The organism is Arthrobacter sp. AK01 (assembly GCF_021109375.1).
Lineage (GTDB): Bacteria > Actinomycetota > Actinomycetes > Actinomycetales > Micrococcaceae > Arthrobacter.
The window spans coordinates 1-57671 of the sequence record NZ_JAJOHP010000031.1; the positions used below are offsets into that span (position 1 = coordinate 1).

General features: G+C 63.4%; 49 protein-coding genes and 1 tRNA gene (1 of these 50 running past the window's edge). 27 read left to right on the forward strand and 23 right to left on the reverse strand.

Annotation, left to right across the window (positions count from 1 at the left end; translation table 11 throughout):
- Positions 1 to 159: 159 nt before the first annotated feature.
- Positions 160 to 1536, forward strand: coding sequence for an MBL fold metallo-hydrolase (locus LN996_RS12440; RefSeq protein ID WP_231340694.1), 1377 nt, complete (start codon positions 160 to 162; stop codon positions 1534 to 1536).
- Here LN996_RS12440 and LN996_RS12445 read toward each other — a convergent pair whose 3' ends face one another.
- From LN996_RS12445 to LN996_RS12455, 3 genes are all read right to left on the reverse strand, one after another.
- The gene (locus LN996_RS12445; RefSeq protein ID WP_231340695.1) at positions 1537 to 2217 is read right to left on the reverse strand and encodes a FadR/GntR family transcriptional regulator; all 681 of its coding nucleotides are present in this window, start codon (positions 2215 to 2217) and stop codon (positions 1537 to 1539) included.
- Entirely contained in the window at positions 2214 to 3500 is a 1287-nt protein-coding gene (locus LN996_RS12450) for an MFS transporter (RefSeq protein ID WP_231340696.1), read from the reverse strand. Before LN996_RS12450 ends, LN996_RS12445 begins: the two co-directional genes overlap by 4 nt.
- A gap of 78 nt (positions 3501 to 3578) precedes the next feature.
- Complete coding sequence (locus tag LN996_RS12455) at positions 3579 to 5021, reverse strand: PucR family transcriptional regulator (protein ID WP_231340697.1); 1443 nt, start codon at positions 5019 to 5021, stop codon at positions 3579 to 3581.
- Between the two features lie 143 nt (positions 5022 to 5164).
- Between LN996_RS12455 and LN996_RS12460 the strand changes: the two genes are divergently transcribed.
- On the forward strand, positions 5165 to 6595 hold the full coding sequence (locus LN996_RS12460; protein WP_231340698.1) for a gamma-aminobutyraldehyde dehydrogenase: 1431 nt from the start codon (positions 5165 to 5167) through the stop codon (positions 6593 to 6595).
- Positions 6596 to 6640: 45 nt separating this feature from the next.
- Positions 6641 to 7996 (forward strand): 4-aminobutyrate--2-oxoglutarate transaminase, encoded by a 1356-nt coding sequence (gene gabT / locus LN996_RS12465; RefSeq protein ID WP_231340699.1) that lies wholly within the window; start codon positions 6641 to 6643, stop codon positions 7994 to 7996.
- A gap of 89 nt (positions 7997 to 8085) precedes the next feature.
- Here the strand turns inward: gabT and LN996_RS12470 are convergent, their stop codons facing one another.
- The 3 genes from LN996_RS12470 to LN996_RS23790 all read right to left on the reverse strand — a co-directional run bounded on the left by LN996_RS12470 (position 8086) and on the right by LN996_RS23790 (position 12752).
- Entirely contained in the window at positions 8086 to 10500 is a 2415-nt protein-coding gene (locus LN996_RS12470) for a polysaccharide lyase 8 family protein (RefSeq protein ID WP_231340700.1), read from the reverse strand.
- A 132-nt stretch (positions 10501 to 10632) separates the two neighbouring features.
- Complete coding sequence (locus LN996_RS12475) at positions 10633 to 11727, reverse strand: LacI family DNA-binding transcriptional regulator (protein ID WP_231340701.1); 1095 nt, start codon at positions 11725 to 11727, stop codon at positions 10633 to 10635.
- Positions 11727 to 12752 (reverse strand): hydroxyacid dehydrogenase, encoded by a 1026-nt coding sequence (locus LN996_RS23790; protein ID WP_231340702.1) that lies wholly within the window; start codon positions 12750 to 12752, stop codon positions 11727 to 11729. Before LN996_RS23790 ends, LN996_RS12475 begins: the two co-directional genes overlap by 1 nt.
- Before the next feature lie 255 nt (positions 12753 to 13007).
- Here LN996_RS23790 and LN996_RS12485 point away from each other — a divergent pair, with 255 nt between their 5' ends.
- The 5 genes from LN996_RS12485 to LN996_RS12505 are packed head-to-tail and all read left to right on the forward strand — an operon-like array spanning position 13008 to position 20006.
- Positions 13008 to 14051 (forward strand): sugar ABC transporter permease, encoded by a 1044-nt coding sequence (locus LN996_RS12485; protein WP_231340703.1) that lies wholly within the window; start codon positions 13008 to 13010, stop codon positions 14049 to 14051.
- Positions 14035 to 14979, forward strand: coding sequence for a carbohydrate ABC transporter permease (locus tag LN996_RS12490; RefSeq protein ID WP_231340704.1), 945 nt, complete (start codon positions 14035 to 14037; stop codon positions 14977 to 14979). Before LN996_RS12485 ends, LN996_RS12490 begins: the two co-directional genes overlap by 17 nt.
- 26 nt (positions 14980 to 15005) lie before the next feature.
- A complete protein-coding gene (locus LN996_RS12495; RefSeq protein ID WP_231340705.1) occupies positions 15006 to 16655 on the forward strand; it encodes an extracellular solute-binding protein in 1650 nt (549 codons plus the stop codon).
- A 46-nt stretch (positions 16656 to 16701) separates the two neighbouring features.
- Positions 16702 to 18648 carry a DUF2264 domain-containing protein gene (locus tag LN996_RS12500; protein WP_231340706.1) on the forward strand — a complete coding sequence of 649 codons (1947 nt, stop codon included), beginning with the start codon at positions 16702 to 16704 and terminating at the stop codon, positions 18646 to 18648.
- On the forward strand, positions 18648 to 20006 hold the full coding sequence (locus tag LN996_RS12505; protein WP_231340736.1) for an alpha-L-fucosidase: 1359 nt from the start codon (positions 18648 to 18650) through the stop codon (positions 20004 to 20006). Before LN996_RS12500 ends, LN996_RS12505 begins: the two co-directional genes overlap by 1 nt.
- A gap of 70 nt (positions 20007 to 20076) precedes the next feature.
- On the opposite strand, the gene rarD is transcribed toward LN996_RS12505, so the two are convergent.
- Positions 20077 to 21144, reverse strand: a complete 1068-nt coding sequence (rarD, locus tag LN996_RS12510; protein ID WP_231340707.1) for an EamA family transporter RarD — start codon at positions 21142 to 21144, stop codon at positions 20077 to 20079.
- Between the two features lie 117 nt (positions 21145 to 21261).
- Here rarD and LN996_RS12515 point away from each other — a divergent pair, with 117 nt between their 5' ends.
- The 6 genes from LN996_RS12515 to LN996_RS12540 all read left to right on the forward strand — a co-directional run bounded on the left by LN996_RS12515 (position 21262) and on the right by LN996_RS12540 (position 28995).
- A complete protein-coding gene (locus tag LN996_RS12515) occupies positions 21262 to 22701 on the forward strand; it encodes an FAD-dependent oxidoreductase (protein WP_231340708.1) in 1440 nt (479 codons plus the stop codon).
- 87 nt (positions 22702 to 22788) lie between these two features.
- Positions 22789 to 24132, forward strand: a complete 1344-nt coding sequence (locus LN996_RS12520; protein ID WP_231340709.1) for a GAF domain-containing protein — start codon at positions 22789 to 22791, stop codon at positions 24130 to 24132.
- A gap of 96 nt (positions 24133 to 24228) precedes the next feature.
- Positions 24229 to 25752, forward strand: coding sequence for an aldehyde dehydrogenase family protein (locus LN996_RS12525; RefSeq protein WP_231340710.1), 1524 nt, complete (start codon positions 24229 to 24231; stop codon positions 25750 to 25752).
- 104 nt (positions 25753 to 25856) lie between these two features.
- A complete protein-coding gene (adhP, locus tag LN996_RS12530) occupies positions 25857 to 26867 on the forward strand; it encodes an alcohol dehydrogenase AdhP (protein WP_231340737.1) in 1011 nt (336 codons plus the stop codon).
- Positions 26867 to 27283, forward strand: coding sequence for a DUF779 domain-containing protein (locus tag LN996_RS12535; protein ID WP_231340711.1), 417 nt, complete (start codon positions 26867 to 26869; stop codon positions 27281 to 27283). The genes adhP and LN996_RS12535 overlap by 1 nt, the downstream gene beginning before the upstream one ends.
- A gap of 164 nt (positions 27284 to 27447) precedes the next feature.
- On the forward strand, positions 27448 to 28995 hold the full coding sequence (locus LN996_RS12540) for an amino acid permease (protein ID WP_231340712.1): 1548 nt from the start codon (positions 27448 to 27450) through the stop codon (positions 28993 to 28995).
- An 83-nt stretch (positions 28996 to 29078) separates the two neighbouring features.
- On the opposite strand, the gene LN996_RS12545 is transcribed toward LN996_RS12540, so the two are convergent.
- The 4 genes from LN996_RS12545 to LN996_RS12560 form a co-directional block, all read right to left on the reverse strand.
- Positions 29079 to 29714 carry a DUF2461 domain-containing protein gene (locus LN996_RS12545; RefSeq protein WP_231340713.1) on the reverse strand — a complete coding sequence of 212 codons (636 nt, stop codon included), beginning with the start codon at positions 29712 to 29714 and terminating at the stop codon, positions 29079 to 29081.
- Between the two features lie 131 nt (positions 29715 to 29845).
- Positions 29846 to 31327 (reverse strand): catalase, encoded by a 1482-nt coding sequence (locus LN996_RS12550; RefSeq protein ID WP_231340714.1) that lies wholly within the window; start codon positions 31325 to 31327, stop codon positions 29846 to 29848.
- A 15-nt stretch (positions 31328 to 31342) separates the two neighbouring features.
- Positions 31343 to 31819: a Fur family transcriptional regulator gene (locus tag LN996_RS12555; RefSeq protein WP_231340715.1), complete on the reverse strand. Its 477-nt coding sequence runs from the start codon at positions 31817 to 31819 to the stop codon at positions 31343 to 31345.
- 30 nt (positions 31820 to 31849) lie between these two features.
- Positions 31850 to 32620 (reverse strand): hypothetical protein, encoded by a 771-nt coding sequence (locus tag LN996_RS12560; RefSeq protein ID WP_231340716.1) that lies wholly within the window; start codon positions 32618 to 32620, stop codon positions 31850 to 31852.
- A gap of 114 nt (positions 32621 to 32734) precedes the next feature.
- On the opposite strand from LN996_RS12560, the gene LN996_RS12565 reads away from it, so the two are divergent.
- Positions 32735 to 34006: an MFS transporter gene (locus LN996_RS12565; protein WP_231340717.1), complete on the forward strand. Its 1272-nt coding sequence runs from the start codon at positions 32735 to 32737 to the stop codon at positions 34004 to 34006.
- A 109-nt stretch (positions 34007 to 34115) separates the two neighbouring features.
- Positions 34116 to 34985, forward strand: coding sequence for a zinc metalloprotease HtpX (htpX, locus tag LN996_RS12570; RefSeq protein WP_090819055.1), 870 nt, complete (start codon positions 34116 to 34118; stop codon positions 34983 to 34985).
- Between the two features lie 18 nt (positions 34986 to 35003).
- Here htpX and efeB read toward each other — a convergent pair whose 3' ends face one another.
- The 4 genes from efeB to LN996_RS12590 all read right to left on the reverse strand — a co-directional run bounded on the left by efeB (position 35004) and on the right by LN996_RS12590 (position 39205).
- Positions 35004 to 36440, reverse strand: a complete 1437-nt coding sequence (gene efeB, locus LN996_RS12575) for an iron uptake transporter deferrochelatase/peroxidase subunit (protein WP_231340718.1) — start codon at positions 36438 to 36440, stop codon at positions 35004 to 35006.
- Positions 36437 to 37621, reverse strand: coding sequence for an iron uptake system protein EfeO (gene efeO / locus LN996_RS12580; protein WP_374110818.1), 1185 nt, complete (start codon positions 37619 to 37621; stop codon positions 36437 to 36439). The genes efeB and efeO overlap by 4 nt, the downstream gene beginning before the upstream one ends.
- 42 nt (positions 37622 to 37663) lie before the next feature.
- Complete coding sequence (efeU, locus tag LN996_RS12585; RefSeq protein ID WP_231340719.1) at positions 37664 to 38518, reverse strand: iron uptake transporter permease EfeU; 855 nt, start codon at positions 38516 to 38518, stop codon at positions 37664 to 37666.
- A gap of 195 nt (positions 38519 to 38713) precedes the next feature.
- Positions 38714 to 39205: a YajQ family cyclic di-GMP-binding protein gene (locus LN996_RS12590; RefSeq protein ID WP_017200185.1), complete on the reverse strand. Its 492-nt coding sequence runs from the start codon at positions 39203 to 39205 to the stop codon at positions 38714 to 38716.
- Positions 39206 to 39387: 182 nt separating this feature from the next.
- Here LN996_RS12590 and LN996_RS12595 point away from each other — a divergent pair, with 182 nt between their 5' ends.
- Together LN996_RS12595 and LN996_RS12600 are read left to right on the forward strand one after the other, a co-directional pair.
- Positions 39388 to 39654: a hypothetical protein gene (locus tag LN996_RS12595; RefSeq protein WP_211712039.1), complete on the forward strand. Its 267-nt coding sequence runs from the start codon at positions 39388 to 39390 to the stop codon at positions 39652 to 39654.
- Between the two features lie 128 nt (positions 39655 to 39782).
- A tRNA-Tyr gene (locus tag LN996_RS12600) sits at positions 39783 to 39864 on the forward strand.
- A gap of 260 nt (positions 39865 to 40124) precedes the next feature.
- On the opposite strand, the gene LN996_RS12605 is transcribed toward LN996_RS12600, so the two are convergent.
- A complete protein-coding gene (locus LN996_RS12605) occupies positions 40125 to 40916 on the reverse strand; it encodes a potassium channel family protein (protein WP_231340720.1) in 792 nt (263 codons plus the stop codon).
- A 47-nt stretch (positions 40917 to 40963) separates the two neighbouring features.
- Positions 40964 to 41185: a hypothetical protein gene (locus LN996_RS12610; RefSeq protein WP_231340721.1), complete on the reverse strand. Its 222-nt coding sequence runs from the start codon at positions 41183 to 41185 to the stop codon at positions 40964 to 40966.
- Between the two features lie 179 nt (positions 41186 to 41364).
- On the opposite strand from LN996_RS12610, the gene LN996_RS12615 reads away from it, so the two are divergent.
- On the forward strand, positions 41365 to 41910 hold the full coding sequence (locus LN996_RS12615) for a thioesterase family protein (protein WP_231340722.1): 546 nt from the start codon (positions 41365 to 41367) through the stop codon (positions 41908 to 41910).
- On the opposite strand, the gene LN996_RS12620 is transcribed toward LN996_RS12615, so the two are convergent.
- From LN996_RS12620 to LN996_RS12630, 3 genes are read right to left on the reverse strand one after another with little or no spacing between them, the layout of a single operon-like run.
- Positions 41907 to 42707 carry an ABC transporter permease subunit gene (locus LN996_RS12620; protein WP_231340723.1) on the reverse strand — a complete coding sequence of 267 codons (801 nt, stop codon included), beginning with the start codon at positions 42705 to 42707 and terminating at the stop codon, positions 41907 to 41909. The genes LN996_RS12615 and LN996_RS12620 overlap by 4 nt on opposite strands.
- The gene (locus tag LN996_RS12625; protein WP_231340724.1) at positions 42700 to 43692 is read right to left on the reverse strand and encodes an ABC transporter ATP-binding protein; all 993 of its coding nucleotides are present in this window, start codon (positions 43690 to 43692) and stop codon (positions 42700 to 42702) included. Before LN996_RS12625 ends, LN996_RS12620 begins: the two co-directional genes overlap by 8 nt.
- Positions 43689 to 44366: a TetR family transcriptional regulator gene (locus LN996_RS12630; RefSeq protein ID WP_231340725.1), complete on the reverse strand. Its 678-nt coding sequence runs from the start codon at positions 44364 to 44366 to the stop codon at positions 43689 to 43691. The genes LN996_RS12625 and LN996_RS12630 overlap by 4 nt, the downstream gene beginning before the upstream one ends.
- Positions 44367 to 44517: 151 nt before the next feature.
- On the opposite strand from LN996_RS12630, the gene LN996_RS12635 reads away from it, so the two are divergent.
- Together LN996_RS12635 and LN996_RS12640 are read left to right on the forward strand one after the other, a co-directional pair.
- Positions 44518 to 46380, forward strand: a complete 1863-nt coding sequence (locus tag LN996_RS12635) for a GDSL-type esterase/lipase family protein (protein WP_231340726.1) — start codon at positions 44518 to 44520, stop codon at positions 46378 to 46380.
- A gap of 81 nt (positions 46381 to 46461) precedes the next feature.
- Entirely contained in the window at positions 46462 to 46839 is a 378-nt protein-coding gene (locus LN996_RS12640) for a co-chaperone YbbN (RefSeq protein WP_011775683.1), read from the forward strand.
- 134 nt (positions 46840 to 46973) lie between these two features.
- Here LN996_RS12640 and LN996_RS12645 read toward each other — a convergent pair whose 3' ends face one another.
- On the reverse strand, positions 46974 to 47252 hold the full coding sequence (locus tag LN996_RS12645; RefSeq protein ID WP_231340727.1) for a putative quinol monooxygenase: 279 nt from the start codon (positions 47250 to 47252) through the stop codon (positions 46974 to 46976).
- Positions 47253 to 47335: 83 nt separating this feature from the next.
- Between LN996_RS12645 and LN996_RS12650 the strand changes: the two genes are divergently transcribed.
- Positions 47336 to 49012 (forward strand): AMP-binding protein, encoded by a 1677-nt coding sequence (locus LN996_RS12650; protein WP_231340728.1) that lies wholly within the window; start codon positions 47336 to 47338, stop codon positions 49010 to 49012.
- Between the two features lie 132 nt (positions 49013 to 49144).
- Positions 49145 to 50065 carry a hypothetical protein gene (locus tag LN996_RS12655; protein WP_231340729.1) on the forward strand — a complete coding sequence of 307 codons (921 nt, stop codon included), beginning with the start codon at positions 49145 to 49147 and terminating at the stop codon, positions 50063 to 50065.
- A 74-nt stretch (positions 50066 to 50139) separates the two neighbouring features.
- Here LN996_RS12655 and LN996_RS12660 read toward each other — a convergent pair whose 3' ends face one another.
- Positions 50140 to 51111 (reverse strand): DNA-3-methyladenine glycosylase, encoded by a 972-nt coding sequence (locus LN996_RS12660; protein ID WP_231340730.1) that lies wholly within the window; start codon positions 51109 to 51111, stop codon positions 50140 to 50142.
- Positions 51112 to 51241: 130 nt separating this feature from the next.
- Between LN996_RS12660 and LN996_RS12665 the strand changes: the two genes are divergently transcribed.
- From LN996_RS12665 to LN996_RS12680, 4 genes are all read left to right on the forward strand, one after another.
- The gene (locus LN996_RS12665) at positions 51242 to 51634 is read left to right on the forward strand and encodes a VOC family protein (protein ID WP_231340731.1); all 393 of its coding nucleotides are present in this window, start codon (positions 51242 to 51244) and stop codon (positions 51632 to 51634) included.
- 91 nt (positions 51635 to 51725) lie between these two features.
- A complete protein-coding gene (locus LN996_RS12670) occupies positions 51726 to 53111 on the forward strand; it encodes a cystathionine beta-synthase (RefSeq protein WP_231340732.1) in 1386 nt (461 codons plus the stop codon).
- 95 nt (positions 53112 to 53206) lie between these two features.
- Positions 53207 to 54376, forward strand: a complete 1170-nt coding sequence (locus tag LN996_RS12675) for a cystathionine gamma-synthase (protein ID WP_231340733.1) — start codon at positions 53207 to 53209, stop codon at positions 54374 to 54376.
- Between the two features lie 4 nt (positions 54377 to 54380).
- A complete protein-coding gene (locus LN996_RS12680; protein WP_231340734.1) occupies positions 54381 to 55634 on the forward strand; it encodes a glycosyltransferase 87 family protein in 1254 nt (417 codons plus the stop codon).
- Positions 55635 to 55733: 99 nt separating this feature from the next.
- On the opposite strand, the gene LN996_RS12685 is transcribed toward LN996_RS12680, so the two are convergent.
- Positions 55734 to 57671, reverse strand: partial view of a phosphocholine-specific phospholipase C gene (locus tag LN996_RS12685; protein ID WP_231340735.1) — the 3' portion only. Its footprint extends 180 nt past the window's final position; only the last 1938 of its 2118 coding nucleotides appear in the window; the start codon falls outside the window, past its right edge; the stop codon is at positions 55734 to 55736.

A 57671-nucleotide genomic window follows, 5' to 3' on the forward strand; every position in this document is an offset into this window, starting at 1 on the left:
CCCGCGCGACGCCCGCGTTCTAATCAAATATTTTTAAAAAACAGTTCCATACGGGGGGGGGCTCGACAATTTGCTTCTTTGGGTTTTTATTGGGGGCGCTATAAAAACACATAGTAAGCTCCTCTGCTTCCGTTCCGTGCACCCGCGGTACCCTGAACCATGGACGTAGTGGTCATCGAAACTCCCCAGCTGGGGGACCGGAGCTACTTGGTGCACGACGGCAGCGTTGCGCTGGTGATCGATCCCCAACGGGACATTGATCGCGTTGAAGCTGCCGCCCGCGAAGCCGGCGTCCGGATCACGCACGTGGCCGAAACCCACCTCCACAACGACTACGTCACCGGTGGCCTCATCCTGGCTGAACAGCACGGTGCCGACTATTTGGTGAACGGTGAGGATGAGGTGGCGTTCACCCGCGTCCCCGTCACCGATGGCCAGGTCCTGCGCGTCGGCAGGCTCTCGGTTTCGGTCGTTGCGACGCCGGGCCACACGCACACGCACCTCTCTTACGTGGTGAGGGATGACACCTACGACGGTGGGTTGGAGGCTGTGTTTTCCGGCGGCAGCTTGCTCTATGGTTCGGTAGGGCGGACGGACCTGGTATCGCCGCACGACACCGCAAAGCTGGCCCACGAACAGTACTCCTCGGTGCGGCGCCTGGTGGATGCTTCCCGTCCGGAGGCTGCGCTGTACCCGACCCATGGCTTCGGATCGTTCTGTTCGATCGGGCCCGCGAGCCGCCAGGAATCGTCCACAATTGCTGAGCAGGCAAAGTCCAACCACGCCCTGACGGATCCCCACGAGGACCACTTCGTTGCAGAGTTGCTGGAGAATATCTCCGCCTATCCTGCCTACTACGCCCACATGAGCCCACTGAATGCGGCCGGACCGGGTCGCCCGGACCTGACAGTTCCGGACTCCGTTGATCCCGTGGAGCTGAGCCGGCGGTTGAGGGCAGGGGAGTGGGTGGTGGATCTGCGCCACCGCGTGGCCTTCGCTGATACCCACCTTCAAGGCAGTGTGAGCTTCGAGTACGGTCGCGGGGACAACTTCACCAGCTACCTCGGTTGGGTGATCCCCTGGAACCAACCGCTCACGTTGCTGGGCCCACACGGCGAGGTGGAAAAGGCGATCCGCGACTTGGCGAGGATCGGCATCGACAACCCGGATGCCGCCGTCGGGCCTGACTCAACGGGTCTGGACATCGGAGCCCTGGCACCGCAATCTCCCCGGGCGAGCTATGAGCACGGAGATTGGAACCTCTTTGCAAGCGAGCGGAAGCCGGAGGACGTGGTGTTGGACGTCCGGCGTCCTGACGAGTTCAAGACTTCCCATATCAAGGGTGCGCTGAACGTGCCCGTCTACGAGCTCCTCGCAAGGATCAGTGAGCTGCCGGATGACAGAATTTGGGTGCACTGTGCCACGGGCTACAGGGCGAGTGTTGCCGCCAGCTTGCTGGACCGGGCCGGGCGGGATGTGGTGCTCATCAATGCCAGGTTCAAGGATGCCGCCGGGGCCGGCATCGAAACAACCTAGTTACCGCGGGCCCTGGTCCGAACAGTAGTCCAGGTTCCGGTACACGCTGCGCACGGCGGCGTCGGGATCCTGGGCCTCAATCGCGTCCACCAGTTCGTCGTGCCCTTCGCGGGGGATGCCGTTGAATCCGCCCTTGCGCTGCTGCCGGAGGAGGTCGTTGTGGAAGACGCCACCGAAGGAAACGTAGAGCTGGTGCAGCAGCGGATTGCCGGAGGCCAAGGCAACGCGCTCGTGGAATTCCCAGTCGGCGCTGGCCCACGTGGGGTAGTCCTCGGCCTGCCAAGCATCGTGGCGTAGCGCCAGGAGGCGTCTCATTTCTGCCAGATCCTCTGCGGTGGCGTGCTTGGTGGCGAGCCGGGCGGCCTGGGTATCCAAGCCAAGCCGGACCTCAACGATGTGTTCCTGCGTGTGCTCCAGGTACATGCGCTGGGCCGCGCCGGACATCTCACTGTTGGCCCGGACATAGGTGCCGTCGCCGCGTCGGACCTCCAGCATGCCGGAGTGGGCCAGCGCCTTGATGGCCTCCCGCAGGGTTCCCCGCGAAACACCCAAGGTGGACATCAGCTCGGGCTCCGCGGGGATCCGCTCCTGGAGTGGCCATTCGCCGGACTTGATCATGTCCCGCAGCTTGGAAGTAATCTCCTCGGCCAGAGCCGGGCGATGCGATGGAGTCAGGGTCATGCAGTCCTCGGTCCGGTCTTGGTGGCAGTGCGCTTGCTGGTGAGCAGGTGGCAGGTGACCATGAGCGCTACCGCCACGATGGACAGCAGGCTCAGGGGCAGTACCCAGCCTCCGGTGGCGCTGTGGAGGAGTCCCATGCCAAAGGGACCAATTGCCGCAATCAAGTATCCCAGCGATTGGGCGATGGTGGAGAGCGCGGTGGTTTCCGCCGTCGACCGTCCGCTGCGGCTGATGATCACCAAAACCAGCGGGAAGATGCCCAAGCCGAATCCGAACAGGACGGCCGGGACAACCGCCAGCGACGTCGGCAGCCAGACCATGGCGGCGATGGCCAGCAACGTGGAGCTGCTGGCGAGGTACAGGGCGGGGCGCAGCATGCCGGGCCGAGACCCGAAGGCCAGCAGGATCATGCCGGCGGCGACGGAGACCAGCTGCATGACGCCGAACTGAAGGCCGCTTTCGGAGGCGCTGAGGCCCTGGGAGGTCAGGATGTAGGCGAACCAGCTCATCACGGCGTAGGCAAGGAAGGCCTGGAACGTAAAGATCGCTGTAATCAGGATGCCCAGCCGGGTGCGGAGCAACGGCCACATGGACACGCGGGGCCGATCAGTCTTGGTGGCGCTCCGGTGCGTGTGCAGGACGATCGGCAGGAAGCCGAGGAGGGCTGCGACACCCAGCAGGCCCCAGGCGGCCAGGCCCATGGACGGTGAGCCGAGTTCCTGCGCCAACGGAACGCTGACGACTGCGGCGAAGGTGGCGCCGCCGGACATGGTGAAGGTGTAAAGGCCGGTCATCATGGAGGTGCGCTCGGAGTAGTGCTCGCGGATGAAGGACGGCATGGCCACATTGCACACCGCCAGTCCGGACATCGCCAGGACCGTACCGCCGAGGAGGGCGCCCGTCACTGGAACACCGCGTACCAACAATCCACCGGCCAGCAGTGCCAAGGCGATGGCGATGGCCTTCTCAACACCCACACGCCGGGTCAGCCAGGACGTTCCCATGCCGGCAACGGCGAAGCACAGCAGCGGGATGGACGGCAGGATGGACGCCACCAAAGCGCCGTAGCCCAGCACCTGCTGCAGTTCGTGGAACAGGGCAGCGGCGCTGGTGATGCCCGCCCGCAGGTTCAACCCGATGAGGACCACGGCAATAATGCCGACGACGGCGACGACGCGGGTCTTCGGGACGGCTGCGTTGACCGAAAGGGCAGGAGCAGCCTGGGCGGTGGGAATCGTAGGGATGTTTCCGGTGCTGGGGGTAAGGGGAGTCGTCGCGGCCATATCTAAAGGTTAGACGTTTGATGTCTAATGTGTAGAGTTATGTGGCGAACCTCTCCGGCTGTGCGCGGATGGGGATCCTTAGCGGGGGTTGCGTGAACCCAGTCGCTGTACCGCCAACGCCAGCCAGAGCTGCACCCGGTCCTGCGTCTGCGAAGGGTCGTAGCCCGTCAGTTCGGTGATCTGCGCCAGACGGTATCGCACGGTATTCCGGTGCAACGTCAGGGCTTCGGCGACGGCGGCAACAGACCCGTTGTGGTTCAAGTAGCTTTCCAGGGTGGCCACCAACTCGGCCCCATGAGCGGCGTCGAACTTCCGGAGAGGCGTCAGCGACTCGCTGGCCATATCGGCCAGGGGAACGTCCTCGCTGGCGAGGAGCAGGGACGTCAGGCTGAGGCGCTCCGGCTCGTTAACCGGCAAGCCGTGCGCCACGGCGTCGCGCGCTTCAAAGTAGCTCCAGCGCAGGCCGTTGGGCTTCGTGTAGGCGCCGCCTATTCCGATCACGGCGTGGATACCGGCCTCCTGCAGGTGGTCGCTGAGGCTCTTGGCCAAGGCGGTAGCGGAACTGCCGTCATCGCTGATGACGGTGACAAGGTCCTTCCCGACGACGGCGCTGACGCCGGCTTCCAGCGCCTGGGGCAGCGAAATGCTGACCAGTTGCTTGTGGTGTGCCGCGGATTCGGCAACGAGTACTACGTTCTTACGCGTGCTGTTGATGCCGACGCCGGCCAAGCGGCGGGCGGCCTCGATGGTTTCCAGGGTGCCGTGGATGACGTCGTCCAGCACTTGCCCGGCCATGGCACGCTGGGACTGGCGCTGCTTGACCATGTTGTTGAGTTCCACGCTGATGAGGTTCTGCGCGTAGCTGACGATTCCGGAGTCGACGAAAGGCTGCCGCAACCACAAGGTGCAGGCGTCCCTGCGGCCGGTGGGAATCGGATACGAAGCCCAGCCATCCGCCGTCGGCGCGGGCTTGCCGGCCACGCTGTTGTAGAGCTGAGCGCTGAACTGGGTGAGCACAACATCGGTGCGGAGCATGCTGCCCAACTGCTTGAGGAGTTCGTTGAGGCCACCGCCGGTGAGCAGGGAGCGGGCAAGGATCTGGTGCCCGGCCAGAAGCCGTTCCAGGTTGGAGTAGTGGTCCGCTGAGTGGGACTCGGCCACGAGCTTGCCGATGGCGATGAAGGGGATCTCGTAAGGGACCTCCACCAAGGGCAGGCCCCAGCGGTTGGCCTCAGCGACCAGGGCATCGGGAACCGACTCGTGGGTCAGGCCAATGCCGAAACCGATCCCCACGGCTCCCGCGCGCTGGGCTTGACGGACGAAGCGCCGCTGATCCGCCGCACTCTTGAGGCGCAGGCCCGTGGTGAGGACCAATTCGCCGCCGCTCAGGAAGCGTTGGGGGTCCTCCAGCTCCGTCACCGCGACCCAGCTGATGTCTTGGTTCAGCGTGGTTTCGGCAAGTCCTGCCTGGCGGAGTTTCAGGGAGGGGACAGCGACGAGTGAAGCGAGGGACATTGCCATGGTTAAAGCGTAACCCTGCACTGGTCAAGCGCACTAAGTGGGGGGTTGTTGTGTGTGCAGCTGGCTATTCCTTGGACCCCCTCCCTGGCATAGGCTCTGATCAGCTAAACCCATGCCCAGACTCCGAAAGAGGGTTGCACACCGTGGTTCAAACCTTGCAGAACTTCATCAACGGCGAATTCGTTACGCCGGTAGGTACGGGTCTCCTTGACATCGTGAACCCCACCAATGGGGAGATCGTTGCCAAGTCGCCGATTTCGGTGCAGGCCGACGTCGACGCCGCCATGACCGCTGCCAGCGACGCCTTCAAGACGTGGAAGCACGTCACGCCGGGCCAGCGCCAGCTCATGTTGCTCAAGCTTGCCGACGCCGTGGAGGCCAACAGCGACGAACTCGTTGACGCCCAGCACCGCAACACCGGCCAGGTACGCTCCCTGATCGCTTCCGAGGAAGTTGCCGCCGGCGCCGACCAGCTCCGCTTCTTCGCCGGTGCTGCACGCATCATGGAAGGCAAGTCTGCCGGTGAATACTTCGAGGGCCACACCTCCTACGTACGTCGCGAACCGATCGGCGTCGTAGCCCAGGTTGCGCCGTGGAACTACCCGTTCCTCATGGCCATCTGGAAGATCGGCCCCGCCCTGGCTGCCGGCAACACCGTTGTCCTCAAGCCGTCGGACACCACCCCGGAATCCACCCTGGTCCTGGCACGCCTCGCCGGCGAGATCTTCCCGGCCGGTGTCCTGAACGTTGTCCTCGGCACCGGTGAGACCGGCGCCATGATGGTTGACCACAAGGTCCCCGGGCTGGTCTCCATCACCGGTTCCGTCCGCGCGGGCATCGCAGTCGCCAGCGGCGCAGCCAAGGGCCTCAAGCGTGCACACCTGGAACTTGGCGGCAAGGCTCCGGCCATTGTCTTCAAGGACGCCGACATCAAGAAGAGCGCCGCGGCCATCGCCGAGTTCGCCTTCTTCAACGCCGGCCAGGACTGCACCGCCATCACCCGCGTGTTGGTGGAGGACTCCGTTCACGACGACGTCGTGGCAGCCATGGTGGAACACACCAAGACCCTGCACACCGGTTCGCAGAACGACGAAGACAACTACTTCGGCCCGCTCAACAACGTGAACCACTTCAACGCCGTCACCTCGGTAGTGGAGCACCTCCCGGCCAACTGCAAGATCGAAACCGGTGGCCACCGCGCAGGCGAGAAGGGCTTCTTCTTCGAGCCCACCATCATCTCCGGGGCCAAGCAGACCGACGACATCGTGCAGAAGGAAACCTTCGGTCCGGTCATTACCGTGCAGAAGTTCAGCACTGAAGCCGAAGCACTCGACCTGGCCAACGACGTCGAGTACGCCCTGGCGTCCAGCGTCTGGACCACCGACCACGGCACGGCCATGCGCATGAGCCGCGACCTGGACTTCGGTGCGGTCTGGATCAACACCCACATCCTGCTGACGGCAGAGATGCCGCACGGCGGCTTCAAGCAGTCCGGCTACGGCAAGGACCTCTCCATGTACGGCGTGGAAGACTACACGCGCATCAAGCACGTGATGAGTGCACTCGACGCGTAGCGCTTCGCCCCACCCGTACGAATTTCCCAGAAAGGCAACCACCCCATGACTACCACCGCGAACGAACTCTCGTACCGCATCGAGCAGAAGCGCAACATCAACGGCGCCTTCCCCGGCCCCAAGTCGCAGGCCCTGGCTGAGCGCCGCTCCGCCGTCGTTGCTGCCGGCGTCGCCTCGGGTGTCCCCGTCTACGTTGAAGACGCCGACGGCGGCATCATCCGCGACGTTGATGGCAACTCCTTCATCGACCTCGGTTCCGGCATCGCCGTGACCAGCGTCGGCGCTTCCGACCCCGCCGTCGTCGCCGCCGTCCAGGAAGCAGCTGCGCACTTCACGCACACCTGCTTCATGGTCACCCCGTACGAGGGCTACGTTGCAGTTGCCGAGCAGCTGAACCGCCTCACCCCGGGCGACCACGCCAAGCGCACCGTGCTGTTCAACTCTGGCGCTGAAGCCGTGGAGAACGCCGTCAAGGTTGCACGCCTGGCCACCGGCCGCGATGCCGTGGTTGCTTTCGACCACGCGTACCACGGCCGTACCAACCTGACCATGGCACTGACCGCCAAGGCCATGCCGTACAAGACCAACTTCGGCCCGTTCGCGCCCGAGGTCTACCGCATGCCCATGAGCTACCCGTTCCGCGAAGAGAACCCGGAGATCACCGGTGCCGAGGCCGCCAAGCGCGCCATCACCATGATCGAGAAGCAGATCGGTGGCGACCAGGTTGCCGCCATCATCATCGAACCCATCCAGGGCGAGGGCGGCTTCATCGTTCCGGCCGAAGGTTTCCTCCCGGCACTGTCCGCTTGGGCCAAGGAAAAGGGCATCGTCTTCATCGCTGACGAGGTCCAGTCCGGCTTCTGCCGCACGGGCGAATGGTTCGCCGTTGACCACGAAGGTGTTGTCCCGGACATCATCACCATGGCCAAGGGCATCGCCGGCGGCCTCCCGCTGTCCGCGATCACCGGCCGCGCCGACCTGCTCGACGCCGTTCACCCGGGCGGCCTCGGCGGCACCTACGGTGGTAACCCGGTCGCTTGCGCAGCAGCACTGGCAGCCATCGACACCATGGAGCAGCACGACCTCAACGGCCGCGCCCGCCACATCGAAGAGCTCGCCCTGGGCAAACTCCGCGAACTGGCTGACGAAGTTTCCGTGGTTGGCGACATCCGTGGCCGCGGCGCCATGCTGGCTATCGAACTCGTTCAGTCCGGCTCCAAGGAACCGAACGCTGAACTGACCAAGGCTGTGGCCGCCGCTTGCCTCCAGGAAGGCGTCATCATCCTGACCTGCGGCACCTACGGCAACGTGATCCGCCTGCTCCCGCCGCTGGTCATCAGCGACGAACTGCTGATCGACGGCCTCGAGGTCCTCGCCGCAGCCATCAAGGCACACGCGTAACTCACACCGTTTCAAGCAGCAACGCGGGGTCACTTACAGCCCATGTTTACCACTCGGATGGGCCGTAAGTGACCCCGCGTTGCTTTCAGCTAGCTGCCCAGCGTCAGGTTCTTCTGGTGGCCATGACCGTCGAGCTGGACCTCAATGACCACCGGGTTGGCGCTGACCAAGACCACGCCGGGCCCGGAATCCACCAGCGTGCTCCAGTCGGACCCGGCGAGCGTGATCCTCACAGCAGCCTGCGTTCGGGACGGATCTGCCACGGCCAAGGTGAGCTTGTCCCCGGTCTGGTGTGCGGACACGGTGCACGGCCCGGACGCTGTGTACCCGCCGGCTGAACCTGCCGCGAAGAAGTTGGCCATGACCAGCTTGTCCTTGCCAACCTCCACCATCTGGACTTCGGCAGAGTTGGCCAGGACCTTCACATCGGGGTTGGCGGACTGGGAGAACGTGGTGGAGTGGCCGGCAGCGGGCAAGACCATATAGGCGTAGCCGGATGCCGCCGGGTCACTACCGTGCCGATGCGTAATGGTGACGTAGTCCCGGGTGACCGGATCGGTGGTGCCGCCAGTGTCCGCCCCTGAATTCACGTCGAACCAGCTGCCCGTCCGGCGAACCACCGCAACATCAGCAGACCCGGAAACGCCAGGCGCATCGAGGAAGACGTAGCCTCCGTGCCCTTCAACGTGCGCGGACCGCTTCAAGACCACGGGTGTGTCGCCCGGCGCCATACGACGATTCCGGGAGTCGGTCCGCACCGACGGTACGGACCCAACCGCGAAGGACCTGTTCTCTATGGTGGTCTGTACCGCAGCGCCGCCCGTACCGGTGATTCCCGCCCCGAGGCAGACCACAGCATCGTCCAGGAAGAACCATGACTTCCGACCGGACAGGGTCTTGTTGTGGTTGAGGTGGTCCATGCCGATGACGCCCCAGCGACCGTCCACGGTGAGTCCACCGGCGAACGCCTGGAAGGCACGGGGGATGCCGGTCCCTGCCCCGCCAGCGCCGCTCGCCCTTACTTGATCGTTGACGGTGGTGCCGGGAAGGGCGTATGGGTCAACTGTCGGCCAGAAGTCAGCGCTGAACTGGGAAGGATCCTGCCGTGTGTACAGGAAGGTCATCCCGTCGCCCTGGTACCAGCCGAGGTTGTTCTCACTGTTGCCCCACTCGTAACGGCCGATGCGCTTGGAGGAGAGGTTCACGGTGCAGCCCCAGTCCGGGCGGTGATGGACCAAACGGTCTTGGTCGGCAAACATACGGCTGTAGACGGGTGCCGGCACAGCGACCACGGAGGTATCTGACAGGACGCCGAGCGAGAGCAAGGACTTTGCCAGGCTCTGCGTTGGATGCCCCACGAGTTTCTGGTCCGCGCAGCGTTCCAACCAGCCCTTGGCCAAGGCCAGGAACCGTGAACGGTAGGGTTCATCGCAACCCGGTGCCAGCAGCAGGACAGCGGAGATCAGTCCAAAACCGCTGACGTAATCGGGTTCGCGTTGGCGGGAGACTGCACGGCCACGGATGGTGTCCATGATCCGTCCGTCCCAGACGAACGGGGCATAGGTCTCCTCCACGGCGTCGAGGAGCACGGAGCGCTTGGGGTCGTTCACTGCCCACGTGCTTCCGCCCAGCATCGCGACGATTTCGGCGATGCCGGCCAGGGCCACCACGCCGTAAGTGCCCGCGTAGGGCAGGTAAGAGTGTTGGACATAGGAACCATCGGCGTAAAAGCCGTCGCCGCTGGTGACGTAGGTAAAGACACTGTTGATCCCGCCGCGGACGGTGTCGCTCAAGGCGTCCCTGCCCAGGGCGATCTCGTCCGGTTTGTTGTCCAGGATGCCCCGCATGCAGCAGGCCAGCGACTTGTCCACGCGGTTGGCGCCGGTCTCCGCCAGGGATGTGGCACGGCCGCGCCAATTCGGGTTGGGCGCAAACCAACGCACGGCTGCCAACAGGGATGTCCGCAGGGCTTCGGGAACTTCGGCATGAAGCAGGGTGAGGATGTCCACGGTCTTCCGGGGAACGCCGATCTCCCAGAACCACCAGTTGCCTGCTGCCTTGGTGGACGGTTTGTACGCCGTGTCATTGAGGAGCTGCAGGCCCGCCACAATGTCGGCGGCCAGTTCCGGGTTTCCTGCATAAGGATTGCCGGGGACTGCATACCCCAAGGCCATGTCGTACAGGCGGTTGAAGTGCAGGCCCATATTGCCTGTAGCAGCAGTGGACTGTCCGATGCCCGTCAAAGGGATATCGCTCCACAGGGAGGTCCGCGCCGGGGCCTTGTCCAAGGAAGTCCACCATTTCCCGGTGGTCTCGCCCATGCCTTCAAGTTGCGCTGCGAGCTCGGGGATGTCTGCGGCGCTCTGGCCTCCGGTGAGGACCAACCGGCGTCGATCGATCAGTTCCTGAAGCCCCGAAGCGGCAAACGAAGGCCCGGCCTGGGAAAGCAGGGCACCCGCGAGGGCTGCTGCACCTCCTGCGCGGAAAAGGGTCCTGCGGCTCATTGTGGGTCCATTGAAGTTCAAAACTGCTCCGTTCAAAACTGTTCCAGGCGTGATGGGGTGGACATTGCGGTGAAAGTTTCCGCAACTTTATGTCCGGTTCCCGGCCACCTCAACAGAAATGAACAAAACTGCTCAGGCCTTGTTGGGAGGCGAAACCGAGTCCCGGATGACTATGTGGGTGCCGACCGTGAGGGTGTTGTCAGAGGAGGCGCCGGCGTCGTGCGGTGACTGGGACAGGGCCAACCGCACGGCTTCACGACCCAGTTCTTCCAGCGGAACGCGGACCGTGGTGAGCCGCGGTCGAAGCTCGCTTGCCACCGGAACGTCGTCGTAGCCAACCACTGAGACATCCTGGGGAACCCGGATTCCGCGCTCCTCGAGCGCCTCCAGGATTCCGGCGGCCACGAGGTCGTTGGCACCGAAGACCGCAGTGAAGTCGATCTCCTGGTCCAGCAGCTCGCGCATGCGGCTGTATCCGAAACCACGGCCAAACGCGCCCTCGTGGACCAGCGAAGGATCCCGCTCAATGCCGCGGGCATCCAGGGCGCGGTAGAAGCCGGCAAGCCGGGAGGCCGTCGTCGAGAAATCGCGGGGGCCGCCAACGTAAAGGATCCTGCGGTGTCCCTGGGAGATCAGGTAGTCGGTGATCGCGAAGGCACCACCTTCGTTGTCGTAGGTGACCATTTTGGTAGGGACACCGGCCCCCAACGAAGGGCGTCCGCAGAGAACCAGGGATGATCCGGCCGCAGCCAGTGCACGGGCACGGTCGGCCATTTGCTTCCTGTATCTGGGGTCGTCCGAGGCCCCACCCACCAGGATCACGGCATCGGTACGTTGCTCGCGCATGAGGTCCACCAGTGCGAGTTCGCGTTCCTTGTCTCCGTGGGTCGCGGTGATAAGGCACATGCGTCCCTCTGCGCTCGCCTGCCTCTCAACTCCGCGGGCGATGTAGGCGAAGAAGGGATCGGCGACGTCGTTGATGATGATTCCGACGGTGCGCGTCGTGGCACCGGCGAGGGCACGGGCATGCGCATTGGCCACGTAGCCAAGATCAGCCACGGACCGGAAGATGCGCTCGCGCGTGGCTTTTGCCACCGGGTAGTTGCCGCTCAAGGCCCTCGAAACGGTGGCCACCGACACGCCTGCCGCCTGCGCAACGTCGGCAATGGTGGCGCCGCTGCCGCCGCGGGCGTGGATCGGATCTGTGGGGGAGCTTTTCTCAGTCACTAAGCGATTCTCGCAAGATCCGCGGCCAATACCGGATAAGCCAAGGGCAAGCCCTCGCTCAATCGGCGGATTTCCATCACGGCGTGGCTGCCCAAACGGTGGATTTCGTTGCCCATCGCCCCGGCAATGTGTGGTGTCAGCACCACATTGGGCAGTGTGTGCAGCACGGAGCTGGCTGGGAGCGGCTCTGGATCTGTGACGTCAAGATACGCGTCCAGCCGTCCGGAAACCAGTTCGGCGGTCAGGGCGGTGGCATCGATGAGGGCGCCGCGGGCCGTATTGATGACCAGCGTTCCGTCCTTCATGAGGGCGAGTTGCTGCGCGCCGATGATGCCCCGCGTTTCCGCGATGTCCGGAGCGTGGACGCTCACAACATCGGACATCGCGCACAACTGGTCCAGTCCGACGGTTTCAACGCCAAGTTCCGAGGCGTCGACGACGGTGAGGTACGGATCGTAGACCAGCACCCGGGCATCGAGGTTCTTGAGCAGCCCGATCACCAGGCGGCCGACGCGGGAGGCCCCCACGAGTCCGATGGTCACGCCGTTGGTTCCAATGGTGGGGAAACCGGACGCGTTGCGCGAGGCCCCTGTGATGCGCAATTGTTCGCTGAACCTGCGGGCCCGCTTGAGGCCCATGACGATCGCGGCAAACGTAAACTCCGCCACTGGCACGGCGTTGGCGGCAGCAGATGATGACACCTCTATCCCGCGCTCGTAAACCGCGGGGGACAGGAACGTCTTGACGGTGCCCGCCGCATGGACGATGCACCGCAACCTGGGCAGCTGGTCCACCACGAAGGCGTCAATGGTGGGTGCACCCCACCCTGTGATGAGCAGTTCCGCATCTGCCAGCAGCTCCAAAGCTCCCGGCGCGGAAAAGTCCGCAATGGGCTCGGAGTCCACCAGGGTGACCATTCCGTGGAGTCTCGCCAGGTCCTCGGGGCTGAACAGGGTGCGCAGGGTGTTGCGGCCCATCACGAACGCAGCCTTGATGGTGCCGGCTTGGTGGAGGTTGGTGGTCACTGCGGTTCCGTCCGGTTCGTCGATGGAAAACTATAGAAAGCGCTTGCTATTTCCAGTCACCCTAGGCGGGCAGTTGAAATCCTGTCAATCCCGCAGAATCAAAGTTTGTATGGTTTTGTGCATGTTATTGACATCACACCGTGCAACTCGGTAGCTTCTTCTCCATAGTAAACGCTTACTATTTCTAGCCACTGAGCGCTCCCCAGGCGCCGGGCCACTCCACATCCGTCCTTGCGGCGCAGACAGAGGAAATACATGAGCAGCAACAGCCAGACACTCACGCCCCACGTGACGCCCGACGTCGGTGGGCCGGCTGCGGTGGCGGAAGGTCGCCGTCGGGGTCGACCACCAAAGGAAGCGGCCCGAGGGCAGGCCCGCAAGAAGAGCCTCATGGCCAGGATCCGACGCGACAAAGTGATGTTGCTCCTGATCGCCCCGGGCTTCGCGTACTTCGTGGTGTTCCACTATGTCCCGCTCGCCGGCAACATCATCGCGTTCCTCGATTACAAGCCGTACCTCGGGTTCATGGACAGCGTCTGGGTGGGGTTGGATAACTTCGCGGCCATGTTCCAGGACGGTGCATTCTGGGAGGCCCTCCGCAACACACTGGTGATCACGGGCCTCCAGCTGGCCCTCTTCTTCCCTGTTCCCATCTGCCTGGCCCTGCTGCTCAACAGCATCGTCTCCAACAAGATCCGGAAGTTCGTGCAGAGCGTTGTCTACCTGCCGCACTTCATCGGTTGGGTCATCATCGTGGCGGTCTTCTCCGAGGTCCTCGGCGCTACCGGGGCCGTTCCGCACCTGCTGGAAAACCTGGGCCTGCCGCGCTTTGATGCCATGACCACGCCGGAGTTCTTCCCCTTCCTGGTCACCATCCAGTCCATCTGGAAAGACGCTGGCTGGGGAACCATCATCTTCCTGGCCGCCCTCATGAACGTGGACCAGGAGCTCTACGAAGCCGCCGCCGTGGATGGGGCAAACGCCCGTCACCGGCTCTGGCACATCACGCTCCCGGGGATCATGCCGGTGATCGTCCTGCTGCTCATCCTCAACCTCGGCAGCATCCTGTCCGTCGGGTTCGAACAGATCGTCCTGCAGCGTGACAACGTGGGACCCGGTGCAGGCGAAGTGTTGGATACCTACGTCTACTTCCATGGCATTCAGGACGGGCAGTGGGGACCGGCCGCCGCCGTCGGGCTCGTCAAGGGGATCGTCGGACTGATCCTGGTGCTCGGCGCCAACAAGCTCGCGCATTTCTTTGGACAGGAAGGTGTCTATTCCAATGGCAAATCCAAGTAGCACACTGGTGGCCGGCCGGGGCCGGCGCCCGAAAAACAGGCCGAAAACAAAGGACACCCGGCCCGTCTGGATGGAAAAGCCCAAGCCGGCCGTGCAAGTCTCCAAGGCCATCGCGCTGGTGGTCATTTGCTTCCTGGCCCTGTACCCCCTGCTTGCGGTCCTCGCCACGAGCCTGTCCAGCCAAAGCGAGATCGCAAACAACAACGGCCTGGTGCTCTTCCCCAAGGAGCCCACTTTCGCTGCGTACCAGACCATCTTCGCCGGTGGCGTTGTCACTGATGCGCTGATCCGGTCCCTGGTGATCACCACCGTGGGCACGGCCCTGTCACTGGTGGTCACGGTCGCGATGGCGTACGGACTGACCCGCCGGGACCTCGTGGGCGGCCGCTTCTTCCTCATGACGGCCCTGTTCACCATGCTCTTCAGCCCGGGCATCATTCCCAGCTTCCTCATGGTCAAGGAACTCGGATTGCTGGACAGTTACGCGGCCTTGGTCCTGCCCACCTTGATGAGTGCCTTCAACCTGGTGGTGGTGAGGTCCTTCTTCATGAACCTGCCGCAGGAGCTGTTCGAGGCGGCGAAGATCGACGGCGCCGGCGACTTCCGCATCCTGGTCCAGATGGTGTTGCCACTCTCACGTGGTGTGTTGGCCGTCGTCGGGCTCTTCTACGCCGTGGGGTACTGGAACGCATTCTTCAACGCCATGCTCTACCTGAACGACGACAAGTGGCCGCTGTCCATGATCCTGCGCCAATACGTCCTGCTGGGCCAGCCCATGGGCGACTCCGCAGTAGCCGAGATCGCGGTGCCGTCGCAAGCGATCCAGATGGCCGTCGTCGTGATTTCGCTGATCCCCATCGTGATCGTGTTCCCGTTCCTTCAGCGGTACTTCACCAAAGGCGTCCTCACCGGCGCCATCAAAGGCTAGTCAAACCATTTGTGAAAGGGCATCCCATGAAATCAATCCAGACTTCCGGCCCCAGCCGCCGGAACTTCCTTTCCGTCACGGGCATCGGCGCCCTGGCGTTGTTCAGCGGCGGGGCCTTGGTGGGCTGCGGCCAGCGAACCACCACTGTTGCCTCGAACGCCAGCGAAGCATTGCTCCCCACGCACATGCCCCTTAAGGCGGCCGCGGCGGACATCGCCGGCACGGCAGAAGGCGTGCCGGCGGCGTTCTACAAGTACCCCGCACCGTTCCGAAGCGTGGAGAGCCCACCGCTCAAGGGTGGCAAGGTCACCGCCATCACCAACCTGTTCGGCACGGCCCCCAACGCCCGGGCGGACAACCCCGCGTGGCAGGCCATCGAAGCACGCCTGGGCGGTCAGGTGGAGATCACCTCGGTGTCCTCGGATGACTACGCCACCAAGTTCAACACGATCATTGCCGGCGGCGAGCTGCCCGACCTCATGCTCAACGACGGCGCCGCCGTGCCCAACATCGTGGAGTTCCTCCAGGCCAAGTGCGCGGACCTGACGCCGATGCTGGGTGGCGACAAGATCAAGGATTACCCCAACCTGGCCGCCATCCCGGAGGTGTTCTGGAAGCAAACCGTCCAGGCCGGCAAGCTCTACTCGCTGCCCATCCCGCGCAACCTGACCGGTGGCTCCGGCTTCGTGAACCAGACCCTGTTGGAGAACGTGGGCATCAAGTCCACCGAGGACATCAAGGACAAGGACGATTTCTACCGGGTGGCCAAGGAGCTCACCAACCCGTCCAAGAACCAGTGGGCGTTGGGCAGTACGAAGTTCGGCCTGACGATGCTGCACCACATGTTCCGGACGCCGAACGTCTGGAAGAACGACGGCGGCAAACTCACCAGGGCGTTCGAAACGGACGAATACATGGCCGCGATCGAGTTCGCAGCCAAGCTCTACAAAGACGGCCTCTACGTGCCGGGCTCCGAGGGCTGGACCAAGTCGCAGATGGTGAACTCCTTCATCTCCGGCAAGGTGGCCATGATCTACGACGGCCTCCCCGCTTACATTGGCCCCACCGGCTACGGCCGCAGCATCCCCGCCGCCAACAAGGCCAACAACGCCGTGCCGTTCATCCCAGTAGGCCACGACGGCGGCAAGGCACAGACCTGGTTGGATAACATCACCTTCGCCACTGTCATGCTGAAGAAGGCCGACGAAGCCAAGCTCAAGGAAGTCCTGGCGGTTGCAAACTTCCTGGCGGCCCCGTTCGGCAGCGAAGAGTACCTGCTGCTCAACTACGGAGCAGAAGGAGCAGACTACACCCTGGATGCCAACGGCAATCCCGTGGTCACCGAGCGTGCTTTGCTGGACAACGCCGTGCCGTGGAAGTACCTCGCCGCGCCGCAGCAGGTTGTCTACGACCCCAGCAACAAGGACATTGTGGACGTCATGCACAACGCCTACTCAAAGCTCATTCCGCTGGGCGTCGAAGATCCGTGTGGCACGCTGTTCAGCCCCACGAACGCCAGCAAGGGCGCCAAGCTCGGACAGCCTGTGTCCGACGCCGCCACGGCAGTCATCGCCGGACGTGGCACCATGGACGCACTCAAGAGCGCCGTGGCGGACTGGAAGAAGAACGGCGGAGACACCATCCGCGGCGAATACGAATCGGCCTTGGCCAAGTAGCCAGTCCGCACAACCCCAGTTTGCCTGAACCCAAGGACCCAACACCGTGACACAGTCCCTGCCCAACTTGCCGTGGCTACCCGAAACCAACAAAGACCAGTCCCCATTCACGGGCTGGACCCGCAGCCACTGGGAGGCCACGGCTGACCACTGGCTGGAACACATCCGCCAATATTCCAGCCCGTTGAAGGCGAGCCCACGCCTCCCTGGCCCGGTGACCCGCGACGGCGAGCGCCGGGAGGGCATGGAAACCATCGGGCGGAGCCTGTTGATGGCTGCGCCGCGGATTGCCGGTGCATGTGGCCAGGATCGGCTGGGTTTGGCGGCCTGGTACCGGGAGGCGCTGTTGGCTGGAACCGATCCTGAAGGCGCGGAACGCTGGCCGTTGGGGGTCACCTGCAAGTCTCCTTTGCTGGGGGTGACCAACTCGATCGTGGAAGCGGCGAACATCGCCTTCTCGCTCTACATTGCCCGCGAGTGGCTGTGGGAGCCCTTGTCGGCGGGGGAGAAGAAGCAGGTTGCGGATTGGTTGCGGCACCATGCCCGGCTTGAGGTGTGGGGCAACAACTGGCAGCTGTTCCCCGCAATGGCTGAGGGTTTCCTGCGTTCGGTGGGTGAGGACGTGTCGGGCTGCATTGGGGCGCGGAACGTGGCACGGGTGGAGTCCTGGTATGTGGGTGATGGCTGGTACACGGATGGGCCGGAACACGCGATCGACTACTACAACGCGTGGGCCATTCACCCGTATCTGTGGGCTTGGTACAAGATGACCGGCCGGGAGGACACCCCTGAGGGCCGCCGTCACCTGGACCGTTTGCGTGAGTTCGTGGGCACGCAGAGCCTCATGTTCGCCAAGGATGGAGCGGTGCTGCACGTCGGGCGATCCCTGGCGTACCGCACGGCTGTCCTGGCTGCGCTGTGGTGTGCGGAAATCTCGGGCGTGAACCCGCTGACCCCGGGCGCAACCCGACGTTTGGCGTCCGGTGTGCTGGCGAACTTCACCGCCAAGGGCGTAGGGGTGGATGGGCCGCCGAACCTTGGTTGGTACGGCGAACACCTGGCATCCTGCCAGGCGTACAGCGGTTTCGGCTCGCCGTACTTGGCGGGCATCGGCTTCCTTGGCTTGGCCCTCCCGCCGGAGCACCGGGTGTGGCAGGACGTGGAAGAGCCGCAGCCCACGGACGGTCCGGCTCAGCTGCGGTCCTTGCCCGATGCCGGCTGGACGTTGACCACCCACGGCGGCTTGGTGCGTCTGACCAATCACGGCAGCGATCACTGCGGCTTGCCAGTGGGAGGCGGCACGGACCCCGACGATCCGCATTACGCCAAGTTCTCCTATTCCACGCACACGGCCCCGGGCACGGGTGCTGCGTGGGAGGACAATGTGGACGGCCACCTTGCGTTGTTGGGGTCCGACGGCGTGGCGAGCCGGCGGTGTGCCCTCCGCGCCACCCGCACGGACGGACTCGTCAGCGGATCCGTGCACATTCCGCAGCTGTATGGAAAGACCTTGACCGGCACTGCCGTGACCACCGTCTCTGCAGTGAACGGGATTCATGAGCTTCGTTGCCACCTGGTCCGCGGACCGGTGGAGTATTCCGTCCGGGAAGGTGGTCATGCAGTCGCCGGAGCCCAACCCGTGCAAGCGGGCCGGTCCGAAGACACGGCATGGGTCAGCAACGGCGACGTGTTCGCGGCAGTCACAGCTATCCACGGGTGGCAGGATCCGGACACCACCCGCTATGCGGGAGCCAACGCCATGGGCGAGCACTCAGCTGTACCGGTCCTGGGGGCGCAGCGCACCAGCGGGGAAACGGTCCACATCGCGCTCCACACCCTGACCCGGGACGAGGCTCCGGCCCCCGAAACGCTCAAGGCGGCTGCCGCCGTCGTGGTTTCCGGCACGGAAGTGTCAGTCACGTGGGCGAGCGGCACTTCGCAGACTTTTGACCTGCGGACGTTTGTGCCGTGGGACGGGCAGGTGGGTAAGTGATGGACCTCAAGTACGGCGCGTCCCGCGAAAAACCCCGTGAGGATGCTGCAATGCAGCGGTTCCGGAGCCACCGGGTGGGGCAGTTCATCCACTGGGGCCTCTACTCGCTGCCGGCTGGCCGATGGGAGGGCAAGGACGTGGAGTTCGCGGCCGAGTTCCTGCCGCGCGTCGCGAAAATTCCGCAGCAGCGCTGGGAAGCGCTGGCGAAGGACTTCACCCTGGCTGACTTCGACGCCGAACGGTGGGCGGACACGGCGGTGGCCCTCGGTGCCCGCTACATGACCATCACCACCAAACATCATGACGGCTTTTGCTTGTGGCCGAGCGCCCACACGGACTTCCACATGGGCAATACGCCATCGGGCAGGGATGTCCTGGGCGAACTCGTCGCGGCGTACGAGGCCCGGGGAATCGACGTCAACTTCTACTACTCAGTGCTGGACTGGCGGCACTCGGACTGGCGTTTCACGCTGGAGGACGACGCCGACAGCCTGGCTTTCGCCCGCTACCTCGACTTTGCGATGAAGCAGTTGGAGGAACTCGCCGAGCGGTATCCGTCGGTCAAGGGATTCTGGTTCGACGGCACCTGGGACGAGTCCGTGAAAGCCAACGGGTGGTGGACCTGGGAAGTCGAGCGGATGCTGAAGGAACGGATTCCCGGCGTGGTGGTCAACAGCAGGCTCCGGGCAGACGACTTCGGCGCACGGCACGTCGATTCCAACGGAGCACTCATGGGTGATTACGAAAGCGGCTACGAACGCAGATTGCCGGAGCCATGGGACCACGGCGTGGCTGAGCGGGATTGGGAAGCGTGCATGACCATTCCGCAGGCCAGTTGGGGGTATCACCAGGGACCATGGGCCCAGGCAACTCTGAAGCACCCGTGGGATGTGGTGGACATGATCGCCCACTGCACGTCCCTTGGCGGCAATTTCCTGCTGAACTTCGGACCCCGTGGAGACGGTTCCATGGCACCGGCCGAGGTGGAGATCGCCACGAAAGTGGGGGAGTGGCTTTCCGTCAACGGGGAAGCCATCTACGGGTGCGGCTTCGCCGAGGGCTGGGACTATCCGGGGTGGGGCTACTTCACCCGTTCTGCCACGGGCGACGTCTACGCCGTAGTGACCCGGGCGCCGGTATCGGGGCGGATCCGGCTGCAGTTGCCGGCCGGAATGGCGCTCGCCGGCGTGCGGTTGCTGGGATCCGGTGAGCATCCGTTCAAGCGGCTCGCGGACTCGCTGTTCGAAATGGTCATTGCGGGTGACGCGAGTACCGGGCCGCTTGTTTTCGCCCTGGAAACCAGTGCATTGGCCCGGCCCTCGTCCGAGAAGGAACCCAACCCTGACGTGCTGGACTAAAGCAACGCGGGGTCACTTACGGCCCATAATTTCCCTTCACATGGGCCGTAAGTGACCCCGCGTTGCAGTACTACTGGGCTGCGGCCAGACGGGCCTTTTTCTTCAACACGGAGTTCTTCCGCGTGGTCCGCAGCATGTCGATGGTGAGCAGGACCAGGGCGAGCCACACGACGCAGAAGCCGATCCAGCGGGCCATGGTCATGGTCTCGTTGAACACAGTCAGGGCCACGATGAACTGAAGGACCGGCGCAAAGTACTGCAGCAGGCCGATGGTGGTCATGGGCAAGCGTCGGGCGGAGGCACCGAAGAAGAGCAACGGCACGGCGGTGATGACACCTGAGGCCACCAGCAGCCAGAAGTGGCCGGCCCCCAAAGTGGTGAGGGTTTCCACGCCCGTGACACCAAGGACCACCATGGTGATGGCGGCGAGGGGGGCCAACACCACGGTCTCCACGCTGAGGCTGGTGAGGGCGTCAACCTTGGGTCCGACGCGCTTTTTGACGAAGCCGTAGAGGCCGAAGCTGAAGGCAAGGATCAGCGCAATCCACGGCAGCTGCCCGTAGGAGAACGTCAGGACGCCCACTGCAACGAATCCGATACCCACTGCTGCCCACTGCAGGGGACGCAGCTTCTCCTTGAGGACGAAAACGCCCAGGAGGACAGATACCAGAGGGTTGATGAAGTAGCCCAAGGAGGTTTCCACCGCGTGGCCGGTGGTGACGCCGAACGTGTAGGTGAGCCAGTTGATGGCGATCAAGCCCGCTGCCAGGGCCAGTGGACCGAACACAGAACGATCTTTCACCGCAGCCCAGAAAGTCTTCCAGGCCCGGGTGATAGTGATCAGCAAAGCACAAAAGAGCAAGGACCAGACGATCCGGTTGGCTACGATCTCGATGGCACTTGCCGGCATCAGAACAAAGAAGTACAGCGGCAGCAGCCCCCACAGGCCGTAGGCGCCGATGCCGAACAGGACCCCCGCCGTCGACTCGCTCCTCACCGGCTTGTCGATGCTTCCGGTGCCTTTGCCGCCGCCCCCGACTGCCGCCGTCGTGGGTTGGTTTGAAGAAGAGCTTGAGATGATCTGTTCCGGTGTCGACACATTGTCGGCAACACCATCTCCTGACGCAATATTCCGCAATGTTTGGGAATTTCTGTGACTCCTGCCATATAAGCGGCCTGACGTAGGGTCGACATCTAGAATTGGAATCTGCGCGCCCCAACAATGGCGTGGCTCACTGCTTCGGAAGGGCTTACGGTGTCCAACTCAGCCGCAACCACCCCCAAACGTCCGCTACGCGTTGCGATCGTCGGCGCAGGTCCCGCAGGTGTGTACGCCGCGGACATCCTGACTAAATCCAATGAGGTCAAAGACGGCGACGTGGAGGTCAGCATCGACCTCTTCGAGGCATACCCGGCGCCGTACGGCCTGATCCGCTACGGGGTGGCCCCGGATCATCCACGCATCAAGGGCATCGTCAACGCCCTGCACAAGGTGTTGGATCGCGGTGACATCCGCTTCCTGGGCAACGTGACCTACGGCCGGGACTTGACGCTGCACGATTTCCGCGCTTTCTACGACGCCGTGATCTTCTCCACCGGTGCCATCAAGGACGCGGACCTGAACATCCCCGGCATCGAACTCGAGGGTTCCTTCGGAGGCGCCGACTTCGTGTCCTGGTACGACGGACACCCGGACGTGCCCCGCGAGTGGCCCTTGGAGGCCAAGGAGATCGCCGTCATTGGCAACGGCAATGTGGCCTTGGATGTCGCGCGGATGCTGGTCAAGCACCCCGAGGAATTGCTGGTCACCGAAATCCCGGACAACGTCTACGCAGGGCTGAAGAAGTCGCCGGTCACCGACGTCCATGTTTTCGGCCGACGCGGTCCCGCCCAGGTGAAGTTCACGCCGTTGGAACTGCGTGAACTGTCCCACTGCAAGGACGTGGACATTGTCCTGTACCCGGAAGACTTCGAGTTCGACGAAGCCTCCGATGAAGCCATCAAGACGAACAACCAGATCAAGACCATGGTCAACACCATGACCAACTGGCTGGTCGAAGAGCACGCCGAATCCGAGCAGCCCTCTTCACGCCGCCTGCACTTGCACTTCCTGCACAGCCCGGTGGAAGTCCTGGACTCGCCAGAGGCACCGGGGAAGGTCTCCGGGATCAAGTTCGAGCGCATGCAGCTGGACGGAACGGGCAATGCCAAAGGCACCGGCGAGTTCGTCGAGTACCCGGTCCAGTCCGTCTACCGCGCCATCGGCTACCACGGTTCACCGCTGGAGGAGCTTGAGTACGATGCCCGCCGAGGCGTCATACCGAACGACGGCGGTCGCGTCCTGGACGCCGACGGCAAGCCCGTACCGGGAATCTACGCAACGGGCTGGATCAAGCGCGGGCCTGTCGGCCTTATTGGCCACACCAAGGGCGATGCCCTGGAGACCATTGGCTTCCTCCTCGAGGACAGGCTCACCCTGCCCCCGGCCGAGAACCCGGATCCGCAGGCCATCATCGACCTCCTCGAAGAACGCGGCGTCGAATACACCACCTGGGAGGGCTGGAACCGGCTTGATGCCCACGAGGCCGCCCTGGGTGCTTCCTGGTCCGGTGGCGAAGGTAGCGGCAACGGTGTGGTCCGTGAACGCATCAAGGTTGTTCCGCGCGAGGAAATGATCCAGATCTCCCGCGGCTGACAATCTCCTCCACCCGAACTAGACTTCACGGTACTGTGCCGCCCGTTACACGCAGCGCACCGTCATTGCGGACTACCAGGGAGTTCGATGAGGAAACCCATTCATCCGCCGGTTCCAGGCAGCGATGCCGCGGAGTTGGTCCAGAAGCATGCCTTGGTTGGCCACGAACGCCTGGACTCCCTGCGTCTGGGCGCGCCCGGGGATATCGTTGGCCTCCGCCGCTTGGTGCGTGAATCCTGGCAACGCTCCGCCAGCCTGCAGGCCAATCCCGACGTCGCCGAGGCGCCCCTCGCGATGGACCAGGACGAACTTGAGGAGTACCGCAGGCAGCATCCGCTGGCCACCATCATGCCCGTGATCAAGAAGCTGCTGGTCCAACCCAGCCATGACAGCGGCCTGTTGGTGGCAGTGGGCGACGACGTCGGCCGCCTCCTGTGGGTTGACGGCGATCCCGTGATGCAGCGCCGCGCCGAAGGCATGATGTTCGTGGCCGGAGCCGACTGGTCCGAAGCCTCCGTGGGCACCAGTGCACCAGGCACCGCGCTGGCCCTTGACCGCAGCATCCAGATCTCCGGCGCCGAGCACTTCAAACGATCCGTCCACCCCTGGAGCTGTACCGCCGTTCCCTTCCACGATCCCGATTCCGGCGCCGTGCTGGGCGTCGTGGACATTACAGGCACGGAAACTGCCGTGGCCCCGCACACCCTATCGCTGGTGGAGGCAACGGTCGCTGCAGCGCAGGCCCAACTGCGGATCGAGCGGCTCCAGCTGGCCGCAGCTGTCCGCGAGAAACCGCGACGCCGGAACTCGGCTGCCACTTCCAGCCATACCCTGTATCGCAACAGCTTGCAGCTGTTGGGCCGCGACCAAGCCCTCCTCAGCATCGACGGCCGGACCGTGTCCCTGTCCGCGCGGCACAGCGAAATCCTGGCCATCCTCGGCAGCCACCCTGACGGGCTCAGTGCTGAGGACCTGTGCACGCAGCTGTACCCCGGCGACGGATCCTCAGTGACGCTGCGGGCCGAGATGGTGCGGCTCCGCAAGGTGATCCAGGAACTCAGCCCGGACGCGGTCCCCCAATCCAGGCCCTACCGCCTCCCCGTTGAGTTGCTGCCCGACTCCGGCCAGGTTCTCAGTTGCCTGCAACGTGGCGCCCACCGTATTGCCCTGGAAATCTACAAAGGTGCGGTCCTGCCGCGATCGGAGGCACCCGGCGTCGTGCAGTTGCGTGAGCGTGTCGGGCACCTGCTGCGCGAGGCGCTGCTCAGTGATGGCAGCGTCGATTCGCTGCTCAAGTACGCGGAACTGCCCGAGGCGAAGTACGACGTCGACCTCCGCCTTGCACTCCTCAAGCAGCTGCCGCCGCGCTCACCCAAGCGGGCCGCCGTCGTGGCTGACCTTGAACGGATCGACACCGAACTGTCTGCGTGAGCTGAATCACAAGGTTGCAACGTAGCTGCAACCTCCCCGCTCCTAGGCTCGGATCAATGGCGACAGCCACCGTGATTCGCAGCAAAGGAGCTAGCAATGACTGTTTACGCACAGCCGGGTGCCGAGGGTTCGAAGGTCACGTTCAAGGACCGCTACGAGAACTGGATCGGCGGCGAGTGGGTTGCCCCGGTCAAAGGCGCCTACTTCGAGAACATCACCCCCGTCACGGGCAAGGCCTTCTGCGAAGTTGCCCGCGGCACCTCCGAGGACATTGAGCTTGCCCTCGACGCCGCGCACAAGGTTGCACCCTCCTGGGGCAAGACCTCTGCCACCGAGCGCGCAGCCATCCTGAACAAGATCGCCGATCGCATTGACGAAAACGTTGAGCTCCTGGCGGTCGCAGAGACGTGGGACAACGGCAAGCCCGTCCGCGAGACCCTCAACGCCGACATTCCGTTGGCCGCCGACCACTTCCGCTACTTTGCCTCTGCCGTCCGTGCGCAGGAAGGCCACCTCTCCCAGCTGGATGAGGACACTACGGCCTACCACTTCAAGGAGCCGCTGGGCGTTGTCGGCCAGATCATCCCGTGGAACTTTCCCATCCTCATGGCTGTTTGGAAGCTGGCCCCGGCCCTGGCCGCCGGTAATGCCGTGGTGCTCAAGCCCGCGGAGCAGACACCGACGTCCATCCTTGTGCTCATGGAACTCATCGGTGACCTTCTGCCGGCAGGCGTGGTGAACGTTGTCAACGGCTTCGGCGTGGAGGCCGGCAAGCCCCTCGCCTCGAGCTCCCGCATCCGGAAGATTGCCTTCACCGGCGAGACCACCACAGGCCGGCTGATCAGCCAGTACGCGTCCAACAACCTCATTCCCGTCACGCTCGAACTAGGCGGAAAAAGCCCCAACATCTTCTTCGACGACGTTGCCTCCGAGAACGATGCCTTCTACGACAAAGCCCAGGAAGGCTTCACGCTCTTCGCCTTCAACCAGGGCGAAGTCTGCACGTGCCCGTCCCGTGCTTTGGTCCAGGAAGGGATCTACGACTCCTTCATGACGGACGTTGTGGCCCGGACCAACAAGATCATCCAGGGCAACCCGCTGGACACCGACACCCAGATCGGCGCGCAGGCATCGAATGACCAGCTGGAGAAGATCCTCTCCTACATCGACATCGGAAAGCAGGAGGGCGCCAAGGTGCTGACCGGCGGTGCCCGGGCCGAGATGTCCGGTGACCTGGCTGGCGGCTATTATGTGCAGCCCACCATCTTCGAAGGCCACAACCGGATGCGCATCTTCCAGGAGGAGATCTTCGGACCGGTGGTGTCCGTGACCAAGTTCAGCGACTACAACGACGCAATCGGCCTTGCCAACGACACGCTGTACGGTCTGGGCGCCGGAGTCTGGTCGCGCAACGGGAATGTCGCCTACCGCGCAGGCCGGGAAATCCAGGCCGGCCGCGTGTGGGTCAACAACTACCACGCCTACCCGGCAGGTGCCGCCTTCGGTGGCTACAAGTCCTCAGGTATTGGCCGTGAGAACCACGCCATGATGCTGGACCACTACCAGCAGACCAAGAACCTCCTGGTCAGCTACAACGAGAACAAGCTCGGCTTCTTCTAAGAGTTCTTGTACAGCAGATGCCCTTATGGAGCGGTTTTAGGGGCATCAGCTGTACAAAAACTCCCATCATTCGTACAGATCAAAGGAGATCGTCAATGACCACCATGCACGCTGCAGTCGTCACGAAATTTGGAACCGACCTCGAGATCAAGGAAGTGGAACGCCCGACGCCGGGTCCCGGCCAGGCGCTGGTGCGCCTCATCACCTCAGGGGTATGTCATACGGACCTGCACGCCGCTGAAGGCGACTGGCCGGTCAAGCCAACGCCGCCGTTCATTCCCGGCCATGAAGGTGTGGGAGAAGTGGTGGCCCTGGGCGAAGGTGTCACGGACGTTGCCATTGGCCAGTTGGTGGGCAACGCCTGGCTTTGGTCTGCCTGCGGGGACTGCCAGTACTGCCGTACCGGCTGGGAAACCCTGTGTGAGTCGCAGCAGAACGGTGGCTACAGCGTGGACGGCTCGTTCGGCGAGTACATGCTGGTGGACACGCGATTCGCCGCACGCATCCCGGAAGGTTCGGACCCTGTGGAAGTTGCGCCCGTGCTGTGTGCCGGCGTCACCGTTTACAAGGGCCTGAAGATGACCGAAGCCAGGCCGGGACAGTGGGTCACGATCTCGGGGATCGGCGGTTTGGGACACATCGCAGTGCAGTACGCGGTGGCCATGGGTCTCCGGGTGGCAGCGGTGGACATTGCCGACGACAAGTTGGCCCTGGCCCGTGAACATGGCGCCGAGCTGACAGTGAACGCCCTGCATGAGGATCCGGCGGAAGTGATCCAACGTGAAACCGGTGGCTGCCACGGTGTCCTGGTCACGGCGGTGCATCCCTCTGCCTTCGGCCAGGCGATCGGCATGGCACGGCGTGGTGGAACGATCGTTTTCAACGGGCTGCCTCCGGGAGACTTCCCGGCGCCTATCTTCGAGATCGTGCTCAAAGGCCTCACGGTCAGGGGGTCGATCGTGGGCACGCGGCAGGACCTTGAAGAGGCGCTGGAGTTCTATGCGCAGGGAAAGATCAAGCCAACGGTCTCTACCCGGGAGCTCTCGGAGGTCAACGCGGTCTTTGACGAGATGAAGCACGCCAAGATCGATGGCCGAGTGGTTCTGAAGTTCTGATGGACTCCGCCAGCTTGGAAGCTGCGGTGACGCTGCCCGGGGAGGACTTTTCCCGGGTGGCGCTGACCGTAGTGTCCGTGGAACTCCTCCGCAAGCTGTGGGACCAGCACGGACCGCTCATGTTCCATCAGTCGGGCGGCTGCTGCGACGGCTCGGCACCCATGTGCTACCCGGCAGGGGAGTTCCTGACAGGTGATTCCGATGTCCTGCTGGGCAGGTTCGACATTGGAGCTGGCAGTGAACCACAGCCGCTGGAGTTCTGGATGTCCAAGGAGCAGTTCAATTACTGGTCGCACACCCACCTCACTGTGGATGTGGTCCCCGGCCGCGGCAGTGGGTTCTCGGTGGAGTCTCCCGAGGGGAAGCGATTCCTGATCCGTTCCACCCTCATGGACTGGGACGTGCCAAGCAATTAGGTCCAAAGCTGGTGTGATGAGGGCAACCCGCCTTCGTCACACCAGCCACACCTGCCCCACGCCCCACAGGCCGTCTCACTATCTGGGATAAATATGGCCGTCCATTGACCGGACACTATTCTTGATGAGTCCTATACCACTCCCATCCAGAATGTGGCATTTTTATGAACATTTTCAGGACCAAATCGATCGAGCAGTCGATCGCCGATGCCGATGAGCCCGGTCGCAAGCTGAAGCGCAGCCTCAGCACCTGGGACCTGATGATCATGGGCGTCGCCGTTGCTGTCGGCGCCGGGATCTTCTCGGTAGGCGCCAAGGCTGCTGCAAACTTTGCCGGCCCCGCCGTCACCATCTCCTTTGCGATCGCCGCCGTCACGTGCGCGCTGGCCATCATGTGCTACGCAGAATTCGCCACGGCAATTCCCGTAGCCGGCTCCGCCTACGTCTTCACCTACGCGACCATGGGCGAGGTCCTTGCGTGGATTATTGGCTGGAACCTCATCCTCGAACTTTTCACCGCTGCGGCGGTGATCGCCAAGTACTGGGGCATCTACCTCAGTACCGTCTTTGGCCTGATGGGCGTAGACATGCCGCCGTCAATCAAGGTGGGCGGCGTTGACCTCTATTGGGGTGCCTTCCTCATCGTCGCGATCTTCACCGTGCTGCTGGTGTTGGGGACAAAGTTGTCCGCCCGCGTCGGCAACGTCTTTACGCTGATCAAGATCGCCGTGGTGCTGTTCGTGATCGTTGTTGGCTTCAGCTACGTGAAGTTCTCCAACTACACCCCCTTCGTCCCGGCCTCTGAGCCCACCGATTCCGGTGCCGCCGACGTCATGAAGCAGTCCTTCTTCGGCTTCCTCACAGGCGCCGCTCCGGCCCAGTACGGAACGCTGGGCGTCTTCGCCGGTGCAGCCCTGGTCTTCTTCGCCTTCATCGGCTTCGACGTAGTGGCCACCTCCGCAGAAGAGGTCAAGAACCCGCAGAAGACACTTCCCCGCGGCATCTTCGGTGGCCTTGCAGTGGTTACGCTGCTCTACATCCTGGTCTCCCTCGCGCTGACTGGTATGGTCTCCTACACACAGCTGGCCGAGGTCAAGAACCCCACCCTGACTACCGCCTTTGAGGCCGTGGGCAACACGGACGCTGCCAAGATCATCGCGTTCGGTTCCTTGGTGGGTCTGACCACGGTGATCATGGTGCTCCTCATGGGCCTGTCCCGAGTGGTCCTCGCCATGAGCCGCGATGGCTTGTTGCCTCGTTCGCTGTCCAAGACCAGCGAGAAACGCTCCACCCCTGCCCGGCTCCAGATCATCTGCGGCGCCGCTGTGGCACTGGTTGCCGGTCTGACCAATGTGGATCTCCTCGAGGAAATGATCAACATTGGCACGTTGTCCGCCTTCGTGATGGTCAGCCTGGGCATCCTGGTGCTGCGCAAGAAGCGCCCTGACCTCAAGCCCGCCTTCCGGGTCCCGTTCGGCAAGGTCCTGCCGTGGGTCTCCGCGGTGCTCTGCCTCTACCTCATGACCAACCTGGCGGTGGAAACCTGGATCTTCTTCGCGATCTGGCTGGTCATAGGCATGGTCATCTACTTCTCCTACGGACAGCGCCACTCCAGGCTCAACGAGAAGTTCGCCGCAGCCAGGGCCTCCGTCAACGGTGCTCCCGAAGTCCGCCGGGCCGACGGCGACGAAGACAGCTACACGAAGGTCTAAACCAATCACGGCAGCTTGTCAGACAGCTGCCACCTCTTGCCCTACAAGGCGCCCGGAAACATCGGTTTCCGGGCGCCTTCGCGTTACGGCGCAGCATGCTCGCTGACCCACTCCACCAAAGGCCTCAGTACCTCCCAACGGGCAGCGATCTCATCTTTGGCAGCGGGAGTTGAAAGCCAGTCCGGTTGCCCAACCTCCACGCCCGCCGACAACGACTTGTGCTTGAGCAGCTCAGCGCGTGGATGGTCTTTGTCGACACCCCGCGGAACGGTCTTGAGCTTCTCGCCCTCGATGGCAAACCCGGCCGTAGCGATCGAATCAACGATCTCCTGCAGCTCCAATCCACTGTCAGGGGCATCCACGGCGGCCCGGAAACGCGCAAGCTGGGCAGGCGTGTGGGAATGGTAACCACCACCGATCAGCAGTCCATCCGCACTGATCTGGACGTAGAAGCCGACGCCCTCCTGGGTGGCGGCAAAGGCACCTTGGGCAGTTTTGTATGGCGACTTGTCCTGGGAGAACCGGATGTCCCTGTTGGGACGAAAAATCTTGGCCGGCCCGAACCGCGGCTCCAGCTCTGAAAGGAGAGCTGTCAGCGGCTCCTTGACCTCGGCGTCGTACGTTGTTTTATGTTCCAGCCACCATTCACGGTTGTTGTTCTCTTCGAGTTCGGCATAGAAGCGGAATGCGGCTGTAGGGATGCCTTCGAATGTGCTCATGAAAGGATCCTAGGGACCCCACCACCGGCGCAGCCATAGGTCAAAAGAGCTACGTGGAAAAACAAAAAGAACACCCCGCTGCGGAGATCCGCAACGGGGTGTTCCTGGAAAATGCAGTAACGCGAAGACGCTTAGAGCTTGTTGGCTGCTTCGGCGTCGGACTCGGTCTGGCCTGCACCGAGGTTGGCACGGAGCTTGGCGCCGAGATCGGAGTCAACGTTGGTCCAGTACTGGATGGCGCGGTCCTTGATGTCGGCGTTCTTCACGCCGCCCACGGCACCGGTGATGGTGTCCAGGAGGCGGGCCTTGGCAGCGTCATCGTAGACCTCGCGGTACAGGGTACCGGCCTGGCCGAAGTCGCTGTCCTCAGCGTGCAGGGTGTGCGCGGAGAGGGTGAGCTCGCCGTCGTTCTCCCAGCCACCGGCCGGCGAAGTGGGCTCAACAGCAGCCGGGCCACCAACAGAGTTCGGTGCGTACACCGGGGTGGAGGGGGAGTTGAACAGGAAACGACCCTGGCCATCCTGGCTGTAGTTGTTGACCTGGTTCTTGGGCTGGTTCACCGGGATCTGTGCGTGGTTGGTACCCACGCGGTAGCGGTGTGCGTCGGCGTAGGAGAAGATGCGGGCCTGCAGCATCTTGTCCGGGGAAGCAGCGATGCCCGGTACGAAGTTCGACGGCGCGAAGGTGGCCTGCTCGATCTGCGCGAAGTAGTTCTCCGGGTTCTTGTTCAGCTCCATGGTGCCCACGTGGATCAGCGGGTAGTCAGAGTGCGGCCACACCTTGGTGAGGTCGAACGGGTTGAAGCGGTACGTCTTGGCGTCTTCGTACGGCATGACCTGGACGTGCAGTTCCCAGGAGGGGAAGTTGCCATCGGCAATGTTTTCCTGCAGGTCGCGGATGTAGAAGTCCGCGTCCGAGCCGGCAAGTTCTTCAGCCTGGTCACCGGTGATGGTCTTGACGCCCTGGTTGGACTTGAAGTGGTACTTGACCCAGAAGCGCTCGCCAGCGGCGTTGATCCACTGGTAGGTGTGCGAGCCGTAGCCCTGCATTTCACGCCAGGAAGCCGGGAGGCCACGGTCGCCCATGAGCCAGGTGACCTGGTGTGCGGACTCGGGGGAGAGGGTCCAGAAGTCCCACTGCATGTCAGCGTCACGCAGGTGGGTACCCGGGAGGCGCTTCTGGGAGTGGATGAAGTCCGGGAACTTGATGCCGTCGCGGATGAAGAAGACGGGGGTGTTGTTGCCCACGAGGTCGTAGTTGCCCTCGGAGGTGTAGAACTTCACGGCGAAACCGCGGGGATCGCGCCAGGTGTCAGGAGAACCATTCTCGCCAGCGACGGAGGAGAAACGGATCAGCATGTCCGTCTCGGTACCCGGCTGCAGGAAAGCTGCCTTGGTGTAGGCCGAGACGTCCGAGGTGGTCTTGAACGTACCGAATGCGCCGCCACCCTTGGCGTGCACTACACGCTCCGGGACCCGCTCGCGGTTGAACTGTGCGAGCTTCTCCACCAGGTAGTGGTCGGTGAGGATGATGGCACCGTCAGCGCCGACGGACTTCGAGTGCGCGTCGGAGGTAACGGGTGCACCTGACTGGGTTGTTGAAATAGCAGTCATTGTTCTCCTTTTTTCTTATTTCTGAGTTACGGAAGTTACGGGAAGCTGTTGTTTGGACTGGCAGTCCTGGCAGACGCCTTGATAGAGGACATCGGCGATCTGGATGGTCATGGGCTTGGAATTCTCATCCCAGTGCGGGGTGAGGCACGGTGCGTGCCCCACGGCGCAATCCACGTCCTCCACCTTGCCGCAGCTGATACACACGGCGTGATGGTGGTTGTCGCCCACCCGGGTTTCATAAAGTGCCGGGGAGTGCGGGGGTTCGAAGCGGCGCAGCATCTGTAGGTCCGTGAGGTCGCTGAGCACTACGTAAACGGACTGCGCCGTCAGTTCAGGAAGCTCTTTGCGTGCAGCGGTAAGGATGCCTTCTGCCGGGGAGTGTGGATGGTGCTGGACCGCGGCGAGCACCGCCAACCGCTGCTTGGTCACACGACGGCCGTGGGCATGCAGGGCGGCGGCCCATTCTGCTTGCTCGGCTGTGTGATCTGTCATGCATTCATTGAAACACTTATTTTGAGGAGTTCACAATAAGGCAAGGCTAACTTCCGGTGAACGGAGCAGGGCCTCGAGCGGGTTTACTTCCTCAGCGACGGATCGTCCCAGCGCATGGACACGCAAGGGGACGCCGGCGTCTTCGGGTTCCACTGCGACACAACTGAATCCGCTGACGCCGCCAGGCAAAGGAAGCGCTCCCAAGGCCGCACCCATCGCCAGGAGCTCCGCTGGCTGGATATCCCGGATGGAATCGAGGTGCCGGGCCGGCTCAATGACCGCGTGCCGGGGTCCGGCGTCCACGGTCCGCACCAGCGGACCGGACTCACTGACATGCTCGACGGCGGCACTTAGGTCACTGGCGGACGTCGCCGCTGCGTCGGGTCGGCCTCCCCGCAGTGCGTCACGGAGGGCGGCGTCGGTGCCATCGAGTTCCTGTTCCGGCACCCCCGCCCGACGATGGGCCGGCAGCGATAACTGGAGTCCCGGCGTCGTGGTTTCTCCGTCCCACCGTCCGAAAAGGTGGAACGTCGGCGTTGACGACTCCGCCACAGGCTCTCCAATGGCCGAGCCCAACGGGTGCCATTGGTGGGCAAACATGACGACGCACCGCGTCACGCCAAGGACCTCGTGAAGGGCGGCGCGGAGAAGGGTGTGGCAGAAAAGCCAGTCGGCAGCCGAGGAATGCGCGAACTCCGTGGAGGGATCTGAGAGCCTGATCAGGACGTGACCGGCGGTGAGGGGATGGCGCGGCCGGGCAATCTCCCAAAAGCCCGAACGATACAGCAATTGTCGTGACATGACCTTGTCAACTCCTTCCCCCGGGTGAGCCTACCAAGCGGAGTACCACAGAGGGGAGAACAGAGGTGGGAGGGTGCGGCGGGTGGCCACCGCAATGGTCGTTAAGGTAGGACGGTGGCGAAACTACTGGCAGACATCACCCCACTGAAGGAGAGTCCGGCTTTTCGGCGGCTCTGGATGGGGGCATCGGTGGCCGCCATTGGTACCCAACTGACACTGGTGGCTGTCAGCCTGGAGGTCTACCGGCTCACCCAGGAGAGCTTCTATGTAGGCCTCCTCGGCATCTTCGCGCTGGTCCCCTTGGTCATCGCAGGGCTCTACGGGGGATCCGTTTCGGATGCCTACGATCGACGCAAAGTGGCCCTCGTCGCCTCGCTGGTCCTCTGGGCAACAACGGCCGGACTGGCGTTGCAGGCCTGGCTGGAGATCGGCAACATCTGGATCCTCTACGCGCTGGTGGCTATCCAAAGTGGCGCCCAAGGTATCAACGGTCCGGCCCGCAGCGCCATCATCCCACTCCTGGTCCGCAAGGATTTGCTTCCCGCTGCCAATGCCCTGAGCATGCTCACGTTTGGCCTGTCCATGACAGCGGGACCGCTGTTGGCCGGAGTGCTCGTGGCCACCATAGGCTTCGGCTGGACCTACACCATTGATGTCATCAGCTTCACGTTCGCACTGTGGGGCCTCTTCAAGCTGCCTCCGTTGCCGCCGTCAAAAGATGCTGTGCGGCCAGGGCTCCGGTCGGTGGTGGAAGGCTTCCGTTTCCTGGGCACCCGACCCAACGTCCGGATGACGTTCATCATCGACCTCATCGCCATGATCTGCGCGCAGCCGCGGGCTTTGATGCCTGCCATCGGGGCGGTCATGATCGGCGGCGGAGAAACCACGGTGGGTGTACTGCTGGCTTCGACGGCGGTGGGAGCGTTCCTCGCCGGCCTGTTTTCCGGGCCGCTGGGCCGGGTGCGAATGCAGGGCAGCGCCGTGGTGTGGTCCGTGGTTGGTTGGGGAGCCTCGATTGCGGGCTTCGGGCTGGTGGTGTTGCTGGCGGGTGATGCGGGCCGCGATGGCGTGACGCCTTGGTTGGTCCCGGCCGCCCTCTGCTGTGCCCTGGCCGGTATTTCCGACTCCGTCAGCGCCGTGTTCCGCACCACCATCCTCCAGTCGGCTACTCCGGATCACCTGCGGGGACGGCTCCAGGGCGTGTTCATCGTGGTGGTGGCCGGTGGTCCCCGGGTGGGGGACATGCTGGCAGGCGGTGTCACGCAGTTCCTCAGTGAAGGCGGCGTGCTGCTCATCGGGGGAGTTCTCTGCATTGTCCTGGCATGGCTGGCTTCACGCTTGCAGCCCGGGTTCGTTGCCTACGATGCGAAGCATCCTGTGCCCTAGCCTGGCCCGCCACTTCGGCAACGTAGGCTGACAACGGAACACGGCGACCGGCGTCGGCGTTAATCCGTAGAGAACCCCGCAAGAGCTGACGAAAGTGACCAGGGAAACCGTGCATAAACACAACAATGGACTCAAGACTGCCGCGCTCTTCGGTGTGCTGTGGGCGGTGTTGTTGGGTTTGGGCGCCATTATCGCGGCAGGGACCCGCAGCACGACGCCTATCTGGATCATGGCCCTCATCGGCGTTGGTACTACTGCTTACGGATATTGGAACAGCGACAAGATCGCCATTCGCTCCATGGCGGCCTACCCCGTCACCGAGGCACAGGCTCCGCAGCTCTACCAGATCGTTCGCGAGTTGTCCGTGCGTGCCAACAAGCCCATGCCCCGGATCTACCTCTCGCCCACCATGACGCCCAACGCCTTCGCCACTGGCCGCAACCCCAAGAATGCCGCCGTGTGCTGCACCGAGGGGATCCTGCATTTGCTTGATGCCCGCGAACTCAGGGGTGTGCTGGGACATGAGCTGATGCACGTGTACAACCGCGACATCCTGACCTCCTCCGTTGCAGCTGCCGTGGCCGGTGTCATTACGTCCGTGGGCCAGATGCTGCTGATCTTCGGCAGCGGGGACCGACGCAACGCCAACCCGCTGGCCACTATCGCCATGGCCCTGCTCGCGCCGTTTGCGGCATCACTCATTCAGATGGCCATTTCCCGAACCCGCGAGTACGACGCCGATGAAGACGGTGCCGAGCTCACGGGCGATCCGCTGGCACTCGCCTCAGCCCTGCGCAAGATTGAGTCCGGCGTCAGCCAGCTGCCCCTGCCGCAGGACCAGAAGCTCGTCAATGCCTCGCACCTGATGATCGCCAACCCGTTCCGTGGCGGAGGAATGCGGCGCATGTTCTCCACGCACCCGCCCATGAAGGAACGGATCAGCCGCTTGGAACGGATGGCCGGGCGACCACTTTCCTAGGTTCCCGTTGAACCAGGGCTAGGCGAACAGCCCTTCGCCAATGAAACCGCCGGCTTGGACGCCCGGAGGCACGGCAAAGAGCCCCGAGCCCGTGTGCTTCAGGTACTCCACGGACAACGTGTCGCCCTTGGCCAAGGCCAGCTGCATGGGCACGTAGTGCGTCCGGGGATCCTTGACGAACGCAATAAAGAACAGGCCTGCGTCGAGGTGGCCCAGCCCGTCCGAGCCATCCGTGAAGTTGTATCCGCGGCGCAGCATCCTCACGCCGGCATTCTGGTCAGGGTGGGCCAGCCTCATGTGGGAATCCATGGGAATCAAGGGTTCCCCGGCCCGCCCCGCCAACGAGAAGTCGGGCGTGGTGAACTCCTCCCCGCCTGACAGGGGAGCACCCACGCCCTTGGTCCGGCCGATCAGCCCTTCCTGTTCCCGCAGCGAAGTTCGGTCCCAGATTTCGATGTGCATCTGGATCCTGCGGGCCACCAGATAGCTGCCGCCCCTCATCCATTGCTCGCCTGGACCGGCACCCGCGCCAACCCATACGTGCTCCTCAAGAAGAGCATTGTCTTCGACCTTGAGGTTGTTGGTGCCGTCCTTGAAGCCAAAGAGGTTCCGCGGCGTCACCTGCGCCCTGGACGTGGAGGAGGTGCGTCCAAACCCCAGCTGCGACCAACGGACACGCACCTTGCCGAACCCGATCCTCGCAAGGTTGCGGATGGCATGCACGGCAACCTGGGGATCGTCCGCGCAGGCTTGGATGACGATGTCGCCACCGGTTCGCGCAGGCTGAAGATCGTCACCGGGGAAATGCGGGAGGTCGATCAAAGCCTCCGGACGCCGGCCGTCCAGTCCGAAGCGGGCCTTGCCGTCCTTTTCGAACAACCCCGCGCCGAAACCAAACGTCAGGGTGAGCTTTGCCGCGGGCAGGTCCAACGCCTCGCCGGTGTCTTCCGGAGGGGCGTCGTAGGGCCCGTCGACGGCGCCTGTCTTGCCCGTGGGGAGGCCGGTTGTCATGGCCTCGGCCGCGGCTGTCCAGTCCTTGAGGAGCTTGATGAGTTCCTTGCGGTCCTCAGTGGTGACATCGAAAGCGGCCATGTGCAGGCGGTCCTGTGCCGGGGTGGTGATGCCGGCTTGGTGATCGCCAAAGAAGGGGACTGCTGCATCCCCCGCGGTAGTGTCCGCAGCGGAAGCGGTCGCCGCCGTCAGGACATCATGGCCGAGAAATCCAGCGGCCAGCCCAGCTACTGCTCCGGCACCCCCGACCCCCGCGAGCGAGAGCAGGCCGCGTCGGGACATGCGGGAGGTACCTTCTGCAGCGGACGTCGCCACACCGCCGTCGTGCGCCTCCTGGTGAGTCACGACGGCGGCTGGCTCGCCGGAGTGCCCGACGCCGTTACTCTCACCTGGGCGGTTGGCGTCGGCGCTTTCGCCGGTGTGCCCGAAGGGGCAGCCGCTCACAGCACCACGGCTGCGGTGAGCTTGGAGAGGGGCTCACCCAGCGAATCGACCAAGGCCGCGAGCTGCTGGACCTGCTCCTGGCTCAGCTCGTTGTAGTAGACGAAGCCATCGCCCTTGGCGTGCTTCTTGAGTTCGGTTTGCAGGGCCGTGAACTTTTCGTCCAAGGACTGGGCGAGCTCTGCGTCCTTCTGCTCCAGGGCCGGCCTCAGGTTCTCGAAAGCGATGCGGGCGCCGTCAACGTTGGCCTGGAAGTCCCAAAGGTCGGTGTGGGACCAGATCTCTTCTTCGCCGGTGACCTTGCCGGTCGCAACTTCATCGAGCAGTTCCTTGGCGCCGTTTCCGAGCTTGTCCGGGGTCAGTTCCACCGTGCGGGTGCGGGTGACGAGGTCCTCGGTGTCCGCTACCAGTTGCGTGGAAATGGCGGTGCGCTCCGCCGGGGTCATAGCCGTGTACTCTGCCGGCGGGAAGAGGTCCTTCTCGGCGCGGTGCCAGCCGGTCCATTCCTGGCCGGGCTCAAGGTCTGCCTCGCGGGCATCCAACTTGGGGTCCAGGTCGCCGAAGGATTCAGCTACGGGTTCGATCCGCTCCCAGTGCATGCGGGTGGAGGCGTAGAGGTCGCGGGCCTTGCCGGCGTCACCGGCGGCGAAGGCTTCAGCGAAGGCCTTGGTGCCCACAATGAGCTGCTCCGTCTGGTCCTTGACGTAGGCGGCGTACTGCTGGGACCCGTTGTCCAGGAGCTTCTGGAAGTCGGCATCCACGCTGGGCTTGGTGCCGGATTCGGTGACCTCAAAGGACGCGCGGATGCCTTCGCCCTGCATTCCGGGCTTGCACGCAGTGTTGTATTTACCGGCCGGAGCCGTGACCACCAGGTTGCGGGTGATGCCGGGGCCGATGTTCTCCACTTCGCCCAGGATCCGCAGGCCATCTTCGGCCAGCAGGTAGAACTCGGTCACCTCAGTGCCCTCGTTCTTCACGGCAAAGGTGAGGTTGCCGCTCGGTGCGGTTCCCGTGGAGACCTTGCACTCATTGGCGGTGCTGCTGACCTGGATGGGACCATCCGTAGCGCCCGTGGTCTTCGTGTTGTCGGTGCAGCCGGCAAGTACCAGGGGCACAGCGGCGGCCGCGCCAATGACGGCGAGGGTCCTCCGAAGTTTCGGGGAAGAGGATGCGGGCAGGAACATGGGTGTGTCCTTTGTCTTGGGAGTGGGCGTCAGGGCCGGGGATTACGGGTGTGCCGTGACGGCGGTGGTGGAAGTCTTGCGGGAAGCCTGGGGTGGGGCGGAGCGGTTGGCCCGGATGTAGAGGAACAGCACCGGAATGACGTACAGAAGCCACGCCGCCGCTTCGAGCCAGGTGGTGGCGGGGGAGAAGTTCAGCGTGCCCTTCAGCAAAGTGCCGTACCAGGACGACGGCGGGATGGCAGCTGAGACGTCGAAGGCCAGGTTGTTCAGGCCGGGCAGTATGCCGGCTTCCTGGAGATCGTGGATTCCGTAGGCCAGCACGCCCCCTGCGATGATAATGAGGCCAACTCCGGTCCAGGTGAAGAAGCGGCCAAGGTTCACCTTGAGGACGCCCCTGTGCAGCAGGTACCCCAGGCCAGCCGCTGTCAGCAGGCCAAGCAGGGCGCCGAGCAGGGGAAGCGTGGTTTCGCCCGTGGCCTGGGCTGCGGCCCAGATGAAGAGGGCCGTTTCGAGGCCCTCACGGCCCACGGCCAGTGCCGCAACCACCACAAGGCCCCAGGCGGCGCCGTCGGCCGCTTTATCCACTTGCGAGCGGAGTTCGCCACCGAGGCTGCGCGCGGTGCGGGCCATCCAGAAGACCATCCAGGTCACCAGGGCCACGGCCACAATGGACAGACCGCCGCCGATTGCTTCCTGCGCCTCGAAGGTGAGGCCGCGGGGGCCGAACGTCAGAAGTGCGCCGAAGCCAAGCGAAATAGCGATGGCGAGGGCAACGCCCATCCATACCCTGGGGATCAGGTGACGCCTGCCGGTCTTAATGAGATAGGCCATCAGGAGGACCACGATCAGTGATGCCTCAAGGCCTTCGCGCAGGCCGATCAGGTAATTGGCGGTCATGGATTTACTTTCGCTAAGGGGGCCGTACTTAGGCTCACCTAAGGAAGAAGGATACGTTGACTTGCCTATTACGCAAACTAATCGTGCGCTAATCCGCGCATCCATTACGACAGTCGGTGTAGTTTCGGGCAGCAAAAAGCCGGGACGCAGGCCCTGTAACGGGCTCGCATCCCGGCCTTTCGGACGGTGCTGGGACTAGCTGCGGAAGTTCACGAACTGGAGATCGGCCTCTTCGAACTTCTTGAGGATGTTCATGGTCTCCTGAAGGTCGTCGCGGGACTTGGAGGTCACGCGGAGTTCGTCGCCCTGGATCTGGGACTTGACGGACTTGGGGGCTTCATCGCGGATGATCTTGTTGATCTTCTTGGCGATGTCCTGGGCAATGCCTTCCTTGATGGTGCACTCCAGGCGGAATTCCTTGCCGGAGGGGAAGGGCTCGCCCTGGTCCAGGGACTTCAGCGAGATGCCGCGCTTGATCAGCTTGGACTGGAAAACATCCAGGACAGCAAGGACGCGGTCCTCGGAGTTGGCCTTCATGAGGATCTTTTCGCCGCTGAAGTCGATCTCCGCGCCGACGCCCTTGAAGTCGTATCGCTGTGCGATTTCCTTCTGGGACTGGTTGAGCGCGTTGGCGACCTCTTGCTTGTCTACCTTGCTGACGACGTCGAATGTGGATTCGCCTGCCATGACTCTCCTTAGGTTGGGGGCCCTGTGAGGGCGGGTTGGTCTGGCATCCAGCCTAGTACGGAAGCCGCGGCTTGGGGCCGTGGAGCACTTTCACAGTTCGCTCACAGCACATGCAGGGTGGGAACCGAGGGTATGGGTTGAGAGTTGTACCAGTTGGAAGAACGCATCGTCGGAGGATCAGCATGAGCAGCAAGGCCGTCCAGTCCATCAGCAAATCCGCTTCTGCAGCAGCAGGCTCCATCGGTACGGCCGCGGTTGCTGCGGCGAGTGCAGTGGCAGCAGCGGCGGTTGCAGCGTCGATTGTCCTGAGCCCGGTCCCTGATGCCACTTCCCGCATGGATGGAGTGCATGCGGATCTGCTGCGGGCTGTGCAGCTCAACCAGATCACTCCCGAGCAAGCCGAAAAGTTCGAAGCGAAACTGGCTGGCCGGATCCTCGGGGAAGCCTGAAATACGCGGAAATCACGGGTGTCTGCCCTCGATTAGATTCTTCGCAAAAACTTCTGTAAGGTTGTCTCTGCCTTCGGTTACCGGATCGAAAAGAAACGGTCTCCGGAAGTGATCTTCTTTTGAAGTTCGGCAGATTACCCGAGCGGCCAAAGGGGGCTGACTGTAAATCAGCTGGCAACGCCTACGGGGGTTCGAATCCCTCATCTGCCACCCAAGGAAAATCCCCGGAACCACTGGTTCCGGGGATTTTTTGTGTGCCCAGCGAGTTCCCGGCGCCGGGTCCTGCCGGAGGATCCCGCAGTTGTTCGCCCGTGCGCGGCGCGGGAACCGAATGAGCGTGGGTCCAGCCGTACCGCCACCACCCACTTTGATCGCACTTACCCGGCGACTCGCCGCAATCCAGGGCGTGTCATGCCATCTGGGCCCTCAATGTAGGTGGTGACGGTACGGGATCGAGCGGGACGCCGAGCCTAGACTTCACGCTCCCGCCCGAATTCCGTGGTTTGCCTGACCGTCGTGGCTTCCCGAAGCTCGGCGATCTCCATCCGCAGGGCCGCGATTTCGGTCACCAAGTCAGCCATTTCTGCCCGAACGGGTTCCTCGGCTGCGGCGGCTTTCACTTCGGCTGCCGCTGCCACACCCTCAGCGTTCTCTTCAATCCGTTGAACCAGCCAGGAAGCGATGGATGCTGTGACAATACCGAGCACAGCGATGCCGCTCATCATGAGGGCCGCGGCCACGATCCTCCCGATGGGAGTCACGGGATACAGGTCTCCGTAGCCAACGGTGGTGATGGTGGTGACGGCCCACCAGGCGGCGTCGCCGAAGTTGACGATCTTGGCGCCGGGGTCATTCTGTTCGACATCCAGGACGGCCAGTGCGCCGATGAGGATGAGCATCGCGGCTGCACCTGCCACGTAGGTGGCAACCCGCCCGCGCAGGGTTTCGCCTACGGTGCGCTGAAGAACGGACAGCAAAGTGACGAGGCGCAGCAGCCGCAGGGGCCGGAAGAAGGGGAGTATCACGATTAGGAGTTCGTGCAGGTTCCAGAGGAACCACCGCATCCTGTCTTCGGCGAGCCAGAGGTTGACGAAGTAGTCCAGCGCGAAGATGCCCCACGTAATCCAGAGGACAATCTCGAATGGCACCGCATCGGCGCCGTTCACCCGGCCGATGACCTGCCATGCATAGGCAGTGAGGAAAATCAGGGCCGTGGCCATGAGGGGCCATTCCACCAGGTCCCGGTATCGCGCTTGAGTCATACGGGAATACTAGCCACCTGGGACTCCTGCGCCCGGGATGAACCCCATCAGGCGGCGGGCGTCTCCAGCCAGTACCCATCCAGGTGGTGGATCAGTTGGCGGCCCAGGCCACCTTTGAGCTGGATCCACAGCGTGCTGCGGTCGTTGGTCATGCCGTCGATGGTTCCTTCGATGCGGTTGCCGCGGGCATCCTGGAGGACGACGTTCTGGTGCCGTGTGAGTTCCGGCCAGACCTGGCCCTGTGGCCTGGTGGTTTGCAGCGTGCTCAAAGGAGTCCCCCTTGTGGTCATTCATCAACTACGAGTTCCAGACATTCTGCACGGCTTTGATGAACCAGCGGTAAACGTTAGTGCAATCGTTGGACATAAACAGGAGCTGTGCCGTGGGTCCAGTCCGCAACGTGGTCGCCATCTTTCCCTGAAAGTTACCGGCGGGTAACATGTCTGGCATGCACCTGCTTCTTCGTACCCTCATGCTGCTGTTCACTTCGTCCAAGCGGTCGCCGCTGGGTGTCTGGGAAGAATCCTCACTGCCATTGAAGGTGCTCCCCACGGATATCGACATCGCAATGCATGTCAACAACGGCATGTATTTCTCGCTGATGGATCTTGGCCGTTTCGATCTCATGGTCCGTAGCGGCATCTGGACCAAGATGCGTAAGAAAGGGTGGAGTCCGGTTGCTGCCGGCGAAACCATCGCTTTTCGCAAGTCCCTCCAGCTCTGGCAGCGCTACACCATCGAAACCCGCATCATCGGCCTGGACACCAAGGCCATCTACTTTGAACAGCGGATGGTGGTGAAAGGCGAAATCTACGCCCGCGCTCACATTGCCACACGCTTGGTGACCAAGGGCAGGCCGGTCACGCAGGAAGAAATCATCGCCGAGTTCGGAGCACCTCCCGCAGATCTGGAACTGCCTGAATGGATCCACGAATGGCGTGAAAACAATGCACTGCCCGGAGCACGCCGGCCCGCCCCGCACGTCTGGAGCTAGACACCCACATCGCGTCGCTGCAGTGCCACAGCACCCAGCGTGATGAGGGCCGCCGAGATGCCGAGCAGCCCGGCGACGGCGCCCCAGTCAGCACCATTGGCCACCGGGGAGTTCCCGTACGCCCAGTGATAGGGCGAGAGGTTCAGCAGCCATTCGACGTCGGGACTTTGCCTCCCTACCGCGTTGAACACGTAACCGAGGACAGCGACGGCTGCACCTGCGGCAATCGCGTAAATCTTCCGTCCGGTCAGAGCCCCGGCACAGAGAGCTGCGGTTCCGCTGAGGAGGGCAAGCGCGGCAAACAGCAGCGCCGCTCCGGCGAGATGTCCGACGTCGATACTCAGTTCGGAGGGCCGGTTCAGGGCCAGGACCAACAGGAAGACAAGGACTGACAGGAACGCGATCCGCACCAGGATTGCGAGGGCGCGCTCCAGCACCACCTGCACGCGGGTGACGCTGTGCGCGAGGGTCAGTTCCAGCAATCCGGATTCTTCGTCCCCGCCTACGGCTGAGGCACCCCAGCCGACAGAGGCCATGGACATCAGCAGGAACCCGACCAGTCCGAACAGTGTTGCCTGGGTGTAACCGGGACCTGTGGCGATTTGGTCGTAGTTCAGTGCCTTGGTCATCTCCGGCGGGAGGGCATTGATCAAGTCCTGCATTTGCGAATTTCCGCCGATGGACGGATACAACGGCAAGTACAACATGATCGCGGCCGTCAACCCCAAGGCCCAGGCAAGGGTGGAGCGCCACGAGTCGGTAAGCGCTTTGGTAAAGAGGGGCAGGAACCTAGGCACGATGTGCTCCTTCGGTTCGAATTCCTCTGCTGTTGCTGTGGCCATTGTCGGTACCCGGGGAAGACCCTGTGTACAGCGTCAGCACAGCTTCTTCCAGGTCCGGTTCTTCGAGGACCAGGTCCGTCAGGTTCAGCCGTGCCAACTCCTGGACCAGGGGCTGGACGTCCCCGGAAAGGGTTGCCGTAGCCGTCACTGTTCCGGTGGCGTGGCCGTCGGCAGGGAGCTCCCGCACCGCAACATTGGCGACGCCTGGCACCCGGGCCAGCAGCGCTCCGACGTCGTTCGCTGCGGTGCCGGTGCAGTTGAACCGGAGCTGCCGGACGGCCGCCATCCTCAGGGCTTCCACCGTGGAGACGGTGACGATTTCGCCGTCGCGGAGGATGGCGACTGCGTCAGCTGCCTGCTGGACTTCGCTCAGGACATGCGAACTGAGGAAGACGGTAGCGCCGCCATCCACGGCCTCGCGGACCATGGCATGAAAAACCTGCTGGACCAAGGGGTCCAGGCCGCTGGTTGGTTCATCGAGGACCAGGAGTTCCGGTTGGTGCATGAAGGCCTGCAGCAAACCCAGCTTCTGTTTGTTGCCTTTGGAGAGTTTCCGGGTCTGGCGGTCCAGATCCAGGTTCAGGCGGTCAGCGAGGTCGTTGACGTGGTGAGGGTCCACGGGGCCGCTGATGGCGGCGAAGTGCTCCAGCATGCGGCGTCCCGTGGTGCGGTTCTCCAAATGCAGTTCACCGGGAAGGTAGCCGATCCTGCGGCGGAGTGCCGTGCCGGCACGACGCGGATCCTGTCCGAGGACCGAGATGGAACCCGAACTCGGCCGGATGATGTCCAGCAAGCACCGCATAGTGGTGGTCTTGCCGGCTCCGTTCGGTCCGATGACGCCGAACACAGTCCCGGGCTCCACGGCAAAATCCAGGCCGTGCAGGACCTCGCGGGGACCGAACCTCTTGTGTAACCCCTCGACGACGATTGCCTGGGTCACGGGGCATGCTCCCTTCCGTGGTTGGTGGTGTCTTGCTCCAAGGCATCGCGGGCCGCATCCAGGAACCGCGAGTCCGTGTAGAAACCGTGGGTGTAAATCTCCAAGGCAGGCAATGTCAGTTGCCGCAGCAGCTCAGGTCCGATGCCGTTCGGCTCCGGAGCCACGGCCCCCAAAGTCCTCGAAAGGTGCCTGCCCAGCATGAGCATCGAAAGACTGTTGGACGCGATGACGACGGCAGTGGAGTGGGTATCGTGGAAATTCCGTATAGTGCCGGCTTCGATCCCGGCATGGATGATGTCCTGGGTCTGTTTCACAACGGCGTCGAAGAAGGCGTCGCCGGCGTCGGATTCGTCGCCCAGGGAGCGTCGGATGTAGGCGATCTCGTGGGCATATTGGTCAGGGTGGTTCAGATAGTCCTGGATCAGCAGACGGGTGGACATGGGGTCCGCCTTCTCGCGGCCCTGTGTGGCTGTTTGCGCGAGGACGTGCTGGTCGCAGGCCTCACGGAGCCCTGCCTTGCTGCCGAAATGGTGGATGACCAAACCTGGGCTGACGCCGGCCGCCGAGGCGACTGCGCGCACTGTGGCGCGGGAGAATCCGTCCCGGCCGAAAAGTCCGATGGCGGCGTCGCGGATGCGGGCCCGTGTGGTGAAATCCTCAGCGTTTGAACGCATGTTTCAAAGACTAAACAGTTGTTCAATGCTGATCAAGAGGCAGCGACATAACGATGTGGCACCATTGGCTGCGTCGCCGGTGTTGGGACTGCCGGCGTCGCAGATACTTGCCTCAGTGTTTTGATGTGGCAGCAGGTTGGGGGTTGGCGAAGTGGGTTTTACCAAGACGGCGATGGGGCCCGTGCGGCGTTGGCTCCTGGGCTCGATGGCGGTGGCGCTCCTGGTTCCGGGCACCCTGGGGGCGGCGTTGCCAACCCAAACGTTCGCGGTCCCGGATGCGGCTTCCACCACAGTCCAGGCTTCAACCCCGGCCCTCACGGGCGCCATCGGACACCTCTACAACACCAACGCGTGGGCACGAAGCGTGCTGCTCCGCCCCACTGGGGCCGAGGAATGCTCAGGAAGTGGAAGCAACGCCGGCTGCGTCCAACGATTCGCGGGTGGCGACATCGCCTGGTCGGCACGCACGGGAGCACGCGTGGTGGTCAACGGACCTGTCCGCACATCGTGGTGGGGCGCCGACGGCCCGGCCGGCTTCCACGGCTATCCCGCCACCGATACGGCAAGCGGGCTCCGCAACGGCGGTTCCAAGCAGTCATTTGAGCGCGGGACCATCACATACTCACCGGCCACAGGCGCCCAGCGTACTGGCGGATCCATCCATCTGGCTTGGGGCCGCAGCGGCTTCGAAGGTGGCTTCCTCGGCTACCCGGTCACAGGGGAAAGCACCGGACTGCGCGACGGCGGCGCGTGGCAAGCCTTCGAACGCGGCTTTGTGGTGTGGTCACCGGCCACTGGTGCCCATCCATCCATGGGTGCCATCCGTGAACGCTGGCGGCGGACCGGAATGGAGGAAGGCGAGCTGGGATACCCGGCCACAGACGAAGCTCTGGGCCTGAAGAGCGGAGGCTCGTCCCAGGAATACCAGCGCGGAACCATCATCTGGTCACCGGCCACTGGCGCCAAGGCCCTGACCGGGGCCATCCGAAGCTACTGGTCATCCACGGGAGGCCAAAACGGTGCCCTCGGGTATCCAGTGGGAGAGGAAGTCAGGCAAAACAACTTCGTCTACCAGCTCTTCCAAGGCGGTACGGTCTACTGGTCGGCGGCAACGGGTGCGCACTCCACCACCCATGGGGATGTTCATAACCGCTACAACTCGCTGGGCGGAGCGGCCGGTCAGTTGGGTCTACCCCTCACTGACAAGCTTCCGCGGGCCGGTGGACTCGTTCAGCAGTTCGCCAACGGCTGGCTGGTGTGGGGCCCGGCCACGGGAGCACGGATTGTTGGCCACCCCACCTACAAAGTCTGGTCCATCACCCCGGGTGAATTCGGTTGGCCGGTAAAAGACACCTGGACGGATGGCAGGGGCGCCCACGTGGCCTTCCAGAAGTTGGAAACCATCTGGAACGACGCGACAGAGGAGCTCTACTCGGCCGAGGCCGTTGACGCATCCACAGCGGTTTTCCTTGGCGACTCACAGCTGGACATGGACTCTTGGGGCGAGCAAGGCGCCCGGGCGGCCGGCTACCCGCGCCAAGTAGTCCGCAGCATCGGCGGGATCGGCTACGTTTCCGGAAGTCCCGCCGTCGGTGGTGGCTCCGCGACTGATGCGCTGGCGCAGGACCGTATCCTCCTGCCGCAGGGAAATCCGGGCCTGGTGGTGGTGACCCTGGGCGGCAACGATGCCAGGATCGGCGCGACGGACGCGGCCATCCTCTCGCAGGCGAACCGGCTCTGGGACGAGCTGCGCCGCAAGTATCCCCGCAGCACCATCCTGATCAACGGCGTCCTTTCCCGCTACGATGCCAGCCACGCCCAACGCCGTTGGGTGGACGGGCTCGTGACCCGCGAAGCGGCCCTCCGTGGTTGGCCGCGCATCTCGATGTCCGGCACCGCAACCATTGCCGGGGCAGCCGGCGACTACCTCGATGGCGCCCATATGAACCAGACGGGCCACAACAAGGTGGCGCCGCTCTACGCATCCGCGATTAAGTACGTCCTGGGCAAGTAGCTGTTTATTCCCGGTAACGCGTGAAGCGAACAGGGTGGTGCTCCACGGGACTTAGCAGGCATGGTCGCGTACCGTGGAAGCATGGCTACAGTTGACATCACTGGAGAACAGTTCGCATCGACTATCGAGGACAACGACATTGTCCTGGTGGATTTTTGGGCTGCCTGGTGCAGCCCCTGCCGCCAATTTGCCCCCACGTACGGGGCTGCATCGGAGAAGCACACTGACGTCGTGTTCGCGAAGGTGGACACCGAGGCCGAGCAGCAGCTCGCTGCCGAAGCCGGGATCACCTCCATCCCCACGCTGATGGCTTTCCGTGAAAAGGTCCTGGTCTTCTCGCAGCCGGGCGCCCTCAACGGCCCGCAGCTTGAGCAGGTCATCGAGGCCGTGAAGGGACTGGACATGGAAGAAGTCCACGCCCACGTTGCCAAGGCGCGCGCCGAGGCCCAGGAAAACTAAAGACCAGCCCGGCTGCTTGAAACATCGAAGCCGCCGGAAGCAAACGAGGTCGCCGGAGAATTACGGCGGCCGCGGTGCGGTTAGAGCGTGAACGCCGCTTTCCCGCGATGTCGCCGGGCTGAAGCGGGAAGAGGCTAGAGCCGTTCGAGCGTGACGGGCTCGGCAAGAAGCGCGCTGAGGGACTCGTTCAGGTCCTGGACGGCAATACCCTTGGAGTGCTTCTCGAGGAGTTCCTCTGATTCCCAACGCTCGGTCAGGACCAGCTTCTCTTCGGTGGCCTCGGTCAGCTCGTACCGGATGCAGCCGGGCTCGTTCACGACCTCGTCGATGGCGATTTCCAAAGCGAGCTTCACACGGAAGAACTCGCCTTCGTTGGGGATGAACGTGGCCTGCAGGTCAATGGGTGCACTCATGGATCCAACCCTACCGGCAGGACACGGCCCCACTGGAGGTGGTTACGGTTCTGTTGCGCCCAGTCCCTTGGTAGCGTTCCGTCATGTTGTCCTACACTGCCGGAGACACTGACGTCCCGCTGCTCGAAGAGACCATCGGCACCAATTTTGAGCGCATCGCCGCCAAGTTCCCTTTGCGGGACGCCCTGATTGAAGCGGCCGCGACGCCTGGCGGTGACGCCCGCCGCTGGAGCTACCAAAAGCTGAACGACGACGTGAATCGCCTCGCCCGGGCCTTGCTCGCCATCGGGGTGGCCAAGGGCGAGCGGATCGGCATCTGGAGTCCCAACTGCGCCGAATGGACCATCCTCCAGTACGCCACCGCAAAGATCGGCGCGGTGCTGGTCAATGTGAACCCCGCATATAGGAGCCATGAGCTGGAGTTCGTGGTGAATCAGAACGGCATGCGGATGCTGGTTGCCGCTCCGTCGGACAAAAACAGCGACTATGTGGGCATGGCCAGAAACGCGGCCGCCAACTGTCCCGAACTCCGGGAAATCGTCTTCCTCCCGGGAGACCCTGCCCTCGGGCTGACCGTGGGCGAACCGGAAGCCAACCACGAACTCACCTATGCCGAGCTCCTGACGCGGGCTGACGGCGTCGGGCCTTCAGCAGTGGCGGACCGCATGGCCGAACTGGACCCGTACGATCCCATCAACTTGCAGTACACCTCTGGAACCACAGGCTTCCCGAAGGGTGCCACCCTGACCCACCACAACATCCTGAACAACGGGAACTCAATCGGGCGTCTCCTGCGGTACACCGAGCAAGACCGTGTGGTGATTCCGGTGCCGTTCTATCACTGCTTCGGCATGGTGATCGGCAATCTGAACGCGTTGAGCTTCGGCGCGGCAACCATCATTCCCGGCCGCGGCTTCAACCCGTCGGCCGCGTTGGAAGCGGTGCAGGACTTCGGCGGAACCTCGCTCTACGGCGTCCCCACCATGTTCATTGCGGAGTTGGCGCTGGAGGAATTCGCATCCTACGACCTCTCGACCCTGCGGACCGGCGTCATGGCAGGGTCATTGTGTCCCATCGAAGTGATGCGCCGGGTCATCGACGAGATGCACATGGTGGATGTGGCCATCTGTTATGGCATGACCGAAACCTCGCCTGTATCCACCATGAACCGGGCGGGGGATACCCTGGAGCAGCGGACCACCACGGTGGGCCGGACCATGCCGCATTTGGAGAGCAGGATCGTGGACCCGGGCTCGGGCGAGGTGGTGGAGCGTGGCGTGATCGGTGAACTCTGCACGCGCGGTTACGCGGTGATGCAAGGCTATTGGGGCCAGCCGGACAAGACGGCAGAAGCGATCGACGCTGAGGGTTGGATGCACACCGGTGACCTGGCCCGCATGGACCAGGACGGCTACTTGGTGATCGAGGGCCGGATCAAGGACATGGTGATCCGGGGTGGGGAGAACGTCTACCCCCGGGAGATCGAGGAGTTCCTGTATCTGCACCCGTCCATCCAGGATGTCCAGGTGATTGGCGTTCCGGACGAAAAATACGGTGAGGAACTGATGGCGTGCATCATCCTCAAACCAGGTGCAGAGCCGCTGACCGCCGTGGACGTGGCCGAATACTGCCGCGGGAAGCTGGCCCACTACAAGATTCCCCGCTATGTGGACGTCCGCGAGAGCTTCCCCATGACGGTCTCGGGCAAGGTTCGGAAGGTGGACATGAGGCAGGAAGCGGTGTCCCGCCTGCACCTATAACTCCAACGCGGGGTCACTTACGGCCCATGTTGGGGCCGCTAATGGGCCGTAAGTGACCCCGCGTCGCATCTTTGGGAACTCAACCTGTGGATAACGCCTTGAGGGCCGCGCTTCGCCGACAGACTTGAAGGCATGGTCCGTATCAACCCGCTGCCCGAGGGACTCCGGTACCGGGCGTTCACCACCTACGAATCACGCGAGCTTGGCATCCCGGCCAAGAGGCTGAGGGCAAAAGACCTCTCCGACGGCGGCCGGTTGATTCACGTGCCAAAGGGGAGACCCCTCGACTTGGTTGAACGCGCCCGGGTGCTTACGGAGGCAACACCGGGAGCATGGATTTCCCACGAAACTGCGGCAATCCTTACGGGTTTGGGGCTCCCTCCGTGGATGGATGGCGGAAAGTCCATTCACCTCAGCAAACCGCACACCCTTCCAAGGGTTCGCCGTTCCGGAGTAACCGGGCACCGCGTCCGTGTTCATCCCGGGGAAGTTATGGACTTGGACGGAATTCCAGTATCGGTGCGTCCCCGGACGTGGCTGGACCTGGCCCACGTTCTTCCCCTCAATTATGTGATTGCCATGGGGGACCAGTTGATCAGGCGGCCACGCCCGTCGTTGGAGTTTCGTACGGAGCCCTACGCCCACCTCTCCGGACTGCAACTGCTGATACGACAACACCCCAACCTTCAGGGGGTGGAGAAGGCAAGGCTCGCACTCGAAGAAATGCAGGTGGGTGCCGATTCGTATCCCGAGACATTCTTGAGACTGGCCATGAGGGACGCCGGACTGCCCGAACCGGAACTGCAATTGCGGCTTAACCCGACGGACCCCATGTCACCTGCGGCCGATCTTGGATACCGACGTTTCCGGATTGCGGTCCAGTACGACGGAGCGCACCACCTGACGAGGCAGCAACAATCGCGCGATAATCGGCGGGATGAGGCATTTCTAAGCGCGGGGTGGAGCTACTTCAAGCTCAATGCCGACGATCTGGCCGATGGCTTTGCTGGAGCGATCGGGAGAATCAAGAAAGCGAAGCTGCGTGCGCCCTAAGCAACCCGGGGTCACTTACGGCCCAAAGATGGAGCCAGGATGGGCCGTACCTGACCCCGCGTTGCTTTAAAAGGTCAGTGCTGGCGGTGATCCTGAACGGTCATTCGTGGGCCGAACGTGGGTTTCCGGAAGCCGCTCAGATACAGCATCCTGACCAGCCGCTGCCTCTGCCCGCGCCACGGCTCCAGGAGTTGGAGCATGCCGGCGTCGTCGGTCTTTTGACCGGTCAAGGCATAGCCCACGTACGAGGCCAGGTGGTAGTCGCCCACGGAGATTGAATCCGGGCAGCCATGAGTCCGCTGGACAACTTCGGCAGCTGTCCAGATGCCGATTCCAGGAATGGTCTGCAGCTTGGCACCGGCCTGGGCTGAGTCCACCCCGGCCAGCCGTTCAAGAGCGACGGCGGACTGCAGCGCCCGCATCACCGTGGCCGAACGCTGTGGTCCAACCCCGGCCTTGTGCCATTCCCAGGACGGAATGGCCAGCCACTGCCTGGCGGTGGGAGGAACGAGGAGTCCAGCAGGAGCCCTGCCCGGCCCTGGCGTTCCGTAGCGGTACATCAGATACCGGTAGCCGCGCCTTGCCTCCAACGTGGTGACCTTTTGCTCCAAAATGGTGGGCACCAGTGAATCAACCACCCGCCCGGTGGAGGGCAGCCGCAGAGCGAGGTTCCGGCGTCGTGCTTCAGTGACACGGCGCGGGAGGGTGGCATGGAACGTGGGCTCGTCGAACGCGGACCAATCGTCATCGGCGCCCAGGAGCCTCGGCACTCCGGCAATGGCATCCGCTGCTCCGGGTCCCCAGGCTTGTGCGTCCACGAAGGAATCGGCGCCCAAACCGCCTGCCGAGAGGCGGAGAGTCACGGGGCCCGAGGGAGCAGTGAAAGCCATCCAGAAGCCATTGTGGTGTGCCGCGAAGGAAGGATCCGCGTTGCCGCGCATCAGCGGAAACATGGTCTGGTCCAAACGGAAGGAACCGCCCGGATGCCACCTGACGGCTGCATCTGCCGCGGCCGCAACAACGGGCGGGGCGTCTGCGATGGTCATGTTTTCATGGTCCCACGCCCGGCTGACAATGAGCTCAATCAACCCCTTACGGCAGCAGCCGGCCAAGGCTAGACTCCCTGATGTGGCGTGGGTGGGCCGCGCCATATCCCAGGTACAAGGAGCGCGAATCGTGGCCGCAATAGTGCATTTCGAGATTCCGACGGACGACAAGGACAGGGCCAACGCATTCTATGCGAGCACGTTCGGCTGGAACCTGAGCCCCATGCAGGGGATGGACTACACCATCGCCCTGACCGCACCCTGCGACGAACAAACCGGGACGCCCAAGGAACCAGGAGCCATCAACGGCGCCCTGTTCCCACGGACGGACGCCCTGCAGACCCCCATCCTGACCATCGACGTGGAGGACATCGACGCAGCCCTTGAGCAGGTGGAGTCCGCCGGCGGCAGCGTTGTCCAGGCCAAGGACGCCGTCCCCACCATGGGCTGGTATGCCTATTTCAAGGACACTGAGGGCAACGTCCTGGGGGTGTGGCAGACCGACACCTCCGCTGGAACGTAGTCCGCGCCCGGCCCTGCGGGCACCCGGACCCGGCCCGCCTGGTAGGGGACAGAAGCAAGCCCCACTGCGGGCAGGCGGTAACTTTGTACCTATGAAGTACGCCCAGTCCGTGTTGGACCTCATCGGCAATACGCCGCTCATCAAGCTCAACCACGTAACGGACGGGATCAAAGCCACCGTCCTGGTCAAGCTCGAATACGTCAATCCCGGCGGATCCATCAAGGACAGGATCGCCGTGAAGATGATCGAGGATGCGGAAAAGGACGGTCGGCTCAAGCCGGGCGGAACCATCGTTGAGCCGACGTCGGGCAACACCGGAGTGGGATTGGCGCTGGTGGCCCAGCAAAAGGGCTACAAGTGCATTTTCGTGGTGCCGGACAAAGTGGGAGAGGACAAGCGCGCCGTCCTGCAGGCGTACGGTGCCGAGGTAGTGGTCACACCCACGTCCGTGGCTCCGGACAGCCCGCAAAGCTACTACGGCGTTTCCGATCGCCTGGTCAGCGAGATCCCGGGCGCCTTCAAGCCGGACCAGTTCTCAAACCCCGCCGCCCCCGGCAGCCACTTCGAGTCCACTGGCCCTGAAATCTGGCAGGACACCGACGGCAAGGTCACGCACGTGGTCATCGGCGCCGGAACCGGCGGCACGATTACCGGCACAGGCCGCTACCTCAAGCAGGTCTCGGCTGACCGTGCAGAGTCCGACGGCGGCCGGGTCAAGATCATCGGTGCGGACCCGGAAGGTTCGGTCTACTCAGGCGGAAGCGGCCGGCCCTACTTCGTTGAGGGCGTGGGTGAGGACATGTGGCCCGACAACTACGATCCTTCCGTGCCTGACGACGTTATCGCCGTGTCCGATGCCGACTCCTTCTCCATGACGCGCCGGCTTGCCCGCGAGGAAGGCCTCCTGGTGGGCGGCTCGTCCGGCATGGCTGTTGTTGCGGCCCTGCAGGCGGCCAAGGACTTGGACGAGTCCGCTGTGATGGTGGTGATCCTCCCGGATTCCGGTCGCGGCTACCTGGCCAAGATCTTCAATGACCAGTGGATGCGCTCCTACGGCTTCCTCTCCGGCGGCGAAGAGTCTTCGGTGGGCGAGGTCCTCAAGTCCAAGACGGGGGAGATGCCGGACCTGGTCCACATCCACCCGAACGAGTCTGTCCGTGACGTCATCAACATCATGAACGAATTCGGCGTCTCCCACATCCCGGTGCTCTCCCAGGAGCCGCCGGTCGTGATGGGCGAGGTCGTGGGTGCCGTGGACGAGCGTAGCCTCACCAGTAAGCTGTTCCGCGGCGAAGCGAAGCTGATGGACAAAATCTCCGAACACATGGGTGAGCGCCTGCCCGTGATCGGCTCACTGGAAACCATTTCCGCCGCGCGCGAGCTGCTGTCCGACGTCGATACCGTCATGGTGACCTTCGCCGGCGCCCCCGTGGGCATCCTGACGCGCCACGACCTTCTGGCATACCTGAGCAACTAGGCGCCCTGCGCCCCATTCAAGCCGGCGCCCGATCCAGCCGGCGCCCGATCCAACCGTTGACCGATCCCACTTTGAATGAACCAAGAGGAGCATCCATGTCTGCCACCCACAACGCCGGGTTCAACACACGTGCCGTCCACGCCGGACAGGCCTTCGAACCGCGGACCGGCGCTGTGGTGCCTCCGCTGCACTTCAGCTCCACGTACGCCCAGGACGGCATCGGCAAACTGCGCTCCGGATACGAGTACGGCCGTGGCGGCAACCCGACGCGCGACGCCCTCCAGGAGCAGCTGGCGGCCCTTGAAGGCGGCACTGCAGCGTTCTCCTTCGGCTCGGGACTCGCTGCCGAGGATTCGCTGATCCGCGCCATCGCGCGTCCCGGTGACCACATCGTCCTGGGCAACGACGCCTATGGCGGCACCTACCGCCTCATCAACCGTGTCCTGGGAGACTGGGGCATCGGCAACACCCCCGTGGACATGTCGGACCTGGACGCCGTGGCTGCCGCAGTCGCTGCGAACAACACCCGCATCGTCTGGGTGGAGACGCCGTCCAACCCGATGATGAAGATCACCGACATCGAGGCACTCGCCGCCGTAGCGCACGACGCCGGTGCCCTCCTGGTGGTCGACAACACCTTCGCTTCGCCCTACTTGCAGACTCCGCTCGCTTTGGGCGCGGACGTGGTGGTCCACTCCACCACCAAGTACATCGGCGGACACTCCGACGTTGTGGGTGGCGCCATTGTGGTGAAGGACGCTGAGCTCGCGGAGAAGATCGGCTTCATCCAGTTCGCCGTGGGTGCGGTCTCCGGTCCCATGGATGCGTTCCTCACCACCCGCGGGCTCAAGACCCTGGGTGTCCGCATGGATCGCCATAGCGAGAACGGCCAGGCCGTGGCTGAATGGCTGCTGCAGCGTCCCGAGGTGGAAGCAGTGCTGTACCCGGGCCTCCCTGACCACCCGGGCCACGAGCTCGCTGCCAAGCAAATGAAGAAGTTCGGCGGGATGGTGTCCGTTCAGTTCAAGGGCGGCGAGGCAGCAGCGCGCACGGTTGCAGAGTCCACCTCGGTCTTCACCCTGGCGGAATCCCTGGGCGGCATTGAATCCCTCATGAACTACCCGTCGGAAATGACCCACGCCTCTGTCAAAGGCACCGAGCTTGCCGTCCCGGTCAACCTCCTGCGCCTCTCCTGCGGCATCGAGGAAGCCGAGGACCTGATTGCCGACCTTGAGCAGGCCTTCGCGAAGATCAGCAACGGCTGACACTGTGGCTTCTCCTTCACAGACGGTGGCCCCCACCAGGCAGCGGGGCTGGATCCTCACGATCGCCGGTGCACTGACCCTCGCTGTGGCCGTGTGGTTCCTCTACACCGACTACCAGCCGGCCTTGAACGACTTCGAGGTCTACTTCTACGGCGGCGGCAAGGTCCTGGAAGGTGGGGATCTCTACGCCGTGCGGGAGGGCCTGCCGTTCACCTACCCGCCCTTTGCTGCGCTGCTTTTTACCGGTCTTGCGGCCATGGGCTTCTTCGCCAGCAGCCTGGTGTTCATCGTCGTTGCCTTGGTGGGTGCCGCTGTGGTGGCCGCGTGGCTGGCAAGGCACTATTTCGGTGTGAAGACCTGGCGGGAGGCGTTTGCCGACTACCGCTTCCGGACAACGGCTTTGGTGGGAACCGGGGCGATTTTGCTCCTGGGGCCCTGGCGGGACACATTCGTCTTTGGGCAGATCAACATCATCCTGATGGGCGTGATCCTGGCGGATTTCGCCCTGTACGGTAAGGCTCGGGCGGGTGCTATCCGGTGGCCCGCAGGCCTCCTGATTGGTTTGGCTGCCGGGGTGAAACTCACTCCGCTGGCCTTTGGGCTGTATTTCCTGGTTCGCCGCGACTTCAAGGCCTTGGGCTGGATGGCCGTGGGCTTCTTTGGCTCCATTGCCTTGGCTTGGGCTGTGCTGCCGCAGGCTTCCGTGGATTTCTGGACCAAGATACTGCCCGACACCGGCCGCATCGGCGGACCCGCGTACGTGGACAACCTCTCGGTCAAGGGGCTGCTGCTGCACTTTGGCATGCCTGACTCCTCCCTCACCAACGTTGTCTGGATGGTCCTGTCCCTGGGGCTCGTGATCCTTGCGGGGCTCATCATCAAGTGGGCCGTGGACGCTGACGAGAACTTCATCGCAGTATCAGCCACCGCCATCCTGATGCTCCTGATCAGCCCTGTTTCGTGGTCCCATCACTGGGTGTGGGTTGCTGTTGCCCTGCCCAGCATGGCGTTCGCGATGCATCGGGTCCCTTCGCGTTCCGGTCGGATGCGCACCGCCGGCTGGGCCATTGTGGCGTGCTCCACCGTCGCGTTCTTCATGACCCCCAAGAACCTGGCCGTGTGGGCCGGTGCTGCCGAGTGGGGCAAGGATCCGCAGACCCAGTGGCAGCTCATGATTTCCAGCCTGGGCGTGGTGTGCGGGATCGCCATGCTGGTCTATTGGGCCCTGGCATATCATCCTTCGCGAACCAGGAAATAAGCCCACGCATCGAATCATGCCAACCAATCCGGCCCTTGTCCGCCCACCGAACCGCTATACGGTGCATGGTGCGGACAAGGGCCGGATCCGTTACGGCGCCTAGCCTGAGATGCCCTCCCGGCCGTCTTCCTCACGCCCGGTCAGACGCCGCCTGAACGACGCGTCATCGGCCGAGGTGAGCTGAAGGTCGTACCAACCCTCCACGGTGTCCCAGCCGATCTTCCTGGTGTGGCCCGCCTTGAGCTTCACGGTTTGGTTGGTGACCGCGTACTGCAGTGACTCCAGCGTTACGTTGACCGTTGCAGCGCCGTTGTTGCTCAACTCCAGTTCCACGGCCTTCCTGCCGCGGCGTCCAGTAACGGTGACGGCGACGCCGGACGCAGCGCCCGCCGTCGTGCCCTTCAGTTCGTAGTGGTACCGGTTGGGGCCGGTGACGACGACGTCGAAGGCGCCGGAGGCCAGCGGAAGTTCCATCTCCTGGCTGCCGAGGACGTCCGCGTGCCTGGGTTCGGTGACCTCGCCCGCGTAGCCGTACACGGTGAAGTGGCTGGAACTGGTTCCTTTGTTGGTCAGCGCCAGGGCAATCCTGCCCGGTTTTACTGCAGCCGAGACTTGTGGACGGTAGGGGAGAGGCCGGGCCGGGCGGCTGCCGGTTTCCTGGATCGGGGCCACCTGGATCGCCGGAGGGTTCGGGCGCCAGCGGCTGATTTTGGCGGGTACCGCGGCGGGGTTGTCGAGAACCGGTGGCGTGCCGGGGGAAGCGAAGTTGAACACACCGGTCAGGTCGCCGCAGACTTCCCGGCGCCATGGAGAAATATTCGGTTCCTCAACGCCGGTCCAGCGCTCCAGGAAGCGAAGCACGGAGGTGTGGTCGAAGACTTCCGAACTGACGTAGCCGCCCACTGTCCAGGGCGAGACCACCGTCATGGGCACGCGGGGGCCAAGGCCGATGGGCCGGGATGTGGTCCAGTCAGTGGACTCGCCTGATGCCGGACGCGGCTGGACAGGCGGCGGGACGTGGTCGAAGTAGCCGTCGTTCTCGTCGAAGTTCAGGAAGATCGCGGTGCTGTCCCACGTGTCCGGGTTGCTCGCCACAGTGTCCAACAGGCGGTAGACGAAGTTTGCGCTGCCCACCGGTGTGGAAGCGCCGGGGTGTTCGGAGTCAACTGCGGACGGCACCAGCCAGCTGACCTGCGGCAAGGTGCCATCCTCGATATCTGCGCTGAGGCGTTGCAGGAGGGTATCGGGACGGCCACGCCACATGGCTTTATCGAACAGGGACCTTTCCGCGTCTGTGAGGGCGGCGCGACCCTGCTCCAATTGGGCAAGAAGGCGGTCCTGCTCAGCGGGCGCCTTGCCCTTGATCGAGTCGTAGAACTCCTCGGTGGTGCGCAGGTTTCCCTCCACCGATGCGAGCATCTTGCGGCCGATTGCCTTGAAGGTCTGGAAGTACTCCACGGCGTTGTCCGTGAAGTTGTCCCAGTCCTGGTAGATCTTCCACGAGACCCCCGACTGTTCCAGGCGCTCAGGGTAAGTGGTCCAGTTGTAGCCTCCGTGGTCGTAGCCGTAGGCGGCGTTCGTGACGGCACGCTTGGTGCTGGCTGGCTCAGTGCCCGTGGTTCCGCTCCAGAGGTAGTTGCGGTTGGGGTTCGTGGACCCGTTGACGGAGCAGTGGTAGGCATCGCAGATGGTGAAGGTGTCCGCGAGTTCGTACTGCAGCGGGATGTCCTGGCGCTCGTAGAACGTCATGGTGGATGCGCTCTTGGCAGGAATCCATTTGTCGCACCAGCCGTTGTTCCAGGCCGTGGTGGTTCCGTTGAAGGAGTGGTCCAAATCGCCCAGGTACTGGATATCGGAACCGGGCCTGCCGGCAAGTTCCGCGGCCTTGCGGAGCGAGAATGGCAGGACGGTCTCGCCGGTGGCCCGGGGCTGCTCGAACATGGACTTGCCGTTGGGCAAACGGGTGACGGCCTTGTCGCCGTATCCCCGGACGCCACGCAGCGATCCGAAGTAGTGATCGAACGAGCGGTTTTCCTG

Excerpts from the sequence above, each read along its gene's own strand:
- LN996_RS12440 (WP_231340694.1), top strand. The coding sequence starts at position 160 with ATGGACGTAGTGGTCATCGAAACTCCCCAGCTGGGGGACCGGAGCTAC.
- LN996_RS12445 (WP_231340695.1), bottom strand. The coding sequence starts at position 2,217 with ATGACCCTGACTCCATCGCATCGCCCGGCTCTGGCCGAGGAGATTACT.
- LN996_RS12450 (WP_231340696.1), bottom strand. The coding sequence starts at position 3,500 with ATGGCCGCGACGACTCCCCTTACCCCCAGCACCGGAAACATCCCTACG.
- LN996_RS12455 (WP_231340697.1), bottom strand. The coding sequence starts at position 5,021 with ATGGCAATGTCCCTCGCTTCACTCGTCGCTGTCCCCTCCCTGAAACTC.
- gabT (WP_231340699.1), top strand. The coding sequence starts at position 6,641 with ATGACTACCACCGCGAACGAACTCTCGTACCGCATCGAGCAGAAGCGC.
- LN996_RS12470 (WP_231340700.1), bottom strand. The coding sequence starts at position 10,500 with ATGAGCCGCAGGACCCTTTTCCGCGCAGGAGGTGCAGCAGCCCTCGCG.
- LN996_RS12485 (WP_231340703.1), top strand. The coding sequence starts at position 13,008 with ATGAGCAGCAACAGCCAGACACTCACGCCCCACGTGACGCCCGACGTC.
- LN996_RS12490 (WP_231340704.1), top strand. The coding sequence starts at position 14,035 with ATGGCAAATCCAAGTAGCACACTGGTGGCCGGCCGGGGCCGGCGCCCG.
- LN996_RS12495 (WP_231340705.1), top strand. The coding sequence starts at position 15,006 with ATGAAATCAATCCAGACTTCCGGCCCCAGCCGCCGGAACTTCCTTTCC.
- LN996_RS12505 (WP_231340736.1), top strand. The coding sequence starts at position 18,648 with ATGGACCTCAAGTACGGCGCGTCCCGCGAAAAACCCCGTGAGGATGCT.
- LN996_RS12520 (WP_231340709.1), top strand. The coding sequence starts at position 22,789 with ATGAGGAAACCCATTCATCCGCCGGTTCCAGGCAGCGATGCCGCGGAG.
- LN996_RS12525 (WP_231340710.1), top strand. The coding sequence starts at position 24,229 with ATGACTGTTTACGCACAGCCGGGTGCCGAGGGTTCGAAGGTCACGTTC.
- adhP (WP_231340737.1), top strand. The coding sequence starts at position 25,857 with ATGCACGCTGCAGTCGTCACGAAATTTGGAACCGACCTCGAGATCAAG.
- LN996_RS12535 (WP_231340711.1), top strand. The coding sequence starts at position 26,867 with ATGGACTCCGCCAGCTTGGAAGCTGCGGTGACGCTGCCCGGGGAGGAC.
- LN996_RS12540 (WP_231340712.1), top strand. The coding sequence starts at position 27,448 with ATGAACATTTTCAGGACCAAATCGATCGAGCAGTCGATCGCCGATGCC.
- LN996_RS12545 (WP_231340713.1), bottom strand. The coding sequence starts at position 29,714 with ATGAGCACATTCGAAGGCATCCCTACAGCCGCATTCCGCTTCTATGCC.
- LN996_RS12550 (WP_231340714.1), bottom strand. The coding sequence starts at position 31,327 with ATGACTGCTATTTCAACAACCCAGTCAGGTGCACCCGTTACCTCCGAC.
- LN996_RS12555 (WP_231340715.1), bottom strand. The coding sequence starts at position 31,819 with ATGACAGATCACACAGCCGAGCAAGCAGAATGGGCCGCCGCCCTGCAT.
- LN996_RS12560 (WP_231340716.1), bottom strand. The coding sequence starts at position 32,620 with ATGTCACGACAATTGCTGTATCGTTCGGGCTTTTGGGAGATTGCCCGG.
- efeO (WP_374110818.1), bottom strand. The coding sequence starts at position 37,621 with ATGTTCCTGCCCGCATCCTCTTCCCCGAAACTTCGGAGGACCCTCGCC.
- efeU (WP_231340719.1), bottom strand. The coding sequence starts at position 38,518 with ATGACCGCCAATTACCTGATCGGCCTGCGCGAAGGCCTTGAGGCATCA.
- LN996_RS12590 (WP_017200185.1), bottom strand. The coding sequence starts at position 39,205 with ATGGCAGGCGAATCCACATTCGACGTCGTCAGCAAGGTAGACAAGCAA.
- LN996_RS12595 (WP_211712039.1), top strand. The coding sequence starts at position 39,388 with ATGAGCAGCAAGGCCGTCCAGTCCATCAGCAAATCCGCTTCTGCAGCA.
- LN996_RS12605 (WP_231340720.1), bottom strand. The coding sequence starts at position 40,916 with ATGACTCAAGCGCGATACCGGGACCTGGTGGAATGGCCCCTCATGGCC.
- LN996_RS12615 (WP_231340722.1), top strand. The coding sequence starts at position 41,365 with ATGCACCTGCTTCTTCGTACCCTCATGCTGCTGTTCACTTCGTCCAAG.
- LN996_RS12630 (WP_231340725.1), bottom strand. The coding sequence starts at position 44,366 with ATGCGTTCAAACGCTGAGGATTTCACCACACGGGCCCGCATCCGCGAC.
- LN996_RS12640 (WP_011775683.1), top strand. The coding sequence starts at position 46,462 with ATGGCTACAGTTGACATCACTGGAGAACAGTTCGCATCGACTATCGAG.
- LN996_RS12645 (WP_231340727.1), bottom strand. The coding sequence starts at position 47,252 with ATGAGTGCACCCATTGACCTGCAGGCCACGTTCATCCCCAACGAAGGC.
- LN996_RS12650 (WP_231340728.1), top strand. The coding sequence starts at position 47,336 with ATGTTGTCCTACACTGCCGGAGACACTGACGTCCCGCTGCTCGAAGAG.
- LN996_RS12655 (WP_231340729.1), top strand. The coding sequence starts at position 49,145 with ATGGTCCGTATCAACCCGCTGCCCGAGGGACTCCGGTACCGGGCGTTC.
- LN996_RS12660 (WP_231340730.1), bottom strand. The coding sequence starts at position 51,111 with ATGACCATCGCAGACGCCCCGCCCGTTGTTGCGGCCGCGGCAGATGCA.
- LN996_RS12670 (WP_231340732.1), top strand. The coding sequence starts at position 51,726 with ATGAAGTACGCCCAGTCCGTGTTGGACCTCATCGGCAATACGCCGCTC.
- LN996_RS12675 (WP_231340733.1), top strand. The coding sequence starts at position 53,207 with ATGTCTGCCACCCACAACGCCGGGTTCAACACACGTGCCGTCCACGCC.